Here is a 46,737-nt window from a genome sequence, read left to right as displayed (position 1 = left end):
CGCCCCTCCCCCGCAGGGAGGGGAGTAATATGTACTGATTGGCGATAAGGATAGAGGTGTAAAAAAATTGTTGCTTATTAATATTTGTTTCTTATTTCATCTGTTGTACTATTCATCCCCTCGCTACGTGAGACGGGTTTGGGGGTGGGATTGAATCTCGCCAGCTTCACAAGGAATATCACTCCACGGAACGTCAGTTCGAGGCACATGGCGAGCCATACGCCACGCAGTCCCATCGACGGTGCGAGCATGGCGGCAAGCGTGATGCGCACACCCCACATCGATATGAGGTTCATCACGCTCGGAGCTATGGTCTTGGCAGCACCTACGAACACTCCGTAGCAGATGATGGCTGCACCGAACATGGGTTCGGCGAACGCCTCGATGCGCAGCACTTCCACTCCGAGCAGACGCACTTCGGGCGAAGGCGTCATCATAGCCATGGCAAACGGCGCTCCGACGTACATCACTACGCCCATCAATGTCATAATGCCCATGCCCAGTCCGACGCTGAGCCACGCAAAGCGCTTCATCAGTTCGTAGCGTCCGGCACCCATGCTCTGTCCCACAAGCGTCGTGGCGGCATCGCTCACGCCGTAGCCCGGCATGTAGCACAGACTCTCGACGATGATGCCAAACGAGTTGGCGGCAATGGCGAAGGTGCCCAGCGGAGCGATGATGATGGTTGTGACGATGTATGCCGAGGTCATTATGGTCTGCTGTATACCCATTGGCAGGGCTATGTGCAGGGCACGCTTCACCACCTGCCATGTAGGCAGGAAGCGGCCGCGGTCAATCCTCAGCGACAGCTCCTTGCTGCGGAAGCAGAGTATGTACATCGTTATGGATGCCGCAACGAGTTCGGCTGAAGCCGTGCCTATTGCCGCTCCCACCACTCCCATGCCCGCTCCGGGCAGCGTGAGCGACATGCCCAGCACGTCGACGGTGCGCGTGTGGAAGATGAGAAAGAAGTTGAAAACCACGTCGAGCGACATCATCACCACGCTCATTATGCTCGGCACGAGCATGTTGCCGGAGCTGCGCAGCATGCCCTGGCTGAACATTGAGAACTGGAATGCGGGCATCGCCATGGCTATGATGGCAAAATAGGCTGACGACGTGGCGTTGATGCTGGCGTTGCCGCCCAACCACGAGGGCAGGAACGGACTGATGGCGAGCGCCACCAAGCCGATGAGCGCACTCACCACGAGCACCGACATGATGCCCTGGCGCAATGTGGAACGCGCCCGGGCGGCATCGTCGGCACCCAACTGGTGGCTCACCTGAACGTAAAAACCGGCTGCCGTAGCCGAACAGAGGCTGCCCATAAGCCACGTAGTGGTCTCTATCAAGCCTATAGCCGCCGAAGCCTCGGCACCCAGACTGCCCACCATCGACGCGTCTATATACTGCATCATGGTGGTAGTGAGCTGCGCCAGAATGGCTGGCATGGCAAGACTCAGCACCAGACGCGCCTGCTCGCCGAGCGTCATCGGCTTGCCATGACGTATCATGGAGAGCAATCTGTCTTTTTGTCTGTCAAGTTTCATAGGATCCTAATTACGCTGCGAAGTTACAAAAGAAAGCCGAAATGAGCAACCGCCACCCTCATTTATCCGGAAAGCAGATAAGAAAAACGGGAAAATAGTTAGTCTTATGGCTACACCTTATTATATATAATAAATATCAATTTGACAATAAAAACGAGCTGCTTGTTTTGAATTGTGTTCGATTTGCACTAACTTTGCACCCAGAAAACAAAAATCACACATTATAATGGAAGATAAGAAATTCAAACGCACCACCGTCACCGCGGCTCTGCCGTATGCCAACGGTGGCGTACACATAGGCCACCTGGCCGGCGTGTATGTTCCTGCCGACATCTACGTGCGCTATCTGCGCCTTAAGAAGCAGGAGGTTATGTTCATCGGAGGTAGCGACGAGCACGGCGTGCCCGTAACTATCCGCGCCCGCAAGGAGGGCATCACCGTGCAGGAAGTGGTAGACCGCTACCATAACCTCATCAAGAAGTCGTTCGAAGACTTCGGTATCTCGTTCGACATATATAGCCGCACCACATCAAAGATTCACAACAAGTTTGCCAGCGACTTCTTCCGCACACTCTACGACAAGCACGAACTGGTAGAGAAGACCGAAGAACAGTTCTGCGACGAGGTGACAGGCGAATTCCTCACCGACCGCAACATCGTGGGCACATGTCCGCGCTGCGGTGCCGAGGGAGCTTACGGCGACCAGTGCGAGAAGTGCGGCGCTACGCTCTCACCAGAAGAACTGATCAACCCCACCAACAAGAACAACCCCGGACACGGACTCGTGAAGAAGGCCACCAAGAACTGGTATCTGCCGCTTAACAACTATCAGAACTGGCTGAAGCAGTGGATTCTCGACGAGCACAAGGAGTGGCGACCCAACGTCTACGGCCAGTGCAAATCGTGGCTCGACATGGATCTGCAGCCACGCGCTATGACACGCGACCTCGACTGGGGTATTCCCGTACCCGTAGAAGGAGCCGAGGGCAAGGTGCTCTACGTATGGTTTGACGCACCTATCGGCTACATCTCAAACACCAAGGAGCTGTGCGACGCCCAGCCAGAGAAGTGGGGACCGTGGCAGAAGTGGTGGCAGGACCCGTCGTCACGACTCATCCACTTCATCGGCAAGGACAACATCGTGTTCCACTGCATCGTGTTCCCAACCATGCTCAAGGCTCACGGCGACTACATCCTGCCCGACAACGTACCGGCAAACGAGTTCCTCAACCTCGAGAACGACAAGATTTCTACATCACGCAACTGGGCTGTATGGCTCCACGAATACCTCGTTGACTTCCCCGGCAAGCAGGACGTGCTGCGCTATGTGCTCACAGCCAACGCTCCGGAGACCAAGGACAACAACTTCACATGGAAGGATTTCCAGGACCGCAACAACAACGAACTGGTGGCTGTTTACGGCAACTTCGTCAACCGTGCACTGCAGCTCACCAAGAAATACTTCAACGGCATCGTGCCCGAATGTGGCGAACTGCAGGACGTTGACCGCGCTGCCATCAAGGAATTCAAGGACGTGAAGCAGAAGGTGGAGGCACTGCTTGACGCATTCAAGTTCCGCGACGCCCAGAAAGAGGCAATGAACCTGGCACGTATCGGCAACAAGTACATCACCGATTGCGAGCCTTGGCACGTTGCCAAGACCGATATGGAGCGCGTCAAGACTATACTCTATATCTCACTGCAACTCGTAGCCAACCTTGAGATAGCATTCGAACCGTTCCTTCCGTTCAGTTCGGCAAAGCTCCGCGAGATGCTCAACGTGGCTAATACAGAATGGGATCAGCTCGGCAGCACCGAACTCCTCAAGCCCGGACACCAGCTCGGCACTCCTGCCCTGCTCTTCGAGAAGATTGAGGACGACGCCATCAACGCACAGCTCCAGAAACTTGAGGACACCAAGAAGGCTAACGAGGCTGCATCGTACGTGGCTGCACCCGTCAAGGAGAACGTCGACTTCGAGACTTTCGAGAAGATGGACATCCGCGTAGGCCACATCAAGGACTGCCAGAAGGTGAAGAAGTCGAAGAAACTCCTTCAGTTCACCATCGACGACGGCTCGGGCAAAGACCGCACCATACTCAGCGGCATCGCTGCCTACTACGAGCCTGAACAGCTCATCGGCAAGGACGTGCTCTTCGTAGCCAACTTCGCTCCACGCAAGATGATGGGCATCGAGAGCCAGGGCATGATTCTCTCGGCTGTCAACTTCGACGGAACACTCAACGTGACATCTGTATTGGGCAACGTTAAGCCCGGTTCACAGGTGGGATAATACGAGTTTTGAATTTTGAGTTTTGAGTTTTGAATTTGTCGGCTTCGCCGATTTGGAATTGTTGAATGTTGAATTTTTAATTGGAAATTTATAATTCTTAATTCATAAATCGCGCAGCGACCAATTCAAAACTCAAAATTCAAAACTCATAATTGCCAACGGCAACCAACTCAAAATTCAAAATTCAAAACTCAAAACTCACAACCCGTAACTGCTTCAATGTCATTGTAAAAACATTGAAACAGTAACGAAACGGGCAAAAAATATGCACATTTATAGGGTGTTTGTGCACACAGAATGTCTTTTTGTAGAAAAATATTTGCCTATATGAATAAAAATTATTTCCTTTGCAAAGTTTTTTAAAAGGAAATTACATTATAAACACTTTAAAATTAGAAATTATGTCAGAAATCGAATCAAAAGTAAAAGCTATCATCGTTGACAAACTCGGTGTAGACGAAGCAGACGTTAAGCCTGAAGCAAGCTTCACAAACGACCTTGGTGCAGACTCACTCGACACCGTAGAGCTCATCATGGAGTTCGAGAAGGAGTTCGGCATCTCTATCCCTGATGATAAGGCTGAGAAGATCGGCACTGTTGGCGACGCTATCGCTTACATCGAGGAGAACGCAAAATAAATAAGGTTTATGGTTTATAGTTTATGGTGTACATAAACCATAAACCATTTTTTCAACCATAACCCGAAACTATTTTAAATGGAATTAAAAAGAGTAGTAGTTACAGGTCTTGGAGCCGTTACCCCATTGGGCAACACTGTTGAAGAGACTTGGAACAACCTTGTCGCCGGCGTAAGCGGCGCAGCCCCCATTACATTGTTCGACGCTTCTGATTTCAAGACTCAGTTTGCATGCGAGGTGAAGAACCTTAAGGTGAACGACTTCATCGATCGCAAGGAAGCACGCAAGATGGACCGCTATGCACAGCTCGCTATCATCGCAGCAATGCAGGCAGTTCAGGACTCGGGCATGGATCTTGACAAAGAAGACAAGAACCGCATCGGCGTAATCTACGGCGTTGGCATCGGTGGCATCAAGACTTTCGAGGAAGAAGTAGGCTACTATGCACTGCACAAGGAGAACGGTCCTAAGTTCAATCCGTTCTTCATCCCGAAGATGATTGCCGACATCGCAGCAGGCCAGATTTCAATCCAGTACGGATTCCACGGTCCTAACTATACCACTACTTCGGCATGCGCATCATCTACCAACGCTCTTGCTGACGCCTTCAACCTCATCCGTCTTGGTAAGGCCAACGTAATCGTAAGCGGTGGTGCAGAAGCTGCCATCACACCTGGAGGTGTAGGCGGATTCAACGCCATGCACGCACTCTCTACACGCAACGACGATCCGGAGCACGCTTCACGTCCGTTCAGCGCAAGCCGTGACGGATTCATCATGGGCGAAGGCTCAGGATGCCTCATCCTTGAGGAACTTGAGCACGCCAAGGCACGCGGAGCCAAAATCTACGCAGAAATGGTTGGCGAAGGTATGTCTGCCGACGCTCACCACATCACAGCTTCTCACCCTGAGGGTCTCGGCGCTCGCCTCGTAATGGAGAACGCTCTTGAGGACGCAGGCATGAAGCCTGAAGACATCGACTATATCAACGTACACGGCACATCTACCCACGTGGGCGACATCTCTGAGGCTAAGGCCATCAAGCAGGTGTTCGGCGAGGCCGCTTACAAGCTCAACATCAGCTCTACCAAGTCTATGACTGGACACTTGCTCGGCGCTGCCGGTGCTGTGGAGGCTCTTGCTTCGGTGCTTGCAGTGAAGAACGACATCGTTCCGCCTACCATCAACCACGCTGAGGACGACCAGGATCCGGAAATCGACTACAACCTCAACTACACCTTCAACAAGGCACAGAAGCGTGAGGTACGTGCTGCACTGAGCAACACATTCGGTTTCGGAGGCCACAATGCATGTGTAATATTCAAGAAATATGCTGAGTAATCTCATCGACAGAATGAAGCTCCCTTTCCGTAAGGACAAGGAGCTTTATTTGTCTTTACGCCAAATCATAGGCTTTTATCCGCACGACATCGGCTACTATAAGCTGGCGCTTATGCACAAAAGCATGTTCAAGCGCAACGCCAAGGGCAAACCCGTGAACAACGAACGACTGGAATTTCTTGGCGATGCAATCCTCGACGCCACCGTTGGCGACATAGTCTACCGCCACTTCCCAGGCAAACGCGAGGGCTTCCTCACCAATACACGCTCCAAACTCGTGCAGCGCGAAACCCTCAACCGACTGGCGCAGGAAATGGGCATCAACCAGCTCATATTGTCTAACGGACGCTCTTCGTCGCACAACTCATACATGGGAGGCAACGCCTTCGAGGCTCTTGTGGGAGCAATATACCTCGACCGTGGCTACAACGCATGCATGGAGTTTATGCGCAAGCGAATACTGACACAAATGATAAACATCGACAAGGTTGCTTATAAGGAAGTAAACTTCAAGAGCAAGCTCATCGAATGGAGTCAGAAGAACCGCGTGCGCATTGACTTCCGCGTCCTCTCGCAGGAAAAAGACAAGACCGGATCGCCCGTGTTCAACTATCAGGTGATGCTTGAGACAGTAGAGGGATGCACCGGTACGGGCTTCAGCAAGAAGGAAAGCCAGCAGATGGCTTCGAAGCTGACGCTCGAACGACTGCGCAAGGAACCACAGTTTATCGACCAAGTGTTTGCTGCCAAGACCGACCGCACAAAAATGGAGGAAGAACCGGTGCAGAACGTTCCGACTATAGAGCCTGAGGCTGACGAGTTCATCATCAAGAATCCTGAGATGGAAGCCCATGCCGAGGCTGCTGTAAAAGCTCTCAATGGCGGCAAGAAGACAAAGCAAGGACGACGCTCGCCTATGTATCGCAACGTAAGCGAGGACGACGAGACTGTAAAAGAAACGGCTGAAAGCCTGCCGTACAATGCCGCTGACACAACAGCCGACAATTCGGACGACGAGAACAGCGACGAGGATATGCTCAATCTCGACGACAAGGAGTTTGACCTGAGCCATATCTCTGCACGCCAACAGAGTCGTGAGGAGATAATCGCTGCTGCCGAAGCAGCGGCATTTGCCGAATAAATAATGCTCTAAAAAGCCCTACCCCCAGCCCCTCCCCCGTAGGGAGGGGAGTGGTATGCTTTGTAAGCTTATAAACAATGCGCCCTGTAAATGCAAAAGCATTGATTGTTTATGCTTTTGCACTTACAGGGCGTTTTGTTGCTTAATACTTTATCTTGAAATAATCGAGCAAAGCCTTGTAATGGGGTATTCCATATATTATCGGCAAGAAACTAACTAACTTTATGCAAATATAGCTGTTTTCTTGCCGATATCGGCAAGAAAACGCCTGTTTTTTATTAAAAACCTACATACCGGTTAAACATTCGTTACACTTAATCCGTCTTATACACATATATGAAACGTTTTATAATATTCTTCCTGCTCTGTCTGTGTGCATACACCGGATGGGCGCAAGGCATCGTGAAAGGCAAGATATTGGACCGACAGAAGTCTGAACCTCTCGGTTTTGTCAATATCAAAGTGACTGAACAAGGTAGCGACAAGTTCGTTGGCGGTGGCATTACTGATGCTGGCGGCAACTTCAACGTGTCGGGACTCAAGGACGGCAAGTACACGCTGACGCTTACTTTTATGGGCTATAAGGACGTGACACGTCAGTTTGAGATTACTCCCACTAAGCGTGATGTGCAATTCAAGTTACTGTATATGGCTGAAGATGCCAAGCAACTGAACGAAGTGACCGTGACAGGACAGCGCGCCACAATGAAACTGGAGGTTGACCGAAAGTCGTTTGATGTCGGTCAGCTCATCAGCAATGCCGGACAATCGGCTTCGGACGTGCTCGACAATGTACCTTCTATCGAGGTTGACAACGACGGCAATGTGTCGCTGCGTGGCAATTCAAGCGTAGAGGTTTGGATTAATGGCAAGGCATCGGGACTGACTTCGGACAACCGTGCACAGATTCTGCAGCAGCTGCCGGCTGAAAGCATCGACCGTGTAGAAGTGATTGACAATCCTTCGGCTAAATTCTCGGCTGAAGGTTCGGCTGGTATCATCAACATTGTGCTCAAGAAAGACCGCAAGGCTGGCTATTACGGCTCGGTGCAGGCTGGTGGCGACACTCGCGGCGGTGCCAACACAAGCTTCAACGTCAACTACAACAGCCGACTGATTGACTCTTACTTAAACATCGGCTACCGCCATCGTGCCAATACCGGACACATGGAGAGCCAGCAGACCAGCGATACGTACAACCAAACATACGACAGCGACAGCAAACAGCGTGGCAACAACTTCTTCACACGTGCCGGTGTGACGCTGCACGCTACGACAAAGGACGACTTCAGCCTCAGCGGCATGCTCATGCACGGAGGCGGAAACAGCCACAGCTATACACCTTATATATATACAGCAGTGGCAAACGGCCTGAACAACTATCAGCTCGACCGTATCAACCGCTCACGTACGGGTATGGACATGCGCTACGGCGAGTTCAACTACCGCCACTCATTCAACGACAAGCACTTTATTGACTTCACTGCCGACTTGAGCAGTTGGAAGATGAATGGCGACAACTGGTATCAAGACTCTACCGTAGTGGTGGGCATCGACGACGTTACGTACAGCTATCAGTATCGTCCGCAGTATATCAACAACCACCGCAAGGAGCTGAAACTCGAATACGAGAACCAGGTGACCAAGAACTTCAAGATAGAAGCTGGATATAACGGCAATTTCTCGCGCGAGAACACACCGCAGGAATCGTATATGGACAATACGTCGTTTGACGGAACTAACGCCTCTGAAGACAAACTGTTCTTCAACCGCTTCATCTACAAGCAGGATCTGCACGCCTTCTACACCACGCTCAGCTATAAGTTTGGTGCGCTTAGTCTGATGGGCGGACTGCGTGGCGAATACTGGCGTGTCAATACCGAGAGCTACACATGGGAACAGGAACACGACGCATCGCTACGCGAACAACCATTCAAGAAGGACTATTTCCAGCTGTTCCCGTCGGTATTCATGTCATGGCAGATGACCGAGACACAGCAGTTGCAGCTCAACTACACCCGTCGTCTGCGCCGTCCGTGGGGCGGTCAGCTCAACTCGTTCCGCGACACACGCGATGCTACAACGGTTTCGTTCGGTAACCCGTATCTGACACCGGAATTCAGCAATTCATTCTCGCTCAATTATCTTAAGCAATGGAACGACCACTCGCTTCTTGTCAGCGCCTACTATCGTCCTACTACAGACGTTATACAGCGCATAAGCTATAAGAACCAGGAAGACGGACTGTTCTACCAGACCTCTATGAACGTGGCAAAGAGTGTGTCGACGGGATTGGAAATGACGGTAAAGAACAAGTTGTGGCGCATCCTCGACCTCACAACGTCGGCAAATGCCTACTATTATCGTCTTAACGGATTCTCGTACGACATCGACGGACAGACCGTAACGGGCAATTCCGACCATAACTTCACTTGGAACGCCCGCATGACGGCATCGCTTATGCTGCCATACGACATCTCTATTCAGACCACCGGACGCTACACTGCACGTCAGGTAATCACGCAGGGCTATCGCAAAGCCAATTATAGCATTGACTTCGGTGCTCGCAAGAACTTCTTCAACAAGATGTTCACGCTGTCGGTCAACTGCCGCGACCTGCTTGACTCACGTCGCTTCGAGACCTTCACAAGCGGACCTAACTTCACACGCCACCAGATTAACCGACGTGGCGGACGACGTGTAAGCATGACGCTGACATGGAACTTCGGTAATATGAAACAGAAGAAACGCCCCAACAAGAACCAAGGTAGCGAAAATGATATGCCAATGGACTATAACGGAGGCGAAGAATAAAGGCACTGTTTGCAGTATGCAAATATCGTACAAGCAGTAAAAAACTGTTACAAATGAAAATTCAATTATAGAGAATTCAAGACGCGTTTTTATCAGTTTAGACGGCGCTTCTTATCATATTTTTAATCAAATAAGCCCCCGCTGCATTGCAAAGGCAGTCCTTTTAGTACACAACAGGACTACTTTTGCAATGCAACGGGGGCTTAATTGTAACCCTAAAGTTGCCCTTTGGGGGGCGAAAAGGATAACTATTGCATTGATAGAACTTGCACACTCACCACTCACATACGCCTAACGCATTGTGAATAAAGCACATAAGGCTGCACGCTCAAAACTCAAGAATTTCGGGCAAAACATTTCCTTGTGCGTTCAACTCGCAGTTTTGAGCGCTTAGAAATGCAAATATTGTCATAAAGAACACTCCCTATCAGTCCTCCCGCTAATTGATAATCGAGAGGATGCCGAGTGGTCCGCTACATGTGGCACGGTACTTTATGAGTTTCTTGCCATCAGAATTGACGCACAGACCGTTGTTATTGAGATTGTACTGACGCTTGCAACGGCTGCACGACACTATACCGTTCGACGTGAAGGCAAGCTTGTTGTTAAGCATATTGGTCTCGTCATAGCAGTTGGGACATTGCGAGTCGAAGACATAGAGAATGGCAGGCGACGAGAGATTGCCATAGCCCACAATGATACCGGTTTTGTTATATAAGCCGATGGCACGCGTACGACGCATGTCATCGGCATTTGCTTTCTGCTTGGTCGTAAGTCCTTCGTTGCTCTCAAAATAGAAGTATGTTACCGCTCCCTCCTGACCCTCGCTAATACGACAGAATACGCCCGGTGACAATGGGTTGAGCGCACTCTGCAACGTAGCATCCTGGTGCTGACTATTGTCGAACACGAAGTATGCATGAAGCGACGAGTAATCGAAGTCCGTATTCGAGCATGACGAAACAAGGAACATGACGAATAGAAGAAGTAAAGGGAAGCGGTTCATTGGGGGAGAGTTCTTTGAGTTGAGAGTTCTTTGAGTTGAGAGTTGAAAATTGAGAATTGAGAGTTATGATTACCTTTGAAGGTATACGTAATAAAAACGCATTAACAATAATGCATATCATAACTCTCAATTTTCAACTTTCAATTATGCAAGCAGCGCCTTTTCAGCCTCATCCACACGCTCGAAATGGAACTCGGCTAGCGTCTGGTCCATAAGTGCTGCAATACGGTCGTTGCACAGATTGCCCATTGAGCCTTCGTGAGTGTGATGAATGTTGTGGTCGGCATGGAAAGTGCCGTTCTCTATCTCTAGTCCTACCTGCTTGTAGGCATCACGGAACGGTGTTCCGGCGGCTGCAAGACGGTTGACCTCCTCTACCGAGAACATCGGGTCGTACATCGGATTGTCGAGTATGTGTTCGTTCACCTCGATGCGCTCAATGATGTAAGCAGCCATATCAAGGCAGTCCTTCAATTCGGCAAAGGCAGGAAGGAATACTTCCTTGATAATCTGCAGGTCGCGGAAATAGCCCGTAGGCAGATTGTTCATGATGAGCTGTATCTGTGTAGGCAGACTCTGCAGTTTGTTCGATTTGGCACGTATCAGCTCAAACACATCGGGATTCTTCTTGTGCGGCATGATTGACGAGCCGGTGGTGCATTCTTTGGGAAGTTTTACAAAGGCGAAGTTCTGGCTGTTGAACAGACATGCGTCGAATGCCAGCTTTGATACTGTACCAGCTACTGAAGCCAAGGCAAATGCCACGTTGCGCTCCATCTTGCCACGTCCCATCTGTGCGTACACCACATTATAGTCCATTGAGTCGAAGCCCAACAGACGTGTAGTCATCTCACGGTTCAATGGGAATGACGAGCCATATCCGGCAGCCGAACCAAGGGGATTGCGATTGGTGAGTCGATAGGCAGCCTGAAGGAAGAGCATGTCGTCGGCAAGCGACTCGGCATGAGCGCCAAACCACAGTCCGAACGAACTCGGCATGGCTATCTGCAAATGTGTATAGCCCGGCATAAGTACATTCTTATACTGCTCGCTCTTCTTCTGCAATTCGCGGAACAAAGCGTCAACTCTCTCTACTACCTCACGCAATTCGTGACGTGTGAAGAGCTTGAGGTCGACCAGCACCTGATCGTTGCGTGAACGACCTGAGTGAATCTTCTTGCCCATATCACCCAAACGGCGTGTAAGCATCAGTTCCACCTGCGAGTGAACGTCCTCAACGCCCTCCTCAATAACAAATTCGCCTCGCTCGCACTCAGCGTATATGTTTTTCAGTTCAGCCAGAAGCTGTACAAGCTCGTTCTTCTGCATGAGTCCTATCGACTCGAGCATAGTGATATGAGCCATTGAACCAAGCACGTCATACTTGGCGAGGTATATGTCAAGTTCGCGGTCACGTCCTACAGTGAAGCGCTCTATCTCCTCATTAACAGAGAAATTCTTTTCCCAAAGTTTGCTTGCCATAATAATTATAAAGGTTTAAAAGAAAGCCCTACCCCCGACCCCTCCCCCGCAGGGAGGGGAGTAATATGTTCGATTAGCTTAAGCAGGCAACGGCGAGGACGCCATAGCCTCCTATGCATACCACTCCCCTCCCTACGGGGGAGGGGCCGGGGGTAGGGCCTATATATTAGTTATACTGAATCATCTGAAGCACGTCGGCAATCTTCTCGATGCCTTCCTGCAGGGGCTTCTTCACCATCTGCTTGATGAACATATTGAGTTCGGCCTTGATGGTGAGTTTCATCTTGCATGAAGTAGAAGTAACGGGCAGGAGCTGAATCCAGAAATTGAACGGGATAGGGCTCTGCTCGGTCTCAAACTTGATGCACTTGGGTTCTTCGCGATTTACCACACGCAACTTGATGCTGCCCACTGGCGGCACATTTACCGACAAAGAATCCTGGTCGAATTCCAGATCCTTGATTTTCTCTGCCTGCTTGCGAGCCTCCTCAGGCATGTTGTCCTTCATCAGCTCATAGCGTTCCTTAAGCTTCTGCAGATTGTTAAGGTCGCTTAGCTTGTCGTAAACGTTCTGCTGTGGGAATGGTATCTGTCGTATGGAACTTTCGAATGTTGTCATAATTTACTTCTTCCAGTTAGCGGGATCCTTGCGCCACTCAGCGAGCACCTCAAGGTCTTCCTTCTTAATATATCCTGTCTCTGCTGCGATAGCTGTGGTGTGCTCATAGTCAGAGAGTGTGATGAGGCGCACGTTAGCAGCCTTGAAAGCCTCTTCGGCTACGGGGAAACCGTATGTGTAGCTTGCCACCATACCAACTACCTCGAAGCCAGCCTTACGCAGAGCGTCAACAGCCTTGAGCGAAGAACCGCCTGTAGAGATAAGGTCCTCTACTACGACTACCTTTGCACCCTCAGGGATAGTACCCTCAATCTGGTTGCCCATACCGTGATCCTTCGGCTTCGGACGAACGTAGCAGTAAGGCAGCAACAGCTCGTCGGCTACAAGCGCACCCTGTGCGATGGCACCTGTAGCAACACCTGCAACGGCATTTGCCTCTGGGAACTCCTCGTGGATGAGGTGTACCAACTCCTGCTTAACAAACGAGCGCAACTCGGGATAAGCCAGAGTCTTGCGGTTGTCGGTATAGATTGGCGACTTCCAACCAGATGCCCATGTGAACGGGTCGTTGGGTTGCAGCTTTATAGCCTTTACTTCAAGAAGTTTTGATGCGAATAGCTTTTTAAGTGTACTCATAATTATATATGTTTTTTAGTTTTTATCTTACTTTGCAAAGTTAGTGCAAAAATCCGAGTAAGCGAGACAAAAGGACAATTATTTTCCCTACACTTTCTCTTATATCCTTGATATATCAGCGAAATCGTCGACAACGCTGTCTGCCCCTGCCTCAACAAGACTTTGGCGCGAACCGTTGCCGTAGGTAACGCCGATGGTGGCGCAGCCGGCATTGCGACCCATGAGAATGTCGAAATGGGTGTCGCCAACTACAAAAGCATCGTCGGCTGTCAATCCAAAATGATTCAATGTCTTCGAGACGGGTTCGGGATGCGGTTTGGCGTGACTCACATCTTCATAGCCGATGATGAACGTCACTATATCGTCAAGAGCGAAAGAACTGAGGAAGTCGGCAGCCGACTGATGGCTGCGACTGGTGGCAATAGTAAGAATCATTCCACGCGAATGCAGCAGTCGCAACGTTTCGTCAACATGCGGAAACATTGGCACACCTATCTGTGCATTCACGTCGTGGAATATGCGCCGGTAGGTGGCTGTACACTCAGCCGCCATACGCTCGTCCATCGGTTCGAGCACGGGGAAAGCCTCCATCAGAGGCAATCCGATGGTTGCCGCAATCTCGTCGTCGGTGTGCTGAGGCAGGTGCATGGCGTCGAGAGTACGGTGGAATGTGTTGAGTATTACGGGGCGTGTATCGGCTATGGTGCCGTCGAAATCGAGTATTGCTATTTTCTTCATAATGCAGACGTTGTGGTTTTAACGTCACTGCAAAGGTAACAAAAAAATGCCGAAAAAAGGGGCACACCCCGAAAGGTATGCCCCTTAAATTATCAGCTATAGGTTTTAGAAATTTCCCTTGTTGGCGTTGTCCCACCAAACGTGAGTACCGCCCTTGTCGCCAGAGATGCCATTCTTGCTGGTGTTCTCCTTGTCGAGGAGTTCCAGACCGCCCTTGATGCCTTCAGCATTGGTGTCGTAAGCATTGCTGCTGTAGATTACACGGCGAACGCCTTCCTCTGTATTGACAGCACCGTTGCTCTTGTTGACCAGTGCCACGAAGAACTTCGGGTAGCCAGTACGACGCTGCTCAGCCCAACCTTCGTTAGAGAGCGGGAAGAGAGCGATGTACTTCTGTGTCTGTATGCGTGCGAGCTGGTCTTCCTTGCTTGCAGCGTCGTCCCACTTCACACCGAGATGGTTGACAGCCTTGCAGTTGTTGGCAGAGTTGCCCGGGTCTACATAGTCAGCCTGTCCGGTTGTACCGTTGATGTAAGCGTCGATGTCGGCGTCGCTGATGTTCTCGATGCCAGCGAACGAACCCTTATAAGCAAGCTCGTTCTTGATAGAGAGGCGGATGCCCTTCTCGTAGAGGCTTTTTACGCTTTCAGAGCCGATGCCCCAACGCAACTTGGCTTCAGCGAGGAGGAAGTAAGCCTCGGCAGCCTTGAAGATAGGCAGCGGAGTGTTGTAAGCGCCAACCCACTGCGACATCTTGTAGCCGTATGAGCCGTCAGAACCCTTCTGTGCCATGCCGCTTGCGTAGCGGATGCCGCAGTAAACGGATCCCTTAGGAGTGGTGACGCCCTTCTCGTTGGTGATGTCGTCAGCATTCTTTGTCATGTAGAGAGGCAGACGCGGGTCGTTCATGCCCACCATGAGCGTTACGAGGTTAGCGTTCATGCCGCAGTCCTGCCAGTCGAACATACGCTTCAGCTCATTGCTCTGGTCCTTAACCACGATGTCCTTGCCCGAAACGGCGAGGGTGTTGGCAGCGGCAGCTGTAGCAATCGCCTTGAGGTCGTAGCCGTCGGCAGCCATCTCGCTCTCACGCTTTGACAAGCGGAGAGCGATGCGCAGCTTCATTGTGTTGGCTATCTGAACCCACACGGCAGGGTCGCCCCCACCCCAAGTGTCGTATGTTGCAAGTGAAGTTTTCTCTACATTGTCCATCTTCTGCAATCCGGCAATCGCCTTGTCAAGGTCGTCGAGCATATACTCGTAGAGCTTCTGCTGGCTGTCGAAACGATAGCTCGACTCGCTCTCGGCGTTGATGATTGACGAGTAGGCAAGCGGTCCGTAGGCGTCGGTTGCCTGCATAGTGCCTACAGCCTGCACGATGCGCATTGTGCCAGCCAGTCCTTCAAGATTCTGCTTGTCGAGGCTGGCGATGTTGCGGCGCGTATTGTTGAAGATGTGCAGATAGTAGTTCTCGTACATACCGCCACTGTGTCCGCGGTTCTCGCCCATATCGCAGTTGGTGAAGTTGCCGTGAGGAGTCTGGAAGTAGCCACCATAGAGGTCGATGGTAAGGTTGGTCCAGAACTGGAACATATTCTGATGAGGCGGATAGCAATAGTTCATTGGCTCGGCACACTGTGCTGAGAATGGCAATATATCAGGATCCACCTGCGTCTTGTTTGTATTCAGATCTTCGAAATCGCCTGTGCATGAGCTTAACATTCCGCCACCCATCACAGCCAGTGCCAGCATTGATGACACCGCGAATATATTTTTCTTTTTCATAATTCCTTAGGTTTTAAACGGTTGTAAAAATAGTATTTTACTCGCTCAATGATTAGAAGTTCAGCTTCAAGTTCAGACCTAAGCTTCTTGAAGAAGGAAGGTTGAAGATGTCAACACCCTGCACACCGTTGCCGGTACCCATAGATACGTCGGGATCGCAAGGAGCATCCTTGTAGAAGAAGAAGAGGTTGCGTGCTATAAGCGCTGCTGTGAGGTTCTTGCCGTTGCCGAAGAGGTTGCGGAAGGTGTAGCCGAGACTCAGCTCACGCATACGGACGTTGGTGCCCTTGTAAACGTAGAACTCGTTGGCATACGGACTGTTGAAGTTGGAAGCGCCAACTGTTGTGTACCATGCCTGCGGGTCGAACTCAACACCGTCAACCACTACCTTGCCTGCGTTGCGTGCATCGGCAGAGCGCTGTGAAACGCCCCAACCGTCGAGAGCAGCCTCAGTAGCTGAGAGCACTCTGCCACCGAACTTACCGTCGATGAGGAACGACAGCGTGAAGTCCTTATAATGGAATGTATTGCTCCAACCGAAGTTGACCTTGGCGTTCATGTTGCCTGCATACTTCATCTCGTCGATGTTGTCGCCCATAAGTATAGGTTCGCCCTTGTCGTTCTTGACTGGCTTGCCAGCCTCGTCGCGCTTGATCTGACGAACGTAGAGGTCGCCGTACGAGCCACCCTCGTTGAGCACAACCTTGGCACCTGACCATGAGGCAACAGTAAGACCGTTCTCCAATCCCTCTACGAGCTCCTTAATCTTGTTGTCGTTGTAAGAGATGTTGAAGTTGGTAGACCATGCAAAGTCGTCGTTGAACTGCTGATGCCAGCCAGCTGAGAACTCGAATCCCTGGTTCTGTACGTTACCGGCATTGACGTAACGGTTGCGCAGACCGCTCTCGTAAGGAGCCGATACTGAGAAGAACTGGTTCTTGGTGTTGGTCTTATAGTATGTGAAAGAGAGGTCGAGGCGGTTGTTGAAGAATGTACCGTCGAAACCGAATTCGAGAGAGTGGGTCTTCTCAGGCTTCAATGTGCGGAACGGAGCCTTGTCGGGAGCCGTCACTGCGCCAGCAGAGCCGAGAGTGTAGCGAAGGTTAGACATGTAGATAGGCACGTCGTTACCTACGATAGAATAGCTGCCACGGAGCTTGAAGAGGTTCACCTGCTCGCCCATAGGCATGAGCTTGTTGAGCAGCACGCTGGCGCCTACTGACGGATAGAAGAATGAGCAGCCGTCGGTGAATGCGAGAGCCGACGACCAGTCGTTACGTGCTGAGAGGTCGAGGAACACTGCCTCCTTGAAGCCTACCTGAGCTGTTGCGAATACAGCGTTGAGGCGCTTCTCTGTGTTCAATGCGTCGGTAGTAGACATATTGCCATAGTAGTTGTTCGGAGTGAAGATGTTAGGATAGTAGATGTTGCCGTCACCCGGACCTTTATACTTGTTGCCTTCGCCCCAGAGGTCTACGTGAGAAGTCTTGGTCTTTGTGAAGCTTGAGCCTGCTGTAGCTGTGAGTGCCCAGTCGCCCCATGTGTGGTTGTAGTTGACGAGAACGTCGCCATAGAGCTGGTCGCTGAAGTAGCGGTTGTCCTTCATGCGTCCCATCGGATAGAGGTCGCCTACAGACGAAGCGTAAGCGTTGTGTATGAAGTGGTCCTCGCCACGCTCGTAGCGAATACGTCCCTGAATGTTGATGTCGGGAGTGATGTCCCACTTGATAGAGCCACCAAACTCGTAGCGGTTGCGCTCAGAGATAGGTGTCTGACGGTTGAGCATCCAATATGGGTTGCCAAACTGCTGCTGCTTGGTATTGGTCCAGTTCTGGATGTTGCATCCACGCTCAGCGTCGTAAATCTCGAAGTTGTCCTTATAGTAGTTCCAGTCGGTGCCACGCGGTACGAGGTAAGCGCCTGTGAGCGGGTTCCACAGATAGCCGGCAGCAGCCTGGTTCTTAGAGTACTGGTTGCTGTACTTGGCAGAGAAGTCGACATGTATGGTTTCGAGCACCTTGAAGTCAACCTTCGAGTTGAGGTTGTGGCTGCGGTATGTATTCTCGGGAGTCATGCCCTGAGAGTAGACGTTGCCGTAAGAGAAATATGACTTGAAGTTGTCGTTGCCACCTGCAAGCGAGATAGAGTTGTTGGTGGTGAATCCTGTGCGGAAGAATTCCTCAGCATAGTTCTTCGAAGCGGCTGAGAGCTTGTCGCCCCATGACAATGTGCCGTCAGCACCGCCGCCATAAGTGGTCTGGAACTCAGGCAATACCATCGGGGCCTCCATTGTGGTGTTGCTTGATACGTTGACGCTCACCTTGCCAGCCATAGCCGACTTGGTGGTAATCATGATGGCACCGTTGGCAGCCACTGCACCGTAAAGAGCAGAAGCGGCAGCACCCTTCAGAAGGGTGATAGAAGCGATGTCGTCAGGGTTGATGGTCGACATAACGTCGCCACCGTCGCGCTCGCCACCGTAGTCGCTTGCCACCTGTGAAGAAGTGGTATTGGTCATTGTCGGCACACCGTCGACAACGATAAGCGGCTGGTTGCTACCCGAGATTGACTTGTTGCCACGGAACAGAATCTTTGAAGAGCCGCCTGCACCGGTAGAGTTAGGCGTAATCTGCAGACCAGCACTCTTGCCCTGAAGAGAGTTGATCATATTGATTGACTTGATGTCGTTGACATCCTTGCCGCCTACGGTCTGTGCCGAGTAGGTAAGGGTCTCCGACTGTCGCTTGATACCCATGGCAGTAACTACTACTTCGCCAAGGCTCTCAGCGTTAGGAACAAGAAGCACATTGATGATTTTGCGATTGCCTACACTCTCCTCAGCATCCTTCATACCGACATATTTGAACACCAATATATCGTTAGGAGCGGTTTGGATGGTGTAGTTGCCGTTCAGGTCAGTCATGGTTGCATTCTTCGTGCCTTTGACAGACACGCTTACTCCAACAAGGGGGTCGCCCATTTCTTTGTCTTTAACGAGACCAGAAACTGTATGCGTCTGTGCATACGCCCCTGTCATTAACATTCCTATCAGGAACATTACGACTGTAAGAAAAAGTTTTTTCTGCATAGTCTTAAGGGTTTGGTTAGTTATTTAGTTTGTGATAAGATGGTCTTAAAGCAATATCATTAATCTATCCGAAGATAGCCAGCATTTCAGCACATTAATCAATTCTATATTGATAATATGCAAGTAGTTCGTATTATTTTGGGCAAATATACAATTTTTATGAACACGTTGTTTCTAAAAACTGTGAAATAAAAGTTAAAAAGGCTGATAAATCTACGGCAAAGACCTTTTGTCGGCTAACAAAACCATTCAAATGGAATGGTCTTGTTTTTGTAACCATGCAGCATTGGTGTCTCGTCAAGATTGGGATACTAATGTCCGGATAGCAATATAAAGTTCCGTTCCGTGTCACTGAATGTACGTTCCGTGTCATTGAACGGCCATTCCGTGTCACGGAACGTACATTCAGTGACACGGAACGGAGATTTTAAGGGCGTGGAGAAATAATGGAATCGATTAATGCACGTTCTTGACAACAACTGCTACGGTCTTCATACGCACATAGTTTTCGGACAGATACATCAGTCCGCCGTATGGATTGTCGGTGCCATACGAGTTCTTGGCTATGTAGTAGCGGCGGCCTTTGTTGTCGTGAGCAATGCCGATGAGGCACATGCAATGGTCGTCAGTAGTGCGTCGTGTCTCGAAAGCCTTCTGTCGTTGCAGCTGTGTGCAGGGAATATCGTTGGGCAGTTCGGCTATGCCACGCTCAAAGGAGAATCCAGGTTCGGACACATCACCCTCCCAACATACAGGATGTCCAGAACGCAGCGACCTCTCTATGCGCCGCATCATCACATCGATAGGCACATTGTAGAAGAGTTCGTCGCTATAGTTGTCGGGCACTTCGATGGCGAATGTCTGGTCGAAGGGATGATGTGTAAAGCTTGTCAGGGCTGTATATTCGCCGAGCATATACACGCTATGTGCAAACTGTTGCGGGGTATATTCGGCTCCGAGCATATACACATTCTTAGGCATGTAGCCTATACGTTCGTCGAAGAGTCGCTGTGCGCGGTCAGACAGCTGGCTCAAGTCGTGAGAGGTTTCTGACATAGTCTGCAAGCGTCGTGCCAGAACCTTGTAGTTGAGCGACGGCGCATTGTAGGCGTCGTACGGCATCACGCCATACTCGCTTATCAGCCTCAGCAATAACGGAGCTGTGCCACGCAGCGTGATGCGACCGTATCCGCTTGAGAGGAAATGCTGCCGCGCCTGTTCGGCAAGGAGATGACGCACCACATAGTCTACCGACAGATTGACCGAGTCGCCCATCTGTATGTGTTCGGTCTCAATTGTGGCAAGCATAGCGTAAGCCCAACACAGCGGACTACTGCCCTGATGCTTCACGGGTGTGTATCCGAGCAATGTCTCGTTGGTAAATTTTCGCTTATTGCCGGCATCCGTGTTTCTACCTATATTGAAATCAGTACATGATGCGAGCAAGCAGGCTGCTATTATTATAAGAAATCTCATTTGTCGGACGTATTAATGTGTTGGATGTATGGCGCAGTATTACTTCACAGCTGACCTCATAGGTGTCTTAACACCTTTGGCACCTACGAGGAAAGCCTTTGCCGAGCCAAACTTGAGGAACATATCCAGACGTACGGGCACGTGGTTGGCATCATCGGTTACGAAGAATCGCACGATTTCCTTCTCCTTGTTGTCCTCACGCTCTTTGTATGAGAGTTGCAGACAGCGGTACTTGTGTCCGTTGTCGGCCTTGATAGTAGTCTTGCCTTTATATTCGAGCACGGCATTTATTATCTTCACTCCGTCGGTTATGGGGAAGTTGATGCGCTTGCCCTTCTCCCATCCCTCGGGATTGAACGAGCGTGCTCTGAGGAAGATGCTTATCATGTCGAATGTGCAAGCATCAGGAGTGTGGTTCTTCCACACGTGTGTGCCGTCCTTCTTCTGACGATGCTGCTTCACGTGTACTCTGCCGTTGGGATAAGTGTAGAAAGCCTCGTCTACGGTATAGCGGTCGCCCTCACGTGCTCCCTTACGGAAGTAGAGCGGTTCAAGCTCTGTAGTGTTATAACAGAGCAACGTGTCGCGCATGCTGAAGAACTTGTCGGCATTTGCCGACGTGCGTGTGATGAGCGAAGCACGATAGGCAGGCTTGCCATGATACTTGCTTTCTACGGTCGACATTGACGCGTTGCCCACCTTCACCCACACAAACTTCCAGTTGAAGTAGAGGTTGTATGTGAGGAACTCGCCCGACTTGAAAGCCGTATTCTTGAACTTGCACTGTGCCTGAACTGAGCATACGCCGACGATGAACAGTGCTATGTCTAGTATAAGTTTTCTTGTTTTCATATTATCATATTGTTTATAGGTTCTACACAAATCTCCAAGCGCTTAGAAGGGGTAAGGTATTCCCATCTGTCTTGCTCTCTGCAGATTGCGCTGTTGCAGTTTTTTCTGTTGTTCGGCTTTCTGCTTTACTATCTTCGACGGTTTCTGCTCGTTGAGCGGTCGTAGTGTCGGGTTCCAGTTGAGCGTGACGTCCCATTTTGCCTTGCATTCTATCTCGTCGGTATAGTAATATACCATTTCGGGTTGTCGGTTGGCGGCATACTCACCTGTGTCCCAGATGCCGTTGTTGTTGTCGTCGACAAACATGCGGGCATAGTAAGTGCCTGGTGTGACGTAGTAGAACTGTGCCGTGCCGTCAATTACCGAGGCTTTCTTCACAGCCGCATCCTGCTGGTTGAGCAGTTCAACGACAACGCTCTTGTCGGTGAATTGCGGAATGGTGAAGATTATCGAGCTGTACTCGTCGAGCGATTTCACCTTCACGCCTTCCTTTATTGCCGGCGACACGTTACCGTATATGTCTACGAAAGCCATTGAGTCGGCCTCTATACTATACTCGGTGTCGGGTTTCCATTCTGCCATCAGCTCATAGTTGAGCAGCGACGTCACTCCCTCGGCATTGAGGGTGTCGCCCTTTATCTTCTGCACAACGGGTCGGAAACGCAGCGGTATGGTATACCACAGGGTGTCCTGTCGTGCATATAGATGTATCTTTGACGTGTCGGCCACAGCTAACGGACGTTCGAATGCGAAGCCCACATTACGGTCGGGGTCGAGCGACGAGCCTGACGAGATGCGTGGTGTGAGCAGTTTGCGTGGCATTATCGAGTCGTAAGGCTCGCCGCGCTTGCGTTTCTTCTCCTGCTGCTTCTGCCAGCTTTCAAATTCCTTGCGCAAGTCTTTCTGCCGGCGTTCGTAAGGCAGCTTTGAGAGTACGGTAAGCGTATCGGTCTGGCTTACGAGGTTGCCCAGTGTATCGGTGGCCATATATGTCATCTGCAGGCTTAACGTGTCCTGATTGACAAGCATAGTGTCGCGCAGCCAATAGGTTATGGTGTCGCGATGTAGCGATGTCTGCACGAGGAATGCATTGTCGGCATTGAAGTTGAGCCCCTTTATCACCGGCAACTGCTTGTCGCCGTAGCTGAAGAATATGCTGAAACGGTCGGGTTGCTGTCGCTCCGCCTTCAGAAAATAGCGGTCGGTGAGCGTTTCGGTAAACGCTCGCAGAACGATATCGTCGGGTGTGAATCGTGTGTATCCCACACGTGCTATGTCTTTGATATGCAGCGAGTCAATCCAAGTGGTGTCCTGACGGAATGCATCACAGAACGAAGGTTTAATGCTGTCGTGCGTGAAGGCTATCTGTTCGGCCTTCTGCGAGAAGCGGTAGTCGCCGTCCTGGTCTTGCAGGGCGTAGATGCGATAGTTACCCGGTGCCACACCACGTATTATGAAGTGTCCGCGCGAGTCGGCACGGGCCACGCGCAGCATAGGTTTCTTTATGAAGCACGAGTCTTCCATCTCGCCATACAGTCCTACGAGTATTCCCTTTACGGGTTCGAGATTGTCTGCCTGCACCACGTGTCCCGACACTTCGAGCGTGTCTATGTGGTCGCCGGTAGAGAAGCTGTAGGTGTAATTGCCCAAGGGATTGCCCTCGTTGTTGTCGCTGATGGCATCGGAGAAGTCGATGGTGTAGGTGGTGTTGGCTTTCAGCGAGTCCTTCAGCTCCACCTTTATTTGCTTGCCGGTCGACTTTATCTCGGGCTGCTCCAATTGCGGTGGCGACACTACAACCTTCTCGGTGGCGTTGTCGAGCTTGATGAACTCGTCGAAGTAGATGTGTACCTTCTTGCCTCATGTGCCCGTATGGGTCGTCCCGACGGTGGATGGTATGACGAGACACCGCCAAGTGTGGTGGGTGCATCGCCTGCCGACGGCGGTGTGAACGTATCGGCAAAGAAGGTACACATCTACTTCGACGAGTTCATCAAGCTCGACAACGCCACCGAGAAGGTTGTAGTGTCGCCACCGCAATTGGAGCAGCCCGAGATAAAGTCGACCGGCAAGCAAATAAAGGTGGAGCTGAAGGACTCGCTGAAAGCCAACACCACCTACACCATCGACTTCTCCGATGCCATCAGCGACAACAACGAGGGCAATCCCTTGGGCAATTACACCTACAGCTTCTCTACCGGCGACCACATAGACACGCTCGAAGTGTCGGGACACGTGGTGCAGGCAGACAATCTCGAACCCGTAAAGGGAATACTCGTAGGACTGTATGGCGAGATGGAAGACTCGTGCTTCATAAAGAAACCTATGCTGCGCGTGGCCCGTGCCGACTCGCGCGGACACTTCATAATACGTGGTGTGGCACCGGGTAACTATCGCATCTACGCCCTGCAAGACCAGGACGGCGACTACCGCTTCTCGCAGAAGGCCGAACAGATAGCCTTCACGCACGACAGCATTAAACCTTCGTTCTGTGATGCATTCCGTCAGGACACCACTTGGATTGACTCGCTGCATATCAAAGACATAGCACGTGTGGGATACACACGATTCACACCCGACGATATCGTTCTGCGAGCGTTTACCGAAACGCTCACCGACCGCTATTTTCTGAAGGCGGAGCGACAGCAACCCGACCGTTTCAGCATATTCTTCAGCTACGGCGACAAGCAGTTGCCGGTGATAAAGGGGCTCAACTTCAATGCCGACAATGCATTCCTCGTGCAGACATCGCTACATCGCGACACCATAACCTATTGGCTGCGCGACACTATGCTTGTCAATCAGGACACGTTAAGCCTGCAGATGACATATATGGCCACCGATACACTGGGCAACCTCGTAAGCCAGACCGATACGCTTACCGTACTCTCAAAGCTGCCTTACGAACGCCGGCAGAAAGACTTGCGCAAGGAATTTGAAAGCTGGCAGAAGCAGCAGGAGAAGAAACGCAAGCGCGGCGAGCCTTACGACTCGATAATGCCACGCAAACTGCTCACACCACGCATCTCGTCAGGCTCGTCGCTCGACCCCGACCGTAATGTGGGCTTCGCATTCGAACGTCCGTTAGCTGTGGCCGACACGTCAAAGATACATCTATATGCACGACAGGACACCCTGTGGTATACCATACCGCTGCGTTTCCGACCCGTTGTGCAGAAGATAAAGGGCGACACCCTCAATGCCGAGGGAGTGACGTCGCTGCTCAACTATGAGCTGATGGCAGAATGGAAACCCGACACCGAGTATAGTATAGAGGCCGACTCAATGGCTTTCGTAGACATATACGGTAACGTGTCGCCGGCAATAAAGGAAGGCGTGAAGGTGAAATCGCTCGACGAGTACAGCTCGATAATCTTCACCATTCCGCAATTCACCGACAAGAGCGTTGTCGTTGAACTGCTCAACCAGCAGGATGCGGCTGTGAAGAAAGCCTCGGTAATTGACGGCACGGCACAGTTCTACTACGTCACACCAGGCACTTACTATGCCCGCATGTTTGTCGACGACAACAACAACGGCATCTGGGACACAGGTGAGTATGCCGCCAACCGACAACCCGAAATGGTATATTACTATACCGACGAGATAGAATGCAAGGCAAAATGGGACGTCACGCTCAACTGGAACCCGACACTACGACCGCTCAACGAGCAGAAACCGTCGAAGATAGTAAAGCAGAAAGCCGAACAACAGAAAAAACTGCAACAGCGCAATCTGCAGAGAGCAAGACAGATGGGAATACCTTACCCCTTCTAAGCGCTTGGAGATTTGTGTAGAACCTATAAACAATATGATAATATGAAAACAAGAAAACTTATACTAGACATAGCACTGTTCATCGTCGGCGTATGCTCAGTTCAGGCACAGTGCAAGTTCAAGAATACGGCTTTCAAGTCGGGCGAGTTCCTCACATACAACCTCTACTTCAACTGGAAGTTTGTGTGGGTGAAGGTGGGCAACGCGTCAATGTCGACCGTAGAAAGCAAGTATCATGGCAAGCCTGCCTATCGTGCTTCGCTCATCACACGCACGTCGGCAAATGCCGACAAGTTCTTCAGCATGCGCGACACGTTGCTCTGTTATAACACTACAGAGCTTGAACCGCTCTACTTCCGTAAGGGAGCACGTGAGGGCGACCGCTATACCGTAGACGAGGCTTTCTACACTTATCCCAACGGCAGAGTACACGTGAAGCAGCATCGTCAGAAGAAGGACGGCACACACGTGTGGAAGAACCACACTCCTGATGCTTGCACATTCGACATGATAAGCATCTTCCTCAGAGCACGCTCGTTCAATCCCGAGGGATGGGAGAAGGGCAAGCGCATCAACTTCCCCATAACCGACGGAGTGAAGATAATAAATGCCGTGCTCGAATATAAAGGCAAGACTACTATCAAGGCCGACAACGGACACAAGTACCGCTGTCTGCAACTCTCATACAAAGAGCGTGAGGACAACAAGGAGAAGGAAATCGTGCGATTCTTCGTAACCGATGATGCCAACCACGTGCCCGTACGTCTGGATATGTTCCTCAAGTTTGGCTCGGCAAAGGCTTTCCTCGTAGGTGCCAAAGGTGTTAAGACACCTATGAGGTCAGCTGTGAAGTAATACTGCGCCATACATCCAACACATTAATACGTCCGACAAATGAGATTTCTTATAATAATAGCAGCCTGCTTGCTCGCATCATGTACTGATTTCAATATAGGTAGAAACACGGATGCCGGCAATAAGCGAAAATTTACCAACGAGACATTGCTCGGATACACACCCGTGAAGCATCAGGGCAGTAGTCCGCTGTGTTGGGCTTACGCTATGCTTGCCACAATTGAGACCGAACACATACAGATGGGCGACTCGGTCAATCTGTCGGTAGACTATGTGGTGCGTCATCTCCTTGCCGAACAGGCGCGGCAGCATTTCCTCTCAAGCGGATACGGTCGCATCACGCTGCGTGGCACAGCTCCGTTATTGCTGAGGCTGATAAGCGAGTATGGCGTGATGCCGTACGACGCCTACAATGCGCCGTCGCTCAACTACAAGGTTCTGGCACGACGCTTGCAGACTATGTCAGAAACCTCTCACGACTTGAGCCAGCTGTCTGACCGCGCACAGCGACTCTTCGACGAACGTATAGGCTACATGCCTAAGAATGTGTATATGCTCGGAGCCGAATATACCCCGCAACAGTTTGCACATAGCGTGTATATGCTCGGCGAATATACAGCCCTGACAAGCTTTACACATCATCCCTTCGACCAGACATTCGCCATCGAAGTGCCCGACAACTATAGCGACGAACTCTTCTACAATGTGCCTATCGATGTGATGATGCGGCGCATAGAGAGGTCGCTGCGTTCTGGACATCCTGTATGTTGGGAGGGTGATGTGTCCGAACCTGGATTCTCCTTTGAGCGTGGCATAGCCGAACTGCCCAACGATATTCCCTGCACACAGCTGCAACGACAGAAGGCTTTCGAGACACGACGCACTACTGACGACCATTGCATGTGCCTCATCGGCATTGCTCACGACAACAAAGGCCGCCGCTACTACATAGCCAAGAACTCGTATGGCACCGACAATCCATACGGCGGACTGATGTATCTGTCCGAAAACTATGTGCGTATGAAGACCGTAGCAGTTGTTGTCAAGAACGTGCATTAATCGATTCCATTATTTCTCCACGCCCTTAAAATCTCCGTTCCGTGTCACTGAATGTACGTTCCGTGACACGGAATGGCCGTTCAATGACACGGAACGTACATTCAGTGACACGGAACGGAACTTTATATTGCTATCCGGACATTAGTATCCCAATCTTGACGAGACACCAATGCTGCATGGTTACAAAAACAAGACCATTCCATTTGAATGGTTTTGTTAGCCGACAAAAGGTCTTTGCCGTAGATTTATCAGCCTTTTTAACTTTTATTTCACAGTTTTTAGAAACAACGTGTTCATAAAAATTGTATATTTGCCCAAAATAATACGAACTACTTGCATATTATCAATATAGAATTGATTAATGTGCTGAAATGCTGGCTATCTTCGGATAGATTAATGATATTGCTTTAAGACCATCTTATCACAAACTAAATAACTAACCAAACCCTTAAGACTATGCAGAAAAAACTTTTTCTTACAGTCGTAATGTTCCTGATAGGAATGTTAATGACAGGGGCGTATGCACAGACGCATACAGTTTCTGGTCTCGTTAAAGACAAAGAAATGGGCGACCCCCTTGTTGGAGTAAGCGTGTCTGTCAAAGGCACGAAGAATGCAACCATGACTGACCTGAACGGCAACTACACCATCCAAACCGCTCCTAACGATATATTGGTGTTCAAATATGTCGGTATGAAGGATGCTGAGGAGAGTGTAGGCAATCGCAAAATCATCAATGTGCTTCTTGTTCCTAACGCTGAGAGCCTTGGCGAAGTAGTAGTTACTGCCATGGGTATCAAGCGACAGTCGGAGACCCTTACCTACTCGGCACAGACCGTAGGCGGCAAGGATGTCAACGACATCAAGTCAATCAATATGATCAACTCTCTTCAGGGCAAGAGTGCTGGTCTGCAGATTACGCCTAACTCTACCGGTGCAGGCGGCTCTTCAAAGATTCTGTTCCGTGGCAACAAGTCAATCTCGGGTAGCAACCAGCCGCTTATCGTTGTCGACGGTGTGCCGACAATGACCAATACCACTTCTTCACAGGTGGCAAGCGACTACGGTGGCGAGCGCGACGGTGGCGACGTTATGTCGACCATCAACCCTGACGACATCGCTTCTATCACCCTTCTGAAGGGTGCTGCCGCTTCTGCTCTTTACGGTGCAGTGGCTGCCAACGGTGCCATCATGATTACCACCAAGTCGGCTATGGCTGGCAAGGTGAGCGTCAACGTATCAAGCAACACCACAATGGAGGCCCCGATGGTATTGCCTGAGTTCCAGACCACTTATGGCGGCGGTGCTGACGGCACATTGTCATGGGGCGACAAGCTCTCAGCCGCTTCGAAGAACTATGCTGAGGAATTCTTCCGCACAGGATTCACCACCAACAACTCTATCTCGCTTGCAGGTGGCAACGACAACTTCAAGTCATATTTCTCTTACGGCAACGTCTACTCTCAGGGCATGACTCCCGAGAATACATACCGCAGCCACAACCTCAACTCGAAGGTTGACTTCAAGGTGCTCGAAACCATACATGTCGACTTCTCTGCCAAGTACAGCAACCAGTACTCTAAGAACCAGGCTGCTGCCGGCTATCTGTGGAACCCGCTCACAGGCGCTTACCTCGTACCGCGTGGCACCGACTGGAACTACTATAAGGACAACTTCGAGATTTACGACGCTGAGCGTGGATGCAACATCCAGAACTGGACCAATACCAAGCAGCAGCAGTTTGGCAACCCATATTGGATGCTCAACCGTCAGACACCTATCTCTGAGCGCAACCGCTACGAGTTTGGTGGCTCTATCAAGTGGGACATCACTCCCGACATCAACATTCAGGGACGTATTCGCTACGAGCGTGGCGAGGACCACTTCATACACAACGCTTACGCTTCGTCTGTAGGCGACCTCTATCCGATGGGACGCATGAAGGACAACCGCTACTTCAGCGACCAGCTCTATGGCGACGTTCTCGTCAACTACAACCACACATGGGGCGACTGGGCACTCACAGCTACAGCAGGCTCAAGCTTCACAAAGACCAAGACTTCTCACGTAGACCTCTGGGGCGAAGGCAACAAGTATAAAGGTCCGGGTGACGGCAACATCTACTATCCTAACATCTTCACTCCGAACAACTACTATGGCAATATGTCTACTACCGACGCATTGAACACAGAGAAGCGCCTCAACGCTGTATTCGCAACAGCTCAGGTAGGCTTCAAGGAGGCAGTGTTCCTCGACCTCTCAGCACGTAACGACTGGTCGTCGGCTCTCGCATTCACCGACGGCTGCTCATTCTTCTATCCGTCAGTAGGCGCCAGCGTGCTGCTCAACAAGCTCATGCCTATGGGCGAGCAGGTGAACCTCTTCAAGCTCCGTGGCAGCTATTCTATCGTAGGTAACGACGTGCCTATCTACATGTCTAACCTTCGCTACACTCTCGGCTCTGCTGGCGCAGTGACGGCTCCCGACAAGGCTCCGTTCCGCACATTGAAGCCTGAGAAGACCCACTCTCTCGAATTCGGTTTCGACGGTACATTCTTCAACAACCGCCTCGACCTCTCTTTCACATACTATAAGACCAACACCAAGAACCAGTTCTTCTCAGTATCGGCTCCTTACGAGAGCGGTCTGCGCAACCGTTACGTCAATGCCGGTAACGTACAGAACCAGGGATTCGAGTTCTCAGCTGGCTGGCATCAGCAGTTCAACGACGACTTTGCATGGTCTACCAACTTCAACATCTCTTACAACGACAACAAGATTAAGGAGCTCGTAGAGGGATTGGAGAACGGTCTTACTGTTGCCTCATGGTCAGGTGCCAAGGTTGTGCTCAACGAGGGTGGCTCGTACGGCGACCTCTACGTTCGTCAGATCAAGCGCGACGAGGCTGGCAAGCCAGTCAAGAACGACAAGGGCGAACCTATACTTATGGGCGACAACATCGACGAGATGAAGTATGCAGGCAACATGAACGCCAAGGTCAACTTCGGTTGGAGCAATACATTCCATTATAAGGACTTCACGCTGTCGTTCCTCATCGACGGTAAGTTCGGTGGCAGAGTGCTCTCAGCTACTGAGGCTGCTCTCGACGGTTGGGGCGTTTCACAGCGCTCTGCCGATGCACGCAACGCAGGCAAGGTAGTGGTTGACGGTGTTGAGTTCGACCCGCAGGCATGGTACACAACAGTTGGCGCTTCCAACTTCAACAGTCCGTATGCCAACGAGTTCTACGTTTACAAGGGCACCAACGTCCGTATGCGTGAGCTGAGTCTCGGCTACACCTTCCGCAACCTCTTCGGCAACGGCAAGAACCTCACAGCAGCGCTTATAGCACGCAACCTCTTCTTCTTCTACAAGGATGCTCCTTGCGATCCCGACGTATCTATGGGTACCGGCAACGGTGTGCAGGGTGTTGACATCTTCAACCTTCCTTCTTCAAGAAGCTTAGGTCTGAACTTGAAGCTGAACTTCTAATCATTGAGCGAGTAAAATACTATTTTTACAACCGTTTAAAACCTAAGGAATTATGAAAAAGAAAAATATATTCGCGGTGTCATCAATGCTGGCACTGGCTGTGATGGGTGGCGGAATGTTAAGCTCATGCACAGGCGATTTCGAAGATCTGAATACAAACAAGACGCAGGTGGATCCTGATATATTGCCATTCTCAGCACAGTGTGCCGAGCCAATGAACTATTGCTATCCGCCTCATCAGAATATGTTCCAGTTCTGGACCAACCTTACCATCGACCTCTATGGTGGCTACTTCCAGACTCCTCACGGCAACTTCACCAACTGCGATATGGGCGAGAACCGCGGACACAGTGGCGGTATGTACGAGAACTACTATCTGCACATCTTCAACAATACGCGCCGCAACATCGCCAGCCTCGACAAGCAGAATCTTGAAGGACTGGCTGGCACAATGCGCATCGTGCAGGCTGTAGGCACTATGCAGGCAACCGACGCCTACGGACCGCTTGCCTACTCGTCAATCATCAACGCCGAGAGCGAGTCGAGCTATCGTTTCGACAGCCAGCAGAAGCTCTACGAGTATATGCTCGACGACCTTGACAAGGCGATTGCCGGATTGCAGAAGATGGACAATGTAGAGAAAACTTCACTTGCAACATACGACACTTGGGGTGGGGGCGACCCTGCCGTGTGGGTTCAGATAGCCAACACAATGAAGCTGCGCATCGCTCTCCGCTTGTCAAAGCGTGAGAGCGAGATGGCTGCCGACGGCTACGACCTCAAGGCGATTGCTACAGCTGCCGCTGCCAACACCCTCGCCGTTTCGGGCAAGGACATCGTGGTTAAGGACCAGAGCAATGAGCTGAAGCGTATGTTCGACTGGCAGGACTGCGGCATGAACGCTAACCTCGTAACGCTCATGGTGGGCATGAACGACCCGCGTCTGCCTCTCTACATGACAAAGAATGCTGACGACATCACCAACGAGAAGGGCGTCACCACTCCTAAGGGATCCGTTTACTGCGGCATCCGCTACGCAAGCGGCATGGCACAGAAGGGTTCTGACGGCTCATACGGCTACAAGATGTCGCAGTGGGTTGGCGCTTACAACACTCCGCTGCCTATCTTCAAGGCTGCCGAGGCTTACTTCCTCCTCGCTGAAGCCAAGTTGCGTTGGGGCATCGGCTCTGAAAGCGTAAAAAGCCTCTACGAGAAGGGCATCCGCCTCTCTATCAAGAACGAGCTTGCTTATAAGGGTTCGTTCGCTGGCATCGAGAACATCAGCGACGCCGACATCGACGCTTACATCAACGGTACAACCGGACAGGCTGACTATGTAGACCCGGGCAACTCTGCCAACAACTGCAAGGCTGTCAACCATCTCGGTGTGAAGTGGGACGACGCTGCAAGCAAGGAAGACCAGCTCGCACGCATACAGACACAGAAGTACATCGCTCTCTTCCCGCTCTCTAACGAAGGTTGGGCTGAGCAGCGTCGTACTGGCTACCCGAAGTTCTTCGTGGCACTGGTCAACAAGAGCAACGGTGCTGTCAATACAGAGGAAGGCGTTCGCCGTGTAATCTACAGCAGCAATGCTTACGACACCAATGCTGAAGGCATCAAGGGCGGTCTGGAACTCCTCGACAAGGAGAACACCAGCAAGAATGGCATCTCTGGCGACAAGGGCGGTACTCACGTTTGGTGGGACAACGCCAACAAGGGAAATTTCTAAAACCTATAGCTGATAATTTAAGGGGCATACCTTTCGGGGTGTGCCCCTTTTTTCGGCATTTTTTTGTTACCTTTGCAGTGACGTTAAAACCACAACGTCTGCATTATGAAGAAAATAGCAATACTCGATTTCGACGGCACCATAGCCGATACACGCCCCGTAATACTCAACACATTCCACCGTACTCTCGACGCCATGCACCTGCCTCAGCACACCGACGACGAGATTGCGGCAACCATCGGATTGCCTCTGATGGAGGCTTTCCCCGTGCTCGAACCGATGGACGAGCGTATGGCGGCTGAGTGTACAGCCACCTACCGGCGCATATTCCACGACGTGAATGCACAGATAGGTGTGCCAATGTTTCCGCATGTTGACGAAACGTTGCGACTGCTGCATTCGCGTGGAATGATTCTTACTATTGCCACCAGTCGCAGCCATCAGTCGGCTGCCGACTTCCTCAGTTCTTTCGCTCTTGACGATATAGTGACGTTCATCATCGGCTATGAAGATGTGAGTCACGCCAAACCGCATCCCGAACCCGTCTCGAAGACATTGAATCATTTTGGATTGACAGCCGACGATGCTTTTGTAGTTGGCGACACCCATTTCGACATTCTCATGGGTCGCAATGCCGGCTGCGCCACCATCGGCGTTACCTACGGCAACGGTTCGCGCCAAAGTCTTGTTGAGGCAGGGGCAGACAGCGTTGTCGACGATTTCGCTGATATATCAAGGATATAAGAGAAAGTGTAGGGAAAATAATTGTCCTTTTGTCTCGCTTACTCGGATTTTTGCACTAACTTTGCAAAGTAAGATAAAAACTAAAAAACATATATAATTATGAGTACACTTAAAAAGCTATTCGCATCAAAACTTCTTGAAGTAAAGGCTATAAAGCTGCAACCCAACGACCCGTTCACATGGGCATCTGGTTGGAAGTCGCCAATCTATACCGACAACCGCAAGACTCTGGCTTATCCCGAGTTGCGCTCGTTTGTTAAGCAGGAGTTGGTACACCTCATCCACGAGGAGTTCCCAGAGGCAAATGCCGTTGCAGGTGTTGCTACAGGTGCCATCGCACAGGGTGCGCTTGTAGCCGACGAGCTGTTGCTGCCTTACTGCTACGTTCGTCCGAAGCCGAAGGATCACGGTATGGGCAACCAGATTGAGGGTACTATCCCTGAGGGTGCAAAGGTAGTCGTAGTAGAGGACCTTATCTCTACAGGCGGTTCTTCGCTCAAGGCTGTTGACGCTCTGCGTAAGGCTGGCTTCGAGGTAGTTGGTATGGTGGCAAGCTACACATACGGTTTCCCCGTAGCCGAAGAGGCTTTCAAGGCTGCTAACGTGCGCCTCATCACACTCTCTGACTATGAGCACACCACAGCTATCGCAGCAGAGACAGGATATATTAAGAAGGAAGACCTTGAGGTGCTCGCTGAGTGGCGCAAGGATCCCGCTAACTGGAAGAAGTAAATTATGACAACATTCGAAAGTTCCATACGACAGATACCATTCCCACAGCAGAACGTTTACGACAAGCTAAGCGACCTTAACAATCTGCAGAAGCTTAAGGAACGCTATGAGCTGATGAAGGACAACATGCCTGAGGAGGCTCGCAAGCAGGCAGAGAAAATCAAGGATCTGGAATTCGACCAGGATTCTTTGTCGGTAAATGTGCCGCCAGTGGGCAGCATCAAGTTGCGTGTGGTAAATCGCGAAGAACCCAAGTGCATCAAGTTTGAGACCGAGCAGAGCCCTATCCCGTTCAATTTCTGGATTCAGCTCCTGCCCGTTACTTCTACTTCATGCAAGATGAAACTCACCATCAAGGCCGAACTCAATATGTTCATCAAGCAGATGGTGAAGAAGCCCCTGCAGGAAGGCATCGAGAAGATTGCCGACGTGCTTCAGATGATTCAGTATAACTAATATATAGGCCCTACCCCCGGCCCCTCCCCCGTAGGGAGGGGAGTGGTATGCATAGGAGGCTATGGCGTCCTCGCCGTTGCCTGCTTAAGCTAATCGAACATATTACTCCCCTCCCTGCGGGGGAGGGGTCGGGGGTAGGGCTTTCTTTTAAACCTTTATAATTATTATGGCAAGCAAACTTTGGGAAAAGAATTTCTCTGTTAATGAGGAGATAGAGCGCTTCACTGTAGGACGTGACCGCGAACTTGACATATACCTCGCCAAGTATGACGTGCTTGGTTCAATGGCTCATATCACTATGCTCGAGTCGATAGGACTCATGCAGAAGAACGAGCTTGTACAGCTTCTGGCTGAACTGAAAAACATATACGCTGAGTGCGAGCGAGGCGAATTTGTTATTGAGGAGGGCGTTGAGGACGTTCACTCGCAGGTGGAACTGATGCTTACACGCCGTTTGGGTGATATGGGCAAGAAGATTCACTCAGGTCGTTCACGCAACGATCAGGTGCTGGTCGACCTCAAGCTCTTCACACGTCACGAATTGCGTGAGGTAGTAGAGAGAGTTGACGCTTTGTTCCGCGAATTGCAGAAGAAGAGCGAGCAGTATAAGAATGTACTTATGCCGGGCTATACACATTTGCAGATAGCCATGCCGAGTTCGTTCGGACTGTGGTTTGGCGCTCATGCCGAGTCGCTTGCCGACGACATGCTCTTCCTTCAGGCTGCCTATCGACTCACCAATCGCAATCCCCTTGGTTCGGCTGCCGGATATGGCTCGTCATTCCCATTGAACCGTGAGATGACTACACGTCTGTTGGGCTTCGACTCAATGGACTATAATGTGGTGTACGCACAGATGGGACGTGGCAAGATGGAGCGCAACGTGGCATTTGCCTTGGCTTCAGTAGCTGGTACAGTATCAAAGCTGGCATTCGACGCATGTCTGTTCAACAGCCAGAACTTCGCCTTTGTAAAACTTCCCAAAGAATGCACCACCGGCTCGTCAATCATGCCGCACAAGAAGAATCCCGATGTGTTTGAGCTGATACGTGCCAAATCGAACAAACTGCAGAGTCTGCCTACACAGATACAGCTCATCATGAACAATCTGCCTACGGGCTATTTCCGCGACCTGCAGATTATCAAGGAAGTATTCCTTCCTGCCTTTGCCGAATTGAAGGACTGCCTTGATATGGCTGCTTACATCATTGAGCGCATCGAGGTGAACGAACACATACTCGACAATCCGATGTACGACCCGATGTTCTCGGTAGAGGAGGTCAACCGTCTTGCAGCCGCCGGAACACCGTTCCGTGATGCCTACAAGCAGGTAGGACTAGAGATAGAGAACGGCACTTTCCATGCCGACCACAACATTCATCACACTCACGAAGGCTCAATGGGCAATCTGTGCAACGACCGTATTGCAGCACTTATGGACCAGACGCTAGCCGAGTTCCATTTCGAGCGTGTGGATGAGGCTGAAAAGGCGCTGCTTGCATAATTGAAAGTTGAAAATTGAGAGTTATGATATGCATTATTGTTAATGCGTTTTTATTACGTATACCTTCAAAGGTAATCATAACTCTCAATTCTCAATTTTCAACTCTCAACTCAAAGAACTCTCAACTCAAAGAACTCTCCCCCAATGAACCGCTTCCCTTTACTTCTTCTATTCGTCATGTTCCTTGTTTCGTCATGCTCGAATACGGACTTCGATTACTCGTCGCTTCATGCATACTTCGTGTTCGACAATAGTCAGCACCAGGATGCTACGTTGCAGAGTGCGCTCAACCCATTGTCACCGGGCGTATTCTGTCGTATTAGCGAGGGTCAGGAGGGAGCGGTAACATACTTCTATTTTGAGAGCAACGAAGGACTTACGACCAAGCAGAAAGCAAATGCCGATGACATGCGTCGTACGCGTGCCATCGGCTTATATAACAAAACCGGTATCATTGTGGGCTATGGCAATCTCTCGTCGCCTGCCATTCTCTATGTCTTCGACTCGCAATGTCCCAACTGCTATGACGAGACCAATATGCTTAACAACAAGCTTGCCTTCACGTCGAACGGTATAGTGTCGTGCAGCCGTTGCAAGCGTCAGTACAATCTCAATAACAACGGTCTGTGCGTCAATTCTGATGGCAAGAAACTCATAAAGTACCGTGCCACATGTAGCGGACCACTCGGCATCCTCTCGATTATCAATTAGCGGGAGGACTGATAGGGAGTGTTCTTTATGACAATATTTGCATTTCTAAGCGCTCAAAACTGCGAGTTGAACGCACAAGGAAATGTTTTGCCCGAAATTCTTGAGTTTTGAGCGTGCAGCCTTATGTGCTTTATTCACAATGCGTTAGGCGTATGTGAGTGGTGAGTGTGCAAGTTCTATCAATGCAATAGTTATCCTTTTCGCCCCCCAAAGGGCAACTTTAGGGTTACAATTAAGCCCCCGTTGCATTGCAAAAGTAGTCCTGTTGTGTACTAAAAGGACTGCCTTTGCAATGCAGCGGGGGCTTATTTGATTAAAAATATGATAAGAAGCGCCGTCTAAACTGATAAAAACGCGTCTTGAATTCTCTATAATTGAATTTTCATTTGTAACAGTTTTTTACTGCTTGTACGATATTTGCATACTGCAAACAGTGCCTTTATTCTTCGCCTCCGTTATAGTCCATTGGCATATCATTTTCGCTACCTTGGTTCTTGTTGGGGCGTTTCTTCTGTTTCATATTACCGAAGTTCCATGTCAGCGTCATGCTTACACGTCGTCCGCCACGTCGGTTAATCTGGTGGCGTGTGAAGTTAGGTCCGCTTGTGAAGGTCTCGAAGCGACGTGAGTCAAGCAGGTCGCGGCAGTTGACCGACAGCGTGAACATCTTGTTGAAGAAGTTCTTGCGAGCACCGAAGTCAATGCTATAATTGGCTTTGCGATAGCCCTGCGTGATTACCTGACGTGCAGTGTAGCGTCCGGTGGTCTGAATAGAGATGTCGTATGGCAGCATAAGCGATGCCGTCATGCGGGCGTTCCAAGTGAAGTTATGGTCGGAATTGCCCGTTACGGTCTGTCCGTCGATGTCGTACGAGAATCCGTTAAGACGATAATAGTAGGCATTTGCCGACGTTGTGAGGTCGAGGATGCGCCACAACTTGTTCTTTACCGTCATTTCCAATCCCGTCGACACACTCTTTGCCACGTTCATAGAGGTCTGGTAGAACAGTCCGTCTTCCTGGTTCTTATAGCTTATGCGCTGTATAACGTCTGTAGTAGGACGATAGTAGGCGCTGACAAGAAGCGAGTGGTCGTTCCATTGCTTAAGATAATTGAGCGAGAATGAATTGCTGAATTCCGGTGTCAGATACGGGTTACCGAACGAAACCGTTGTAGCATCGCGTGTGTCGCGGAACGAGTTGAGCTGACCGCCCCACGGACGGCGCAGACGACGGGTGTAGTTGAGCTGCAACTGCTGTGTCTCGGTCATCTGCCATGACATGAATACCGACGGGAACAGCTGGAAATAGTCCTTCTTGAATGGTTGTTCGCGTAGCGATGCGTCGTGTTCCTGTTCCCATGTGTAGCTCTCGGTATTGACACGCCAGTATTCGCCACGCAGTCCGCCCATCAGACTAAGCGCACCAAACTTATAGCTGAGCGTGGTGTAGAAGGCGTGCAGATCCTGCTTGTAGATGAAGCGGTTGAAGAACAGTTTGTCTTCAGAGGCGTTAGTTCCGTCAAACGACGTATTGTCCATATACGATTCCTGCGGTGTGTTCTCGCGCGAGAAATTGCCGTTATATCCAGCTTCTATCTTGAAGTTCTTGGTCACCTGGTTCTCGTATTCGAGTTTCAGCTCCTTGCGGTGGTTGTTGATATACTGCGGACGATACTGATAGCTGTACGTAACGTCGTCGATGCCCACCACTACGGTAGAGTCTTGATACCAGTTGTCGCCATTCATCTTCCAACTGCTCAAGTCGGCAGTGAAGTCAATAAAGTGCTTGTCGTTGAATGAGTGGCGGTAGTTGAACTCGCCGTAGCGCATGTCCATACCCGTACGTGAGCGGTTGATACGGTCGAGCTGATAGTTGTTCAGGCCGTTTGCCACTGCTGTATATATATAAGGTGTATAGCTGTGGCTGTTTCCGCCTCCGTGCATGAGCATGCCGCTGAGGCTGAAGTCGTCCTTTGTCGTAGCGTGCAGCGTCACACCGGCACGTGTGAAGAAGTTGTTGCCACGCTGTTTGCTGTCGCTGTCGTATGTTTGGTTGTACGTATCGCTGGTCTGCTGGCTCTCCATGTGTCCGGTATTGGCACGATGGCGGTAGCCGATGTTTAAGTAAGAGTCAATCAGTCGGCTGTTGTAGTTGACGTTGAAGCTTGTGTTGGCACCGCCGCGAGTGTCGCCACCAGCCTGCACCGAGCCGTAATAGCCAGCCTTGCGGTCTTTCTTGAGCACAATGTTGATGATACCAGCCGAACCTTCAGCCGAGAATTTAGCCGAAGGATTGTCAATCACTTCTACACGGTCGATGCTTTCAGCCGGCAGCTGCTGCAGAATCTGTGCACGGTTGTCCGAAGTCAGTCCCGATGCCTTGCCATTAATCCAAACCTCTACGCTTGAATTGCCACGCAGCGACACATTGCCGTCGTTGTCAACCTCGATAGAAGGTACATTGTCGAGCACGTCCGAAGCCGATTGTCCGGCATTGCTGATGAGCTGACCGACATCAAACGACTTTCGGTCAACCTCCAGTTTCATTGTGGCGCGCTGTCCTGTCACGGTCACTTCGTTCAGTTGCTTGGCATCTTCAGCCATATACAGTAACTTGAATTGCACATCACGCTTAGTGGGAGTAATCTCAAACTGACGTGTCACGTCCTTATAGCCCATAAAAGTAAGCGTCAGCGTGTACTTGCCGTCCTTGAGTCCCGACACGTTGAAGTTGCCGCCAGCATCAGTAATGCCACCGCCAACGAACTTGTCGCTACCTTGTTCAGTCACTTTGATATTGACAAAACCGAGAGGTTCAGACTTCTGTCGGTCCAATATCTTGCCTTTCACGATGCCTTGCGCCCATCCGGTGTATGCACACAGACAGAGCAGGAAGAATATTATAAAACGTTTCATATATGTGTATAAGACGGATTAAGTGTAACGAATGTTTAACCGGTATGTAGGTTTTTAATAAAAAACAGGCGTTTTCTTGCCGATATCGGCAAGAAAACAGCTATATTTGCATAAAGTTAGTTAGTTTCTTGCCGATAATATATGGAATACCCCATTACAAGGCTTTGCTCGATTATTTCAAGATAAAGTATTAAGCAACAAAACGCCCTGTAAGTGCAAAAGCATAAACAATCAATGCTTTTGCATTTACAGGGCGCATTGTTTATAAGCTTACAAAGCATACCACTCCCCTCCCTACGGGGGAGGGGCTGGGGGTAGGGCTTTTTAGAGCATTATTTATTCGGCAAATGCCGCTGCTTCGGCAGCAGCGATTATCTCCTCACGACTCTGTTGGCGTGCAGAGATATGGCTCAGGTCAAACTCCTTGTCGTCGAGATTGAGCATATCCTCGTCGCTGTTCTCGTCGTCCGAATTGTCGGCTGTTGTGTCAGCGGCATTGTACGGCAGGCTTTCAGCCGTTTCTTTTACAGTCTCGTCGTCCTCGCTTACGTTGCGATACATAGGCGAGCGTCGTCCTTGCTTTGTCTTCTTGCCGCCATTGAGAGCTTTTACAGCAGCCTCGGCATGGGCTTCCATCTCAGGATTCTTGATGATGAACTCGTCAGCCTCAGGCTCTATAGTCGGAACGTTCTGCACCGGTTCTTCCTCCATTTTTGTGCGGTCGGTCTTGGCAGCAAACACTTGGTCGATAAACTGTGGTTCCTTGCGCAGTCGTTCGAGCGTCAGCTTCGAAGCCATCTGCTGGCTTTCCTTCTTGCTGAAGCCCGTACCGGTGCATCCCTCTACTGTCTCAAGCATCACCTGATAGTTGAACACGGGCGATCCGGTCTTGTCTTTTTCCTGCGAGAGGACGCGGAAGTCAATGCGCACGCGGTTCTTCTGACTCCATTCGATGAGCTTGCTCTTGAAGTTTACTTCCTTATAAGCAACCTTGTCGATGTTTATCATTTGTGTCAGTATTCGCTTGCGCATAAACTCCATGCATGCGTTGTAGCCACGGTCGAGGTATATTGCTCCCACAAGAGCCTCGAAGGCGTTGCCTCCCATGTATGAGTTGTGCGACGAAGAGCGTCCGTTAGACAATATGAGCTGGTTGATGCCCATTTCCTGCGCCAGTCGGTTGAGGGTTTCGCGCTGCACGAGTTTGGAGCGTGTATTGGTGAGGAAGCCCTCGCGTTTGCCTGGGAAGTGGCGGTAGACTATGTCGCCAACGGTGGCGTCGAGGATTGCATCGCCAAGAAATTCCAGTCGTTCGTTGTTCACGGGTTTGCCCTTGGCGTTGCGCTTGAACATGCTTTTGTGCATAAGCGCCAGCTTATAGTAGCCGATGTCGTGCGGATAAAAGCCTATGATTTGGCGTAAAGACAAATAAAGCTCCTTGTCCTTACGGAAAGGGAGCTTCATTCTGTCGATGAGATTACTCAGCATATTTCTTGAATATTACACATGCATTGTGGCCTCCGAAACCGAATGTGTTGCTCAGTGCAGCACGTACCTCACGCTTCTGTGCCTTGTTGAAGGTGTAGTTGAGGTTGTAGTCGATTTCCGGATCCTGGTCGTCCTCAGCGTGGTTGATGGTAGGCGGAACGATGTCGTTCTTCACTGCAAGCACCGAAGCAAGAGCCTCCACAGCACCGGCAGCGCCGAGCAAGTGTCCAGTCATAGACTTGGTAGAGCTGATGTTGAGCTTGTAAGCGGCCTCGCCGAACACCTGCTTGATGGCCTTAGCCTCAGAGATGTCGCCCACGTGGGTAGATGTGCCGTGTACGTTGATATAGTCGATGTCTTCAGGCTTCATGCCTGCGTCCTCAAGAGCGTTCTCCATTACGAGGCGAGCGCCGAGACCCTCAGGGTGAGAAGCTGTGATGTGGTGAGCGTCGGCAGACATACCTTCGCCAACCATTTCTGCGTAGATTTTGGCTCCGCGTGCCTTGGCGTGCTCAAGTTCCTCAAGGATGAGGCATCCTGAGCCTTCGCCCATGATGAATCCGTCACGGCTTGCGCTGAACGGACGTGAAGCGTGCTCCGGATCGTCGTTGCGTGTAGAGAGTGCGTGCATGGCGTTGAATCCGCCTACACCTCCAGGTGTGATGGCAGCTTCTGCACCACCGCTTACGATTACGTTGGCCTTACCAAGACGGATGAGGTTGAAGGCGTCAGCAAGAGCGTTGGTAGATGATGCGCATGCCGAAGTAGTGGTATAGTTAGGACCGTGGAATCCGTACTGGATTGAAATCTGGCCTGCTGCGATGTCGGCAATCATCTTCGGGATGAAGAACGGATTGAACTTAGGACCGTTCTCCTTGTGCAGTGCATAGTAGCCTACTTCTTCCTCGAAAGTCTTGATGCCACCGATGCCAACGCCGTAGATTACGCCGATGCGGTTCTTGTCTTCTTTGTCAAGATCCATGCCCGAGTCCTGAACTGCCTGCATTGCTGCGATGATAGCGAGCTGTGCATAGCGGTCCATCTTGCGTGCTTCCTTGCGATCGATGAAGTCGTTCACCTTAAGGTTCTTCACCTCGCATGCAAACTGAGTCTTGAAATCAGAAGCGTCGAACAATGTAATGGGGGCTGCGCCGCTTACGCCGGCGACAAGGTTGTTCCAAGTCTCTTCAACAGTGTTGCCCAATGGGGTAACGGCTCCAAGACCTGTAACTACTACTCTTTTTAATTCCATTTAAAATAGTTTCGGGTTATGGTTGAAAAAATGGTTTATGGTTTATGTACACCATAAACTATAAACCATAAACCTTATTTATTTTGCGTTCTCCTCGATGTAAGCGATAGCGTCGCCAACAGTGCCGATCTTCTCAGCCTTATCATCAGGGATAGAGATGCCGAACTCCTTCTCGAACTCCATGATGAGCTCTACGGTGTCGAGTGAGTCTGCACCAAGGTCGTTTGTGAAGCTTGCTTCAGGCTTAACGTCTGCTTCGTCTACACCGAGTTTGTCAACGATGATAGCTTTTACTTTTGATTCGATTTCTGACATAATTTCTAATTTTAAAGTGTTTATAATGTAATTTCCTTTTAAAAAACTTTGCAAAGGAAATAATTTTTATTCATATAGGCAAATATTTTTCTACAAAAAGACATTCTGTGTGCACAAACACCCTATAAATGTGCATATTTTTTGCCCGTTTCGTTACTGTTTCAATGTTTTTACAATGACATTGAAGCAGTTACGGGTTGTGAGTTTTGAGTTTTGAATTTTGAATTTTGAGTTGGTTGCCGTTGGCAATTATGAGTTTTGAATTTTGAGTTTTGAATTGGTCGCTGCGCGATTTATGAATTAAGAATTATAAATTTCCAATTAAAAATTCAACATTCAACAATTCCAAATCGGCGAAGCCGACAAATTCAAAACTCAAAACTCAAAATTCAAAACTCGTATTATCCCACCTGTGAACCGGGCTTAACGTTGCCCAATACAGATGTCACGTTGAGTGTTCCGTCGAAGTTGACAGCCGAGAGAATCATGCCCTGGCTCTCGATGCCCATCATCTTGCGTGGAGCGAAGTTGGCTACGAAGAGCACGTCCTTGCCGATGAGCTGTTCAGGCTCGTAGTAGGCAGCGATGCCGCTGAGTATGGTGCGGTCTTTGCCCGAGCCGTCGTCGATGGTGAACTGAAGGAGTTTCTTCGACTTCTTCACCTTCTGGCAGTCCTTGATGTGGCCTACGCGGATGTCCATCTTCTCGAAAGTCTCGAAGTCGACGTTCTCCTTGACGGGTGCAGCCACGTACGATGCAGCCTCGTTAGCCTTCTTGGTGTCCTCAAGTTTCTGGAGCTGTGCGTTGATGGCGTCGTCCTCAATCTTCTCGAAGAGCAGGGCAGGAGTGCCGAGCTGGTGTCCGGGCTTGAGGAGTTCGGTGCTGCCGAGCTGATCCCATTCTGTATTAGCCACGTTGAGCATCTCGCGGAGCTTTGCCGAACTGAACGGAAGGAACGGTTCGAATGCTATCTCAAGGTTGGCTACGAGTTGCAGTGAGATATAGAGTATAGTCTTGACGCGCTCCATATCGGTCTTGGCAACGTGCCAAGGCTCGCAATCGGTGATGTACTTGTTGCCGATACGTGCCAGGTTCATTGCCTCTTTCTGGGCGTCGCGGAACTTGAATGCGTCAAGCAGTGCCTCCACCTTCTGCTTCACGTCCTTGAATTCCTTGATGGCAGCGCGGTCAACGTCCTGCAGTTCGCCACATTCGGGCACGATGCCGTTGAAGTATTTCTTGGTGAGCTGCAGTGCACGGTTGACGAAGTTGCCGTAAACAGCCACCAGTTCGTTGTTGTTGCGGTCCTGGAAATCCTTCCATGTGAAGTTGTTGTCCTTGGTCTCCGGAGCGTTGGCTGTGAGCACATAGCGCAGCACGTCCTGCTTGCCGGGGAAGTCAACGAGGTATTCGTGGAGCCATACAGCCCAGTTGCGTGATGTAGAAATCTTGTCGTTCTCGAGGTTGAGGAACTCGTTTGCCGGTACGTTGTCGGGCAGGATGTAGTCGCCGTGAGCCTTGAGCATGGTTGGGAACACGATGCAGTGGAACACGATGTTGTCCTTGCCGATGAAGTGGATGAGTCGTGACGACGGGTCCTGCCACCACTTCTGCCACGGTCCCCACTTCTCTGGCTGGGCGTCGCACAGCTCCTTGGTGTTTGAGATGTAGCCGATAGGTGCGTCAAACCATACGTAGAGCACCTTGCCCTCGGCTCCTTCTACGGGTACGGGAATACCCCAGTCGAGGTCGCGTGTCATAGCGCGTGGCTGCAGATCCATGTCGAGCCACGATTTGCACTGGCCGTAGACGTTGGGTCGCCACTCCTTGTGCTCGTCGAGAATCCACTGCTTCAGCCAGTTCTGATAGTTGTTAAGCGGCAGATACCAGTTCTTGGTGGCCTTCTTCACGAGTCCGTGTCCGGGGTTGTTCTTGTTGGTGGGGTTGATCAGTTCTTCTGGTGAGAGCGTAGCGCCGCACTTCTCGCACTGGTCGCCGTAAGCTCCCTCGGCACCGCAGCGCGGACATGTGCCCACGATGTTGCGGTCGGTGAGGAATTCGCCTGTCACCTCGTCGCAGAACTGTTCTTCGGTCTTCTCTACCAGTTCGTGCTTGTCGTAGAGTGTGCGGAAGAAGTCGCTGGCAAACTTGTTGTGAATCTTTGATGTGGTGCGGCTATATATGTCGAACGAGATACCGAAGTCTTCGAACGACTTCTTGATGAGGTTATGGTAGCGGTCTACCACTTCCTGCACGGTGATGCCCTCCTTGCGGGCGCGGATAGTTACGGGCACGCCGTGCTCGTCGCTACCTCCGATGAACATAACCTCCTGCTTCTTAAGGCGCAGATAGCGCACGTAGATGTCGGCAGGAACATACACGCCGGCCAGGTGGCCTATGTGTACGCCACCGTTGGCATACGGCAGAGCCGCGGTGACGGTGGTGCGTTTGAATTTCTTATCTTCCATTATAATGTGTGATTTTTGTTTTCTGGGTGCAAAGTTAGTGCAAATCGAACACAATTCAAAACAAGCAGCTCGTTTTTATTGTCAAATTGATATTTATTATATATAATAAGGTGTAGCCATAAGACTAACTATTTTCCCGTTTTTCTTATCTGCTTTCCGGATAAATGAGGGTGGCGGTTGCTCATTTCGGCTTTCTTTTGTAACTTCGCAGCGTAATTAGGATCCTATGAAACTTGACAGACAAAAAGACAGATTGCTCTCCATGATACGTCATGGCAAGCCGATGACGCTCGGCGAGCAGGCGCGTCTGGTGCTGAGTCTTGCCATGCCAGCCATTCTGGCGCAGCTCACTACCACCATGATGCAGTATATAGACGCGTCGATGGTGGGCAGTCTGGGTGCCGAGGCTTCGGCGGCTATAGGCTTGATAGAGACCACTACGTGGCTTATGGGCAGCCTCTGTTCGGCTACGGCAGCCGGTTTTTACGTTCAGGTGAGCCACCAGTTGGGTGCCGACGATGCCGCCCGGGCGCGTTCCACATTGCGCCAGGGCATCATGTCGGTGCTCGTGGTGAGTGCGCTCATCGGCTTGGTGGCGCTCGCCATCAGTCCGTTCCTGCCCTCGTGGTTGGGCGGCAACGCCAGCATCAACGCCACGTCGTCAGCCTATTTTGCCATCATAGCCATGGCGATGCCCGCATTCCAGTTCTCAATGTTCAGCCAGGGCATGCTGCGCAGCTCCGGCAACATGCTCGTGCCGAGCATAATGAGCGTGGTGATGATGTCGCTCGACGTGGTTTTCAACTTCTTTCTCATCTTCCACACGCGCACCGTCGACGTGCTGGGCATGTCGCTCACGCTGCCCGGAGCGGGCATGGGAGTGGTGGGAGCGGCAATAGGCACGGCTTCAGCCGAACTCGTTGCGGCATCCATAACGATGTACATACTCTGCTTCCGCAGCAAGGAGCTGTCGCTGAGGATTGACCGCGGCCGCTTCCTGCCTACATGGCAGGTGGTGAAGCGTGCCCTGCACATAGCCCTGCCAATGGGTATACAGCAGACCATAATGACCTCGGCATACATCGTCACAACCATCATCATCGCTCCGCTGGGCACCTTCGCCATTGCCGCCAACTCGTTTGGCATCATCGTCGAGAGTCTGTGCTACATGCCGGGCTACGGCGTGAGCGATGCCGCCACGACGCTTGTGGGACAGAGCATGGGTGCCGGACGCTACGAACTGATGAAGCGCTTTGCGTGGCTCAGCGTCGGACTGGGCATGGGCATTATGACATTGATGGGCGTAGTGATGTACGTCGGAGCGCCGTTTGCCATGGCTATGATGACGCCTTCGCCCGAAGTGCGTCTGCTCGGAGTGGAAGTGCTGCGCATCGAGGCGTTCGCCGAACCCATGTTCGGTGCAGCCATCATCTGCTACGGAGTGTTCGTAGGTGCTGCCAAGACCATAGCTCCGAGCGTGATGAACCTCATATCGATGTGGGGTGTGCGCATCACGCTTGCCGCCATGCTCGCACCGTCGATGGGACTGCGTGGCGTATGGCTCGCCATGTGCCTCGAACTGACGTTCCGTGGAGTGATATTCCTTGTGAAGCTGGCGAGATTCAATCCCACCCCCAAACCCGTCTCACGTAGCGAGGGGATGAATAGTACAACAGATGAAATAAGAAACAAATATTAATAAGCAACAATTTTTTTACACCTCTATCCTTATCGCCAATCAGTACATATTACTCCCCTCCCTGCGGGGGAGGGGCG

Annotated in this window: 32 protein-coding genes; 16 read left to right on the top strand and 16 right to left on the bottom strand. The window is 50.8% G+C overall.

From position 1 onward, the window contains the following. Positions 1-77 precede the first annotated feature (77 nt). A complete protein-coding gene (locus I6E49_RS09475; protein WP_235401930.1) occupies positions 78-1,550 on the bottom strand; it encodes an MATE family efflux transporter in 1,473 nt (490 codons plus the stop codon). 226 nt (positions 1,551-1,776) lie between these two features. Between I6E49_RS09475 and metG (I6E49_RS09470) the strand changes: the two genes are divergently transcribed. The 5 genes from metG (I6E49_RS09470) to I6E49_RS09450 all read left to right on the top strand — a co-directional run bounded on the left by metG (I6E49_RS09470) (position 1,777) and on the right by I6E49_RS09450 (position 9,777). After that, the gene (metG, locus tag I6E49_RS09470; RefSeq protein WP_235401932.1) at positions 1,777-3,843 is read left to right on the top strand and encodes a methionine--tRNA ligase; all 2,067 of its coding nucleotides are present in this window, start codon (positions 1,777-1,779) and stop codon (positions 3,841-3,843) included. Between the two features lie 401 nt (positions 3,844-4,244). Then, positions 4,245-4,481: an acyl carrier protein gene (locus I6E49_RS09465; protein WP_094879135.1), complete on the top strand. Its 237-nt coding sequence runs from the start codon at positions 4,245-4,247 to the stop codon at positions 4,479-4,481. Positions 4,482-4,559: 78 nt separating this feature from the next. Continuing rightward, positions 4,560-5,822 carry a beta-ketoacyl-ACP synthase II gene (gene fabF / locus I6E49_RS09460; protein ID WP_235401934.1) on the top strand — a complete coding sequence of 421 codons (1,263 nt, stop codon included), beginning with the start codon at positions 4,560-4,562 and terminating at the stop codon, positions 5,820-5,822. Beyond that, complete coding sequence (gene rnc / locus I6E49_RS09455) at positions 5,812-6,963, top strand: ribonuclease III (RefSeq protein ID WP_235401936.1); 1,152 nt, start codon at positions 5,812-5,814, stop codon at positions 6,961-6,963. The genes fabF (I6E49_RS09460) and rnc (I6E49_RS09455) overlap by 11 nt, the downstream gene beginning before the upstream one ends. Positions 6,964-7,299: 336 nt before the next feature. Further along, on the top strand, positions 7,300-9,777 hold the full coding sequence (locus I6E49_RS09450) for a TonB-dependent receptor domain-containing protein (RefSeq protein ID WP_235401938.1): 2,478 nt from the start codon (positions 7,300-7,302) through the stop codon (positions 9,775-9,777). A 439-nt stretch (positions 9,778-10,216) separates the two neighbouring features. On the opposite strand, the gene I6E49_RS09445 is transcribed toward I6E49_RS09450, so the two are convergent. The 10 genes from I6E49_RS09445 to I6E49_RS09400 form a co-directional block, all read right to left on the bottom strand. Continuing rightward, positions 10,217-10,783, bottom strand: coding sequence for a hypothetical protein (locus I6E49_RS09445; protein WP_235401940.1), 567 nt, complete (start codon positions 10,781-10,783; stop codon positions 10,217-10,219). A gap of 144 nt (positions 10,784-10,927) precedes the next feature. After that, positions 10,928-12,265 (bottom strand): argininosuccinate lyase, encoded by a 1,338-nt coding sequence (argH, locus tag I6E49_RS09440; protein ID WP_235401942.1) that lies wholly within the window; start codon positions 12,263-12,265, stop codon positions 10,928-10,930. Positions 12,266-12,431: 166 nt separating this feature from the next. Next, positions 12,432-12,884 (bottom strand): SRPBCC family protein, encoded by a 453-nt coding sequence (locus I6E49_RS09435; protein ID WP_235393654.1) that lies wholly within the window; start codon positions 12,882-12,884, stop codon positions 12,432-12,434. A 3-nt stretch (positions 12,885-12,887) separates the two neighbouring features. Next, a complete protein-coding gene (pyrE, locus tag I6E49_RS09430; protein WP_235393653.1) occupies positions 12,888-13,520 on the bottom strand; it encodes an orotate phosphoribosyltransferase in 633 nt (210 codons plus the stop codon). 99 nt (positions 13,521-13,619) lie between these two features. Further along, positions 13,620-14,258: an HAD family hydrolase gene (locus I6E49_RS09425; protein WP_235401944.1), complete on the bottom strand. Its 639-nt coding sequence runs from the start codon at positions 14,256-14,258 to the stop codon at positions 13,620-13,622. A 105-nt stretch (positions 14,259-14,363) separates the two neighbouring features. Beyond that, the gene (locus tag I6E49_RS09420; protein ID WP_235401945.1) at positions 14,364-16,043 is read right to left on the bottom strand and encodes a SusD/RagB family nutrient-binding outer membrane lipoprotein; all 1,680 of its coding nucleotides are present in this window, start codon (positions 16,041-16,043) and stop codon (positions 14,364-14,366) included. 52 nt (positions 16,044-16,095) lie between these two features. After that, positions 16,096-19,131, bottom strand: a complete 3,036-nt coding sequence (locus tag I6E49_RS09415; protein WP_235401947.1) for a SusC/RagA family TonB-linked outer membrane protein — start codon at positions 19,129-19,131, stop codon at positions 16,096-16,098. 456 nt (positions 19,132-19,587) lie between these two features. After that, the gene (locus I6E49_RS09410) at positions 19,588-20,607 is read right to left on the bottom strand and encodes a C1 family peptidase (protein ID WP_235401949.1); all 1,020 of its coding nucleotides are present in this window, start codon (positions 20,605-20,607) and stop codon (positions 19,588-19,590) included. A gap of 39 nt (positions 20,608-20,646) precedes the next feature. Next, a complete protein-coding gene (locus I6E49_RS09405) occupies positions 20,647-21,459 on the bottom strand; it encodes a DUF3108 domain-containing protein (RefSeq protein ID WP_235401951.1) in 813 nt (270 codons plus the stop codon). A 42-nt stretch (positions 21,460-21,501) separates the two neighbouring features. Beyond that, positions 21,502-23,253 (bottom strand): Ig-like domain-containing protein, encoded by a 1,752-nt coding sequence (locus I6E49_RS09400; protein WP_441006967.1) that lies wholly within the window; start codon positions 23,251-23,253, stop codon positions 21,502-21,504. A gap of 78 nt (positions 23,254-23,331) precedes the next feature. Between I6E49_RS09400 and I6E49_RS09395 the strand changes: the two genes are divergently transcribed. The 10 genes from I6E49_RS09395 (at position 23,332) to I6E49_RS09350 (ending at position 36,521) form a co-directional block, all read left to right on the top strand. Continuing rightward, complete coding sequence (locus I6E49_RS09395) at positions 23,332-25,236, top strand: Ig-like domain-containing protein (RefSeq protein ID WP_235401952.1); 1,905 nt, start codon at positions 23,332-23,334, stop codon at positions 25,234-25,236. Between the two features lie 42 nt (positions 25,237-25,278). Beyond that, entirely contained in the window at positions 25,279-26,091 is an 813-nt protein-coding gene (locus I6E49_RS09390) for a DUF3108 domain-containing protein (protein WP_235401951.1), read from the top strand. A gap of 39 nt (positions 26,092-26,130) precedes the next feature. Next, entirely contained in the window at positions 26,131-27,150 is a 1,020-nt protein-coding gene (locus I6E49_RS09385; protein ID WP_235401949.1) for a C1 family peptidase, read from the top strand. A gap of 456 nt (positions 27,151-27,606) precedes the next feature. Then, positions 27,607-30,642: a SusC/RagA family TonB-linked outer membrane protein gene (locus I6E49_RS09380; protein WP_235401947.1), complete on the top strand. Its 3,036-nt coding sequence runs from the start codon at positions 27,607-27,609 to the stop codon at positions 30,640-30,642. A gap of 52 nt (positions 30,643-30,694) precedes the next feature. Continuing rightward, positions 30,695-32,374, top strand: coding sequence for a SusD/RagB family nutrient-binding outer membrane lipoprotein (locus I6E49_RS09375; RefSeq protein WP_235401945.1), 1,680 nt, complete (start codon positions 30,695-30,697; stop codon positions 32,372-32,374). A 105-nt stretch (positions 32,375-32,479) separates the two neighbouring features. Continuing rightward, positions 32,480-33,118 carry an HAD family hydrolase gene (locus I6E49_RS09370; protein WP_235401944.1) on the top strand — a complete coding sequence of 213 codons (639 nt, stop codon included), beginning with the start codon at positions 32,480-32,482 and terminating at the stop codon, positions 33,116-33,118. Positions 33,119-33,217: 99 nt separating this feature from the next. Continuing rightward, positions 33,218-33,850 (top strand): orotate phosphoribosyltransferase, encoded by a 633-nt coding sequence (gene pyrE, locus I6E49_RS09365; RefSeq protein ID WP_235393653.1) that lies wholly within the window; start codon positions 33,218-33,220, stop codon positions 33,848-33,850. A gap of 3 nt (positions 33,851-33,853) precedes the next feature. Then, entirely contained in the window at positions 33,854-34,306 is a 453-nt protein-coding gene (locus tag I6E49_RS09360; protein WP_235393654.1) for an SRPBCC family protein, read from the top strand. Between the two features lie 166 nt (positions 34,307-34,472). After that, positions 34,473-35,810 (top strand): argininosuccinate lyase, encoded by a 1,338-nt coding sequence (gene argH, locus I6E49_RS09355; protein WP_235401942.1) that lies wholly within the window; start codon positions 34,473-34,475, stop codon positions 35,808-35,810. 144 nt (positions 35,811-35,954) lie between these two features. After that, positions 35,955-36,521 carry a hypothetical protein gene (locus tag I6E49_RS09350; protein WP_235401940.1) on the top strand — a complete coding sequence of 189 codons (567 nt, stop codon included), beginning with the start codon at positions 35,955-35,957 and terminating at the stop codon, positions 36,519-36,521. A gap of 439 nt (positions 36,522-36,960) precedes the next feature. Here I6E49_RS09350 and I6E49_RS09345 read toward each other — a convergent pair whose 3' ends face one another. The 5 genes from I6E49_RS09345 to metG (I6E49_RS09325) all read right to left on the bottom strand — a co-directional run bounded on the left by I6E49_RS09345 (position 36,961) and on the right by metG (I6E49_RS09325) (position 44,961). Next, positions 36,961-39,438: a TonB-dependent receptor domain-containing protein gene (locus I6E49_RS09345; RefSeq protein ID WP_235401938.1), complete on the bottom strand. Its 2,478-nt coding sequence runs from the start codon at positions 39,436-39,438 to the stop codon at positions 36,961-36,963. Between the two features lie 336 nt (positions 39,439-39,774). Further along, on the bottom strand, positions 39,775-40,926 hold the full coding sequence (gene rnc / locus I6E49_RS09340) for a ribonuclease III (protein WP_235401936.1): 1,152 nt from the start codon (positions 40,924-40,926) through the stop codon (positions 39,775-39,777). Then, positions 40,916-42,178: a beta-ketoacyl-ACP synthase II gene (gene fabF / locus I6E49_RS09335; protein ID WP_235401934.1), complete on the bottom strand. Its 1,263-nt coding sequence runs from the start codon at positions 42,176-42,178 to the stop codon at positions 40,916-40,918. Before fabF (I6E49_RS09335) ends, rnc (I6E49_RS09340) begins: the two co-directional genes overlap by 11 nt. Positions 42,179-42,256: 78 nt before the next feature. Beyond that, positions 42,257-42,493, bottom strand: a complete 237-nt coding sequence (locus I6E49_RS09330) for an acyl carrier protein (RefSeq protein ID WP_094879135.1) — start codon at positions 42,491-42,493, stop codon at positions 42,257-42,259. A gap of 401 nt (positions 42,494-42,894) precedes the next feature. After that, a complete protein-coding gene (gene metG / locus I6E49_RS09325) occupies positions 42,895-44,961 on the bottom strand; it encodes a methionine--tRNA ligase (RefSeq protein ID WP_235401932.1) in 2,067 nt (688 codons plus the stop codon). 226 nt (positions 44,962-45,187) lie between these two features. On the opposite strand from metG (I6E49_RS09325), the gene I6E49_RS09320 reads away from it, so the two are divergent. Next, positions 45,188-46,660: an MATE family efflux transporter gene (locus I6E49_RS09320; RefSeq protein WP_235401930.1), complete on the top strand. Its 1,473-nt coding sequence runs from the start codon at positions 45,188-45,190 to the stop codon at positions 46,658-46,660. The last annotated feature ends 77 nt before the right edge of the window (positions 46,661-46,737 follow it).

Source organism: Leyella stercorea, assembly GCF_021531655.1.
The sequence above is the reverse complement of the archived record's forward strand: the minus strand, read 5'-3'. Positions and strand labels throughout refer to the sequence as shown.

Coding starts and splice junctions, on each gene's coding strand:
- I6E49_RS09475 (WP_235401930.1), bottom strand. CDS start 1,550: ATGAAACTTGACAGACAAAAAGACAGATTGCTCTCCATGATACGTCAT.
- I6E49_RS09380 (WP_235401947.1), top strand. CDS start 27,607: ATGCAGAAAAAACTTTTTCTTACAGTCGTAATGTTCCTGATAGGAATG.
- I6E49_RS09375 (WP_235401945.1), top strand. CDS start 30,695: ATGAAAAAGAAAAATATATTCGCGGTGTCATCAATGCTGGCACTGGCT.
- fabF (WP_235401934.1), top strand. CDS start 4,560: ATGGAATTAAAAAGAGTAGTAGTTACAGGTCTTGGAGCCGTTACCCCA.
- argH (WP_235401942.1), bottom strand. CDS start 12,265: ATGGCAAGCAAACTTTGGGAAAAGAATTTCTCTGTTAATGAGGAGATA.
- pyrE (WP_235393653.1), bottom strand. CDS start 13,520: ATGAGTACACTTAAAAAGCTATTCGCATCAAAACTTCTTGAAGTAAAG.
- metG (WP_235401932.1), top strand. CDS start 1,777: ATGGAAGATAAGAAATTCAAACGCACCACCGTCACCGCGGCTCTGCCG.
- I6E49_RS09445 (WP_235401940.1), bottom strand. CDS start 10,783: ATGAACCGCTTCCCTTTACTTCTTCTATTCGTCATGTTCCTTGTTTCG.
- I6E49_RS09415 (WP_235401947.1), bottom strand. CDS start 19,131: ATGCAGAAAAAACTTTTTCTTACAGTCGTAATGTTCCTGATAGGAATG.
- pyrE (WP_235393653.1), top strand. CDS start 33,218: ATGAGTACACTTAAAAAGCTATTCGCATCAAAACTTCTTGAAGTAAAG.
- I6E49_RS09465 (WP_094879135.1), top strand. CDS start 4,245: ATGTCAGAAATCGAATCAAAAGTAAAAGCTATCATCGTTGACAAACTC.
- argH (WP_235401942.1), top strand. CDS start 34,473: ATGGCAAGCAAACTTTGGGAAAAGAATTTCTCTGTTAATGAGGAGATA.
- I6E49_RS09360 (WP_235393654.1), top strand. CDS start 33,854: ATGACAACATTCGAAAGTTCCATACGACAGATACCATTCCCACAGCAG.
- fabF (WP_235401934.1), bottom strand. CDS start 42,178: ATGGAATTAAAAAGAGTAGTAGTTACAGGTCTTGGAGCCGTTACCCCA.
- I6E49_RS09390 (WP_235401951.1), top strand. CDS start 25,279: ATGAAAACAAGAAAACTTATACTAGACATAGCACTGTTCATCGTCGGC.
- rnc (WP_235401936.1), bottom strand. CDS start 40,926: ATGCTGAGTAATCTCATCGACAGAATGAAGCTCCCTTTCCGTAAGGAC.
- I6E49_RS09370 (WP_235401944.1), top strand. CDS start 32,480: ATGAAGAAAATAGCAATACTCGATTTCGACGGCACCATAGCCGATACA.
- I6E49_RS09320 (WP_235401930.1), top strand. CDS start 45,188: ATGAAACTTGACAGACAAAAAGACAGATTGCTCTCCATGATACGTCAT.
- I6E49_RS09410 (WP_235401949.1), bottom strand. CDS start 20,607: ATGAGATTTCTTATAATAATAGCAGCCTGCTTGCTCGCATCATGTACT.
- metG (WP_235401932.1), bottom strand. CDS start 44,961: ATGGAAGATAAGAAATTCAAACGCACCACCGTCACCGCGGCTCTGCCG.
- I6E49_RS09395 (WP_235401952.1), top strand. CDS start 23,332: ATGGGTCGTCCCGACGGTGGATGGTATGACGAGACACCGCCAAGTGTG.
- rnc (WP_235401936.1), top strand. CDS start 5,812: ATGCTGAGTAATCTCATCGACAGAATGAAGCTCCCTTTCCGTAAGGAC.
- I6E49_RS09435 (WP_235393654.1), bottom strand. CDS start 12,884: ATGACAACATTCGAAAGTTCCATACGACAGATACCATTCCCACAGCAG.
- I6E49_RS09350 (WP_235401940.1), top strand. CDS start 35,955: ATGAACCGCTTCCCTTTACTTCTTCTATTCGTCATGTTCCTTGTTTCG.
- I6E49_RS09450 (WP_235401938.1), top strand. CDS start 7,300: ATGAAACGTTTTATAATATTCTTCCTGCTCTGTCTGTGTGCATACACC.
- I6E49_RS09425 (WP_235401944.1), bottom strand. CDS start 14,258: ATGAAGAAAATAGCAATACTCGATTTCGACGGCACCATAGCCGATACA.
- I6E49_RS09385 (WP_235401949.1), top strand. CDS start 26,131: ATGAGATTTCTTATAATAATAGCAGCCTGCTTGCTCGCATCATGTACT.
- I6E49_RS09420 (WP_235401945.1), bottom strand. CDS start 16,043: ATGAAAAAGAAAAATATATTCGCGGTGTCATCAATGCTGGCACTGGCT.
- I6E49_RS09330 (WP_094879135.1), bottom strand. CDS start 42,493: ATGTCAGAAATCGAATCAAAAGTAAAAGCTATCATCGTTGACAAACTC.
- I6E49_RS09405 (WP_235401951.1), bottom strand. CDS start 21,459: ATGAAAACAAGAAAACTTATACTAGACATAGCACTGTTCATCGTCGGC.
- I6E49_RS09345 (WP_235401938.1), bottom strand. CDS start 39,438: ATGAAACGTTTTATAATATTCTTCCTGCTCTGTCTGTGTGCATACACC.